This window comes from Sneathiella sp. (genome assembly GCF_036844445.1).
Lineage (GTDB): Bacteria > Pseudomonadota > Alphaproteobacteria > Sneathiellales > Sneathiellaceae > Sneathiella.
Window position 1 is genome coordinate 169,069 of sequence record NZ_DAIUFV010000005.1, and the last position, 57,671, is coordinate 226,739.

The following is a 57,671-nucleotide window of genomic DNA, read 5'->3' on the forward strand; positions in this document are numbered from 1 at the left end:
ATGCGGATAAATCTCGCGCTCAAGCTCGACGGGCGCATCGGAGCCCGTCGCCAGAACGCCTTCGTCATGGAGCCGCAGGCCCGGAATTTCCCCGACCGCGCCGCCAATGACGACAACATCGGTGAGATTTTCTTTCGGCACATCGGCAAGGCGGGGCACCAGCATCTCGTGGCCGATCAGCAGCGTCGCCTCCGAAAGGCGGAGCACATTCTGCAGCGTGTCACCCCGGTAGGAGACGTTGAAGGGAACGAACACGGCGCCCAGCAGGTTGATGCCAAGCCAGGTGCGCAGCATTTCCGGCCCGTTCGGCAGCCAGCAGAGGACATTATCGCCCTGCTTCACGCCAAGCGCGCGCAGGCTGTGCGCGACAATGCGCGCGTCGCGGAACGTCTCTTTATAGCTCCAGACCTTGCCGTCCGGGAATTTCGCGAACGGGGCGTCGGGTTTCTCCATCGCCCATTTCTCAAGCAGGTTCGCGAATACGCATTGTTGCGCTGGCGTTGTTGTGATCATGCTTTCCTCTTTACCTACCGTTATCGTTGCCGCTCTCATGCAGAAACATCCGTTCCGCCATGGCGTGGGAGACTTTTTCGGCCCCGGCCTGCAGGACGCGCTGCAGGCGTTCAATCGTCTTTTCCTTCATCCGCGCTGTCGGGCCGACGACACCCATGCAGAAAAGACCCGACATATTGCCGACGGGAACGGGACAGGCAATACTAAAAACGCCTTCATCGATTTCGCCGTCGCAAATAGCGAAGCCCTGCGCGCGCACCTCATCGAGGGTCCGGCTGAAACTGCTCCAGCCACAGGCGCAGGCGCCGATCCCGCCTTTATAGGATTCGTAAATCTCCTGCGCCACTTCACGCGCGACATAGGCGAGGATTGCCTTGCTGGACGAACAGGCATCGATCGGCTGCTGCCCCATTGCCGGATAGACATAGGACTGGCCGGAGGCTTCCGGCGGCGTCACATCCAGCATTTCGATCTGCTTGTCGATGCGGCGGGCGAAGAAGGCCGTCTCGCCAAGCTCGGAGGCAATGGCCGAGAGTACTGTGCGGGGGAGAAAATCTTTTGCGCTCGCGGCGAAGCTCCGCTTCAGGAGTTCCATCAGCGCGGGGCCGAGGATATAGCGGCCGTCTGCCTGCATCGCGAGATAGCCGGCGACGCTGAGCGAGCTTGCGAGGCGGTGCGCCGTGCTTTTCGGCAGGCCGCTCTGCTCGACAAGCTGCGTGAGGCTGAGGCCCTCGGAGGCCGTCGAGACTACTTCAAGTATATGATTATACCGCGCCAACGGTGTCGGTATGTCCATCCTGCCTATCCCCTGGTTGCCCGGCTCGTGGGTCAGTCAGCGCCGCGGCCGTTGGCCTTAGCCAGATCCGCAACAACCGCCGCCGATAACGGTGAAATCGTCGATCTCTCCTGCATCTCAACACCCGCAGCCAAATAAACACGTTCGCGTCGCGGCGCACTGCCGGACACGCTTTAGCGATCAAAAGCCGGAAACAACTAGAACTACCCTGCCTTCATCCTGCGTCCCATTTTACAGGATGTGATCCTGAATAATAAGATGAGCGCCCCGGGTGTCAACAGAATTCTTAATTAAGAAAATTCGCCTGTTCCCCGCTACGGAAACGCCAACGCCGGCGGCCGCGACGCACCCGGCCGGAAAGGCCGATTATCCATCTTGCTAATGCGTTGAAATCTCACGAAAACTTGATCCACCCTCCGGCTGCTTCGGCAGTATGGCGGAGCGGCGATCAGCGAAGATCAGATGAAAAGCGCCGGGAGTATCCGCGCGCGTCCTACATTTCGGGAAAGTCACGGCAGCGGAGCTATCCCATATTCCGGAATGTGACCGGGAGGGAGCCGTCCCGCGGTCCTATCATGAGGGGAATGATTCTGCCGCATTGGAAAGCGAAAGAGCTGCTGGACGGCGGCAGGCGCGCGCCTGCGATGCCTGCGCCAAAGGCGCTTTGCTACTGGACGAGCGGGTTCTGCGCGCCGTCGAGGCGAAAGCCGGTGATCCGCGCGCGACCCGCGAGGAGCTGGATATACTGGCTGAAGGCCCGGTTCCAGCTTTTCTCCTGCAGTTCCTGCGCAATCCAGTCGGTGACATTTTCGAAGGGAAGCTGCCGTCCGTCGACGCGGCGGAACACTTTGATGATATGGTAGCCGACCTCGCTCGCGACAGGCGCCGCGCTGATCTCGCCTTCCTGCATCTGGAAAAGCGCGGCCTCGAAAGCCGGCATGGTCTGGCCGCGGCTGATCTGGCCGAGCCGGCCGCCATCCTTCGCGGAAGAACAGGCCGAGTCCGTTTTCGCGATTTCGGCAAAAAGCTCAGGGGAGGCTTTCAGCCGCTCCAGCGCATTGCTTGCCCGCTCGAACGCCTCGGCCCGCGCCGCGTCATCTTCCGGCGGCGCCATGTAGAGGATATGCGCGACCTCGAACAGCGGCGACGTGAAGAATTTCTCGCGGTTGTTCTCGTAATAGCGCCGACAGCTTTCGATATCCGCCTCCGGCACCTGAATTTCCTGCTCGAGCAGCGCATCGATGATCTCGTCAGGGTTTTTCACCGCCTCGTCCCGGTCGCAAAGGCCGAGTTCGGTCGCCCGCTGGATCAGCATCTCCCGGATCACCAGCGCCTTTGTCGCCTCATAGCGCGCCGTGAACAGGCTCTCGGCGGGGTGATACTGGATCTCGGCGTTGATCTCCTCGTTGGAAATCAGGATGCCGTTGACGTCGATGCCGAGAGACGGTGTTTTCATCATCTTATCTCGCGCGCTTGCGGACGACCTGATAGGGCCGGAAGACATAGCCGACCGGCACGGTCAGGGCATGCACGAGACGGGTGAAGGGGAAGATCAGCAGCAGGAACAGCCCGAGCGTGATATGCGCCCTGAAAACGAGCGCGGTATCCGCGACGAACTCATGCGCGCCGCCCCGGAAGGTGACGATATGCTGCGCCCAGTTCATGAATTTCACCATCTCATAACCGTCAAGATGCTGCATCGAGACCGGAATGCTGAACAGCCCGAGCAGTAGCTGCGCGAGCAGCAGGACCAGCACGGCAATATCGGCGAAGGAGCTGTTATTGCGGATGCGGGCATCGAAAAGCCGCCGGTGCAGCAGCATGCTGATCCCGATCAGGCAGAATATGCCCGCAACGCCGCCGAGCACGATAGCGAGGATCTGCTTCGCCCCGTGCGAGACGCCAAGGGCATCGAAGATCCAGATCGGCGTCAGCAGCCCGACCGCATGACCGGCGAGGATCAGCAATATCCCGACATGGAAAAGGATGCTGCCGACAATCAGCTGCCTGCGCCTGAGCAGCTGGCTCGATTTGGTGCGCCACGAATAGGGATCGCGGTCATAGCGCAGGAGGCAGCCGAGCAGGAAAACGAAGATCGCGATATAGGGGAATATCTGAAACAGGAAAAACCCGAGATAGCCGCTCATGTCATGTCCTCCCCTGTTCTGTGCCGCCGGCAAGGCGATTGAGGCTGCCATCCGCCGCCCCGCATACCGCGCCGCCCGTCGTCGCTGGCGTATTTTGGAAGGCGAACTGCTCTTCCCACGCCTTGTCCATCTCCTCGAAACTCAAAGCATCGCCCGATGATCTTTGCAGCGACGCCGCCACCGCCTTTGGATCGGGCGCGCGGCTTGCCGTCTCGATCATCGCGCCGAGGATGCTTGCGTGAAAGGGGCTCCGCCCTTTCAGCCGCCCTTCGAGCGCCGAGAGAATATTGACGATGCTGCCCATATTCTCGGACGCCTCTTTCGGCGGCAAGGTGGCTGCATATTCGGCAAAGAGCGGCAGATAGTCCGGCATCTCCTCGCTGTTGATGGCAAGGCCCGCCTCCTCATAAACGCCGAGAAGATCAACGAGCGCCTGTCCCCGATCGCGCGAGTCGCCATGCACATGCTCGAAAAGATGCAAGGAGAGCGACGGCGTGCGATCGAAAAGATCGACATAATCCTCCTGAAGATCGAGAAGGTCTCTTTCCCGCACCTCTTCTAGCGCACCGAGCAGATTATGGAGCGTCGCCTTCGAGAGCCATTTCTCGGATTTCAATATCTCCGCGCACTGGTCGATCACCTCAAGATACGGCGCCTCGGGGTAAGTCATGAGGTAACCCAGGATTTTAAGCGTTCTCATCTATGCTGCCTTCCAATTCGTCATCCGCGCGCCTCCCCTCAGCCGCAACTGCCGCAGCCGCCCGAGCCGCAGCCCGTCTTGCCGGGGGCGAGATTTTCATAGTGATCGCGCTCGAAGATCGTGTTGACGCGGTTGTTCTTCGTGCTTCCCGCCTGCCCGCGCGACTGGCGCGGGCTCTCGAAAAGATCATAGGCGCCGCTTTGCGAGGCGCAGCCGTTGCCGAACGAGAAGCCGCAGCCGCCGCTCTCGCCATAGGCATCGAGCGTCTCCTCGCGGTGCCCGGTCGGGATGACATAGCGATCCTCGTAATTGGCGATGGCCATGATCTTGTACATGTCTTCGACCAGCTTCTCGGTAAGGCCCGTCTCTTCGAGCAGGCTGACGTCGGGCTTGCCTGCAATCATCTTGCTCCGCATATAGTGGCGCATCGCCATCATCCTTTTGAGGCCGAGGCGGACCGGCGCTTCCTTGCCGCCGGTGAACATGTTGGCGAGATATTTCACCGGGATCCGCATATCGTCGAGATCGGGCATGATGCCGTCGGCGCGGGTCGGGATCTTGCCTTTCGCGGCGGCATTCTGCACCGGCGAGAGCGGCGGGATATACCAGACCATCGGCAGGGTGCGATATTCGGGATGGAGCGGGAAGGCCACCTTCCAGTCGATCGCCATCTTGTAGATGGGCGACTTCTGCGCGCCTTCGATCCAGTTGTCGGGAATGCCGTCCCTTCGCGCCTGCGCGATCACCTCCGGGTCATGCGGGTTGAGGAAGATGTCGAGCTGCGCCTCATAGAGATCCTCCTCCTTCTCGACGCTCGCCGCCTCCTCGATCCGGTCGGCGTCATAGAGGATCACGCCGAGATAGCGGATCCGCCCGACGCAGGTCTCCGAGCAGACGGTCGGATCGCCATTCTCGATCCGCGGATAGCAGAAGGTGCATTTCTCCGCCTTGCCGCTCTTCCAGTTGTAGTAGATTTTCTTGTAAGGGCAGCCCGAGATGCACATCCGCCAGCCGCGGCATTTGTCCTGATCCACCAGCACGATGCCATCCTCCTCGCGCTTGTAGATGGAGCCGGACGGGCAGGAGGCGACGCAGGTCGGGTTGATGCAATGCTCGCAAAGGCGCGGCAGATACATCATGAAGGTATTCTGGAACTCCCCGTAGATTTCCTCCTCGATATCCTTGAAATTGTAATCCTTGCGGCGATGCTCGAACTCCGTGCCGAGGATTTCCTCCCAGTTCGGGCCCCACTGCACCTTTTCCATGCGCTCGCCCGAGACCAGCGAGCGCGGCCGCGCGGTCGGCATGGTTTTCATCTCCGGCGCTTTCTGGAGATGGTCGTAGTCGAATGTGAAGGGCTCGTAATAGTCGTCAATTTCCGGCAGGTTCGGATTGCCGAAGATATTGGCGAGAATCCGCCAGCGGCCGCCCTGCGCAGGCGCGATCTTGCCGCCCGCCGAGCGCTTCCAGCCGCCCTTCCATTTCTTCTGGTTCTCCCACTCCTTCGGGTAGCCGACACCGGGCTTGGTTTCGACATTGTTGAACCAGGTGTATTCAACGCCCTCGCGCGAGGTCCAGACATTCTTGCAGGTGACCGAGCAGGTATGGCAGCCGATACATTTATCGAGGTTCAGCACCATCGCGACTTGTGCACGTATTTTCATTCCGCCGCCTCCGTTGTTGCCGCCTCTTCCATCCAGTCGACCTTGTCGACGCGGCGGACGATCACAAATTCATCGCGGTTGGAGCCAACCGTGCCGTAATAGTTGAAGCCGTATGAGAGCTGCGCGTAACCGCCGATCATATGCGTCGGCTTGACCGTGGTTCGGGTGACGGAATTGTGAATACCGCCGCGCGCGCCGGTGATCTTGCTGCCGGGTGTGTGGATCAGCTTCTCCTGCGCATGATACATCAGCATCATCCCTTCATTGACCCGCTGCGAGACGACAGCGCGGGCCATGATCGCGCCGTTGCTGTTGAAAACTTCGAGCCAGTCGTTGTCCTTCACGTCGATTTTGCGCGCATCCACCTCGCTCACCCAGACGATCGGCCCGCCGCGCGACAGCGTCAGCATATGCAGGTTGTCCGTATAGGTGGAGTGGATGCCCCATTTCTGATGCGGCGTGATGAAATTGAGCAGGATCGTCGGCTGCTCGGCGCCATGCTTGTCGAGCATATAGCGGACCGTGCGGGTGTTGATGGGCGGCCGGTAACTGACCAGCGCCTCCCCGTAATCGATCATCCAGGGGTGATCCTGATAGAGCTGCTGCCGCCCGGTGAGGGTGCGCCAGGGGATGAACTCATGCACATTGGTATAGCCCGCATTGTAGCAGACATGCTCCGATTCAAGGCCGGACCAGGTGGGCGATGAGATGATTTTCCGCGGCTGCGCCTGAATATCGCGAAAGCGGATCTTCTCCTCCTCCTTCGGGCGGGCGAGATGGGTATGATCGAGGCCGGTGATCTTGCTGAGCGCCGCCCAGGCCTTGACGGCCACCTCGCCGTTGGTTTCCGGGGCGAGCGAGAGAACGGTCTCGCAGGCGTCGATATCGGTGTCGATCTTCGCCCCTGCCGCCGTCTCGCCGTTCAGTTTTTTCAGGAACTCAACCTCGTCTTCCGTATTCCACGAAATGCCCTTGCCGCCGTTGCCGAGCGTATTCATGAGCGGCCCAAGGCTCGTGAAGCGCTCAAAGGTTGCCGGATAGTCGCGGGCGATCACTTTCATCGACGGGCCGGTCCGGCCGGGAACAAGCTCGCATTCCCCCTTCCGCCAGTCCTTCACATCGAACTGCGACAGCTCGCCCGGCGTGTCATGCTGGATGGGGGTGAGGACAATCTCCTCCTCCACCCCGAGATGGCCTTTGCAAAGCTCCGAGAATTTGCGCGCAAATCCTTTATAAATCTCCCAGTCCGACTTGCTTTGCCAGACCGGATCGATCGCCTTCGAGAGCGGATGGATAAAGGGATGCATGTCGGAGGTGTTGAGATCGTTCTTCTCATACCAACTTGCCGTCGGCAGCACGATGTCGGAATAGACGCAGGTCGTCGACATGCGAAAATCGAGCGTTACCAGAAGATCGAGCTTGCCCTCCGGCGCCGTGTCATGCCAGACCACCTCGCTGGAGCGGCGGCCGCCTTCCTCGCCGAGATCCTTGCCCTGCACGCCATGCTGCGTGCCGAGGAAATGCTTCAGGAAATATTCATGCCCCTTGCCGCTCGATCCCAGGATGTTGGAGCGCCAGACGAACATATTGCGCGGCCAGTTGACGGGATTGTCCGGATCCTCGCAGGCCATGCGAAGATCGCCGCGGCTCAGGCGATCCACGACATAATCCACAGGATCCTGCCCCGCGCCTTTCGCCTTCGCAACGAGATCGATCGGATTCTCATTTAGCTGCGGTGCGGAAGGAAGCCAGCCCATCCGCTCGGCGCGGATGTTGCAATCGATCAGCGATCCGTCATGACGACTCTTGTCGGCAAGCGGCGAGAGCACATCGTCAATCTCCAGCGTCTCATAGCGCCACTGATCGGTATGGGCGTAGAAGAAGGAGGTGGAATTCTGCTGGCGCGGCGGGCGGTACCAGTCGAGCGCGAAGGTAAGCGGCAGCCAGCCCGTCTGCGGGCGTAGCTTCTCCTGCCCCACATAATGCGACCAGCCGCCGCCCGACTGGCCGACGCAGCCGCAGAAGACCAGCATGTTGATGCAGGCGCGGTAGCTCATGTCCATGTGATACCAGTGGTTCATGCCGGCGCCGATGATGATCATCGACTTGCCCCGCGTCATATGGGCGTTGTCGGCAAAGGCGCGCGCGACCCGGATGGCGTCCGCCGCCGGCACGCCGGTGATCTGCTCCTGCCATTTCGGGGTATAGGGGACGTTGTCGTCATAGTTCGCGGTGACATGATCGCCGCCGAGCCCCTCGCGGTGGATGCCATATTGCGCGCAGAGAAGGTCAAACACGCAGGCGACCGGCGTTTTCTCGCCGTTGAGATCGAGTATCTTGACCGGGATATTCCGATCCAGCACGTCGCTTTGCGCATTGCTTTTGAAATAGTCATGCTCATGCAGCTGGCCGCCGAAATAGGGAAAACCGACGGTAACAATGTCATCATGAACGCCCAGCAGCGTTTTCCTTGGGCGGATGGTGCGGCCGCTTTTCGCATCCGCCGGAACGATGTTCCACTTCCCCTCCTCGCCCCAGCGAAAACCGATGGAGCCGGTCGGCACGGTAAGATCACCCGTCTCCTCATCGAAGCAGACGGTTTTCCATTCCGGGTTATTTTGCTCGTCCAGATGCCCGTCGAAGTCGGCGGCGCGCACCATCCGGCCGGGAACGAAGCGCCCGTCCCGCTTCTCCAGCCGGACGAGGAACGGCATATCCGTATAGATGCGGCTGTAGTCGTCGAAATAGTCCGAGCTGTTCTCGAGATGATATTCTTTGAGGATGACATGCCCCATTGCCATGCCGAGCGCGGCGTCCGTCCCCTGCCGCGGGTGAAGCCAGATATCGCCGAATTTCGAGGCTTCCGAATAGTCCGGCGTGATGGTGACGATCTCGGTGCCCTTATAGCGCGCCTCGGTCATGAAATGGGCGTCGGGCGTGCGCGTCTGCGGCACGTTCGATCCCCACATGATGATGAAGCCGGCGTTATACCAGTCGGCGCTTTCCGGCACGTCCGTCTGCTCGCCCCAGGTCTGCGGACTCGCCGGCGGCAGGTCGCAGTACCAGTCGTAAAAGCTCATGCAGACACCGCCGAGCAGCGACAGATAGCGCGCCCCGGCGGAATAGGAGATCATCGACATCGCCGGGATGGGCGAGAAGCCGATGATGCGGTCCGGGCCATGCGCCTTGATCGTGTGGATATTGGCCGCCGTGACAATCTCGTTCGCCTCCTCCCAGCCGGCGCGGACAAAGCCGCCGCGGCCGCGAAGCTGCTGGTAGGAGGCGCGGAGGACCGGATCAGCCTGGATCGTCGCCCAGGCATCGACGGGATCGCCGCCAACCTGCTCCTTCGTCCGCCGCCAGAGCTTCAGGAGCCGGCCGCGGATCATCGGATATTTCAGGCGATTCGCCGAATAGATATACCAGCTGTAGCTCGCCCCGCGCGAGCAGCCGCGCGGCTCGTGATTGGGCAGGTCGGGGCGGGTGCGCGGATAATCCGTCTGCTGCGTCTCCCAGGTGATCAGCCCGTTCTTCACATAGATTTTCCAGGAGCAGGAGCCGGTGCAGTTCACGCCGTGGGTCGAGCGCACCACCTTGTCATGCGCCCAGCGGTCGCGATAGCCCTTCTCCCAGCCGCGGTTTTCCTCCGTCGCGATGCCGTGTCCGTTTGAAAAACGTTCGCGCTTCTGCGAGAAATAGCTGATCCGGTCGATAAAATAGCTCATGACTGCACGCTCCTTTTCCAATCGCCCTATTCAGGGCCTCACCGCCGGCACCGGCCTTGATCTAAATCAAGCGTCGCTTCAACATTTCACGTCCGCTCCTTTGCGGGTGTAGAAATACCACGTCATGAAAAGGCAGAGGGCGTAGAAGGCGATAAAGATGTAAAGCGCCACATCCGCCGTGCCGAAGGAGGCAATCGACATGCCGTAGCTTTGCGGGATGAAGAAGGCGCCGAACGCCCCGATGGCCGAGCTGAAGCCGATCACGGCCGCCGATTCCCGCTCGGCCGCCTTGCGGATCTCCTCCTCCGGCTCGCCGGCAAGCGCGCGCTTGCGGTCCTGCCAGAAAATCACCGGGATCATCTGGAAGGTCGAGGCGTTGCCGACCCCGGTCGCCGCGAAGAGAAGCAGGAACATCGCGAAGAAGCCGTAGAAGGCGTAAGGCTGATCCTTGATGCCGAGGAAATAGAGAACCCCGACGGTGCCAAGGATCATCGCGACGAACACGCCGAGCGTCACCCGCCCGCCGCCATATTTATCCGCCGCCCAGCCGCTCCCCGCCCGCGTCAGCGCCCCGACGAGCGGCCCGATAAAGGCAAGCTGCAGCGAGTTGACATCGGGGAACTGCGATTTCGCGAGCAGCGGAAAGGCCGCCGAAAAGCCGATGAAGGAGCCGAAAGTGCCGATGTAGAGGACGCACATGATCCAGTTGTGCTTGCGCTCGAAAATCGCCATCTGCGAGGCGACGGAGGCGCGCACATCGGCAATATCATTCATGAAATACCAGGCGAGCACCGCCGAAAGAATGATGAAGGGCACCCAGAGGAACGCCGCGTTCTGCACCCAGAGTTCCGTGTCGCCGACCTGCTGCGGCGCGCCGGCAAGGCCGCCGAAGATGTTGTAGACCACCACGATGGGGACGAGGAACTGCACGGCGCTGACGCCAAGATTGCCAAGCCCGGCGTTCAGCGCGAGCGCGTTACCCTTCTCGCGCTTGGGAAAGAAGAAGGCGATGTTCGACATGCTGGAGGCGAAATTACCGCCGCCCAGCCCGCAGAGCAGCGCGAGGATCAGGAACACCGGATAGGGCGTCGTCGGATCCTGCACCGCGATGCCGATGCCGATGGTTGGCAGCAGAAGCAGCGCCGTGCTGATCGCCGTCCAGCGCCGCCCGCCGAAAATCGGCACCATGAAGGAATAGAAGATGCGGAGCGTCGCTCCGGAAAGTCCGGGCAGCGCGGTCAGCCAGAAAAGCTGCTCCGTCGTGAAGGCGAAACCGATGGCGGGCAGGTTGACCACCACCACGCTCCACACCATCCAGAGCGCGAAAGCGAGGAAGAGCGCCGGCACCGAGAGCCAGAGATTGCGCCTTGCGATCTTGTAGCCCTCGCGCTTCCAGAAGGCCTCATCCTCGGGTTTCCAGACTTTAAGAACCGGCCCCGGCTGCTCGAGTTCCGTAAAGAAGTGGGGCTTCACGATCTCGGGGAATTTCCGCCGCTCCATCAGGCGGATCGAGACATGCATCCAGAGGAAGGCGACCGCGACCAGCAGGAACATCAGCATGAAGGCGCTGGAGGGGATATTCACATAATCGGTCATCAGCCCGAAACAGATCGGCAGCACGAAGCCGCCAAGCCCGCCGATCAGCCCGACAATACCGGCGACCGAGCCGACATTATCGGGATAGTAAACCGGGATATGCTTGAACACCGCGGCCTTGCCGAGCGACATGAAGAAGCCGAGGACAAAAAGGATCACGGTGAAAGAGAAGACGCCCCAGCCGAAGCTGAAGGCAAAATCGCCGTCGATGCCATGCACCACATAGTCGGTTTCGGGATAGGACAGGAGGAAGCAGCAGACCGCGCACACCGCGAAGGTCCAGTACATCACCGAGCGGGCGCCATATTTGTCGGAGAGATGCCCGCCGTAAGCGCGGAACACCGATCCGGCGATCGAGAAAAACGCCGCGAGGACGCCCGCCGTCTCGATATCGAGATCATAAACGCCGACATAATAGCGCGGCAGCCAGAGCGCGAGCGCGACAAAGCCGCCAAAGACGAAGAAGTAGTAAAGCGAGAAGCGCCAGACCTGCAGCTTGCCGAGCGGTTTCAGTGATTCGGCCATGGATTTGGGCACGGCATGGGCCTCTTTGCGCGCCTTTATCTGCGGCTCATCCTTGGTAAAAATCCAGAACAGAACGGCGATCACGACGAGCGCGACGGCCCAGACCTGCGCCACCATATGCCAGCCGTAAGAAACCATCACGAAGGGCGCGAGCAGTTTTGTCACCGCCGCGCCGATATTGCCCATGCCGTAAAGGCCGAGCGCCGTGCCCTGCCGCTCCTTCTCATAGAGCTTCGAGATATAGGAGACGCCGACGACGAAACTGCCGCCGGCAAGCCCGATCCCGAGCGCGGTCAGGAGCATCATCCCGTAGCTGTCGGCGAATGTCAGGCACCAGGTAAAAAACGCCGAGGACAGCATCACGGCGAGGAATACCGGGCGGCCGCCATACTGATCGGCCCAGATGCCGAGGATCAGCCGGACGAGCGAGCCCGCGAGGATCGGCGTTGCGATCAGCAGGCTGAATTCTGTCTCACTGAGGCCGAGGTCCTGTTTGATCTGCACCCCGATGATCGCGAAGATCGTCCAGACGGCGAAACAGGCGGTAAAGGCGATCGTGGTGAAGGAAAGAGCGCTCTTCTGACTTGTGCGGGAGATCATGATCGGGTTCCGTCAGTTTGGTCAATCAACAAGGACGACACAGGAAAGGCTTTCTAATCTCGCTTCTTTTCGCTACTATGGCAGACGTACCGCGACGCGGACTTGATCAGAATCAAGCGCCTACCGACCATAAACCGAGGGGCCCCGGATGTTATGACTGCCCTGCCACATAGCTTCATGGAGACCAAAAGGCCTCAACTGTTCGACGGCCTGAGCGAAGCGTGTTTGCAGGAAATCCTCGCCTATTCAGTGTTGCAGGAGCATGAGACGGCGAAGCTGCTGGTGCAGCAGGGCGACCGGCCGCTCGGGCTCTATCTCGTCGTCAAGGGATCGGTCAAGACGCTGCGCCTCGGCGAAGATGGGCAGGAAGCGACCATCCGGCTGCTTGAGCCGGGCGATACCTGTATGGAGGCGGTGCTGTTCATGGGTGGCCGCTCGCCCATTTCGGTCCAGACATTGAGCGACTGCACCCTGCTGATGATCCCCGAGCGGATCGTCAAGGCGCATGTCCTCTCGGATGCGCAGTTTGCGGTCAATATCCTTCGGATTGTGACGCGCCACTATAAAAACGCCATTTACCAGATCGACGCCATCAACATCAAATCGCCGTTGCAGCGCGTCGGCTATTATTTCCTTGAGAAGCATCTTGAGAGCGGACACGACGATCTCGAGTTCCGCCTGCCGTTTCGCAAGCAGGTGATCGCCAATTATCTCGGTATGACGCCCGAGACCTTCTCGCGCGCGCTGAAACAGATCAAGGCGCTCGGCATCAATATCGACGATGACATGATCCGCATGCGCGACTGCTACGCGCTCTGCCATTTCTGCGATACCGACACCGCGTCCCTCTGCCCGCACTTCCACGACGACTGCAGCGCCTGCCCGCTGCACTGAGCGGGGAGCCAGCGGACGGGGCCGCGACCTCTGCGGATCGCCGCCCCGGCGCGCAGGGCTGATTTAAGCGGCGGCGGAGAGGACCTCCGCCTGCCCCCTTCCGCGCCCGCGGAATGAGCGATTTTGCTTGATTAGGAATACATAATATGCGATAATAGCGGCTTCTCCACACAATTTGACTTGCGGGTTATGAAAGGGCCCCTTTGTGCTGTCTTTCCGCTAATCGAAAGGATCCGCCGCCCCAGACTTCTCCATTCATATATATATCACGGGCGCCCCTGTCGCGGGACGCGCCGCGTCGCCGCGCCGCCGGGTGGGCGGCACGGCCGGGCGTATCTCGTCCCGTTCAGCCGAGGGATTGGGCGCGGCTGCGCAGCTCGAACTTCTGGATCTTGCCGGTCGAGGTTTTCGGCAGCGCGTCGAAAATCACCGTTTTCGGCGCCTTGTAGCGGGCCATGCGCTCGCGGCAGAAGGCGATGATCTCCTCCTCCGTCGCGCTCGCGCCGGGCTTCAGCGTGATGAAGGCGCACGGCGTCTCGCCCCATTTCTCATCGGGCCGCGCAACCACGGCGGCCTCCAGAACGGCGGGATGCTGATAGAGCACGCCTTCGACCTCGATCGTCGAGATATTCTCACCGCCCGAGATGATGATGTCCTTCGAGCGGTCCTTCACCTCGATATAGCCATCGGGGTGCATGACGCCGAGATCGCCGGTGTGGAACCAGCCGCCCTCGAAGGCCTCATTGGTCGCCGGCTCGTTTTTGAGGTAGCCCTTCATCACGACGTTGCCGCGCATCAGGATTTCGCCCATCATCTCGCCGTCGGGGGTGACGGGATCGAGCGTGCCCTGTTTCACGACCGCGAGATCCTCAAGCACCGGGGAGCGGACGCCCTGGCGCGCCTTGATCGCGGCGCGCTCGGACGCCGGAAGCGCGTCCCATTCCTCATGCCAGGCGCAGAGGGTGACGGGGCCGTAAACCTCGGTCAGGCCATAGACATGGGTGATATCGAAACCGAGCTGCTCCATCGCCTCGATGACCTTGGCGGGCGGGGCAGCGCCGGCCGTCATCATCTTGACAGGGTGGTTCGGATCTTTCTTCGCATGGACATCGGCGCCCGCGTTCAGCATCATCACCATGACGATCGGCGCGCCGCACATATGCGTGACGCCGTGATCGCGGATGGCGGTGAAAATCGCCCCGGGCTCGACGGCGCGCAGGCAGACATGCGTCCCCGCCATCATGGTGATGGTCCAGGGGAAGCACCAGCCGTTGCAGTGGAACATCGGCAGCGTCCAGAGATAGACCGGGTGCGATCCCATATTCCAGGCGAGCGCATTGCCCATCGCGTTGAGATAGGCGCCGCGGTGGTGGTAAAGCACGCCCTTCGGATTGCCGGTGGTGCCGGAGGTGTAGTTGAGGGAGATGGCGTCCCATTCATCGCCCGGCAGCTCCCAGTCAAAGGCCGGATCGCCGCCCTCAAGGAAGGCTTCATAATCGCTCTCGCCGAGCAGCTCGCCGCCTGTCGCCAGCGCATCGTCGATATCGATGACGCGCGGCTTCACCTTCATCTGGCTGAGCGCGTCCTTGATGACGGGCGAGAATTCCTTGTCGGTAATCAGCACTTTCGAGGCGCCATGCTCGAGAATGAAGGCAATCGTCGCGGCATCGAGGCGGGTGTTGAGCGCATTCAGGATCGCGCCGGCCATCGGCACGCCGAAGTGACACTCAAAGGCTTCCGGAATATTCGGCGCCATCAGCGCGACGGTATCGCCCTTGCCAACGCCGGCCCGCCTCAGCGCACTGGCGAGGCGGCGGCAGCGCTCATAGCTTTCCCGCCAGGTATAGCGCCGCGCCCCGTGCACGACGGAGAGGCGGTCGGGATACACATCCGCGGCGCGGGGGAGGAAACTCAGCGGACTGAGCGAGACATAATTCGCCGGTCCCCGTCCCAGTGGATCGACGCTGATCGTTGCCGAATTGCTGGTATTATCCATGATCTTCTTCCCCTTGTTAAATTCCAGACAGGATGCGGATGGCGCAGCTGCGCGCCGGCGGGCTACTCGGCGTATTTCCGATCGAACGCCCAGACATCCTCGAATCCCATCAGTTTCGAAAATTCTCCGAAATCATACAACTCGATATTTCCCTCGCTCGGCACATCGGTCGATTTGAGCTGTGCATAAGCCTTGCGAAGCGCCGCGCCCATGGCAAGGAAGCCGGTCGCCGGGAAAATCACGATCTGGAAGCCGAGCTGATGGAGATGATCGGCGCTCAAAATCGGCGTCCGGCCCCCCTCCACCATGTTGGCGACCAGCGGCGCATCGAAGGTGCGGCCGATTTTCTCCATCTCCTCAACGCTTTCCGGCGATTCGATGAAGAGAATATCGGCCCCCGCCTTCTGATAGGCTTCGCCGCGGCGGAGCGCTTCATCGAGGCCGAGGCTGCTGCGCGCATCGGTGCGGGCGATAATCAGGAAATCTTTCGAGGCGCGGCTTTCCGAGGCGACCTTGATCTTGCGCACCATATCTTCGATCGGAATGACGCTGCGGCCCGGCGTATGGCCGCATTTCTTCGGAAATTCCTGATCTTCGAGCTGGATCACGGCGGCGCCCGCCTTCTCATAGCCCTGCACGGTATGACGCACGTTGAGCAGCCCGCCATAGCCCGTATCGCCATCGGCGATCAGCGGCGTGCTGGTGCAGGCGACGAACTGGCCGACGCGATTGACCATATCGGAATAGGTGGCAAGGCCGGCGTCCGGCAGCCCGAGATAGGAGGCAACCGTCCCGTATCCGGTCATATAAAGCGCCTTGAAGCCGAGGTCATTGGCCAGCTTTGCCGAAATCATATCAAACACGCCGGGCGCGACGATCAGTTCGCCATTGCGGATGCGGCTGTGGAGCGGTGTTGTGGAGTTGGACATTATCAATACCCGATATTATTTGATTGTTGTGTTCAGACGGTTTGATTGGCAGCGGCGGGGGCGAGCCCCCGCAGATATGTCAATGCATTCTCTTCGGAAACCGTATCCGCATACTTCCCTTCCAGATCGAAGAGATTGGCTTCATGCGGCGCCGCATCGCGATCGGCCACCGCATCACGGACAACGACAGGAATGAAGCCGTATTGCAGCGCATCAACGGCGGAGGCGCGGATGCAGCCGCTTGTCGTCAGACCCGCGATGATGACGGTATCCACCCCGCGGGAGGTGAGAGAGGCGACAAGCGAGGTGCCGAAAAAGGCGCTCGCATATTGTTTGGTGACGACAACCTCACCCTCCTTGGGGTCCATGCCGGGGGCAAAGGCACCGAGGGGAGAGCCTTCATCGAATACCGACAGCGCCTTGATCTTGCGATAGAACACGCCGCCGTCATGGCCGCCCTTGTGATAGACGACGCGGGTGAAGAAAACCGGCACCCCGGCGGCGCGGCCGGCCTCCAGCAGACGGACGCCGGAGGCGAGGGCATCCACCGCGGGCGGCGCATAAAGCGGCGATGAGGGCTCGAAATAGGCCGCAACAAAGTCAACGAACAGCAATGCGGATTTCCGGCCATATCCGAGTTTCTGCCGAAACCCCGCCCCGATGTAATTTTCAACCAGATTCTGTGTCATTTGTGTCCTCAACAGTGCAAAATGCGCCCCTCAGATATCTTACCGAAGGGGAGAGAAAGCCGTCGGCACCAGGATACGGTTCTCCATGCGCGCGATAAAAGGCAGCACTTTGGGAACGAACGCGAGCCATTCCTTGTTCCCGTTCAGCTCCGCCCGTCGCCTTTCGCGCGCGGCGAACGACTCATAGCCCCAGAGATGGACCGCCTGATTGAGCTCGCCGATCTCGCTCGTGAAATAGCCGATCAGGTTGCCAAGAATGGGCTGGATGATCGCGACCCCTTCGCTTCCATAAAGCTCAAGAAACGGCCCCATCTTGCCGGGATGAATTGTATAAATGCGTTCTTCGACAATCACGGTTCTTTCCCTTGCCCGTTCTCTGCTGCCCTGCGTCTGCCTTCAGTGAAGGCGGCGGCTCAGCTTGCGATTTTTGTTCCCTGCACCGCATCTTCGCTGACGGTGCCATTTGCGCTCACGCTGGAGAGCAGCGAATTGCGCGCCGCCAGGATGTGGCAGAGCATCACCGCCTCTGCCCAGCGCTTGTCGCGGGCGGCGAAGGCTGCGACCAGCTCGCGGTGGTGGCCGAGGCTGCGAAACAGCTCATCCTCCCGGTAGCGGCGGAAGGTGCGGTGCACGACGGGCAGTTCGATCGCCTTGCCGAGAATCTGGGTGATCCGGTCGTTGCCGGCCGCGCGAATGATCTTGCTGTGGAACTTCTGGTTGAGCTGCGTGATCTCATCGAGGAAGCCGGCGCTCCGCTTGTTGGCGCAGGCCAGCATCTGGTCGGCGAGCGCGCGCAGCTCGTCGATTTCATCATTGGTGAGGCGCAGCGTCGCCAGCCCCGCCGCTTCGCATTCGATCAGCGAGCGGATCTTGAAGATATCGTCGAGATCCTCGGCCGACCAGGAGGCGACGAAGGCGCCCTGATTGGGCTCAAGCACAACCAGCCCCTCGAGCGCGAGGCGTTTCAGCGCGTCGCGAATGGGCGTGCGGCTGACCCCCAGCGTCTCGGCCAGATGCTCTTCGCGAAGTCTCGCCGCGGGCGCGTGAACGCCCTTGATGATCCCCTCGCGAATAGCGGCATAGGCTCTTTCACCTGTACTGCTCATGCATCAATCTCCTCAAATTCGGACGCTCAGTGATGAAGCAACAGGCTTCCCCAGCCGTCCACCCGATCCTCAATACCGCTGGCGCGCAGGGCATGCCAGTAAATTGCCGTGTTGATCGCGATGACCGGCTTCTCCAGCCAGATCTCCGCAAAACCGGCGAGCCGCGCCATCGCAAGGTTGGTGCCGACCTGGACAACCGCATCGACATCGGGGCCGTCAACTTCGCGGATCGCGCGGCAGAGTTCCATCTCCGAGACATGCGCGATATGCACGGGGCTTTCGCATTTGAGGCCCTTCAGATTGACCACCTCGAAGCCCGCCTGCTCGAAGAAGCGCACGACGTTCTTGTCGCCGACCGGCTGGTAGGGCGTCACGACGCCAAGCTTTTTCGCGCCGAACAGGTTGAGCGCGGCGATGCAGGCGTCCGATCCCATGGAGACGTCGAGCCCGGTATGTTTCTCAAGGCTCGCCTTCAGCTCCCGGCTCGCGGCGAGGCCATCCCAGAAGGTCTCGGCCGAGATACCGAGAACCAGCCGGTCGGGCTCGGACGACATCACGCTGTCGACCGCCGCCATCTGCGCCTCCTGGATCAGTTCGATCAGGCGGTTGAAATCGGCGTCGTTATTCAGCGGGATGTTCGGGATCTGGATCCGGCTGATATGGTTGGTGATGCCGGGCGGGCGCATCGCGTCGAACTCCGGCTGCACCGAGGTGTTGGTGGAGGGAATGAGAACAGCGAATTTTTTGCGCCAACCTAGGGAATCCGTCATGCCCGCCTCCTCATGACCACATGAACAGTTCTTTGTTCGGCATGCGGCCGATGAAGGCGCCGATGGAGATGCGGTTGCGTCCCTCCGCCGCCACGCCGCCGCTGATCTCATGCGGATTGCGGGTGTTGAAAATCACCACATCGCCCATGTCCGGCGAGAAGGTATAGGTTTCCGCCCCGGCCACCACCTCGCGCGGGAGGTCGTAGCTCTGCGGCGGCACGTCGCCTTCCATCACCGGGTCCCACGGCGCGTTATGCACGGTGGTCAGCCCGCCTTCGACGAGCTGTTCGGCATAGAAGTTCCAGCCGAGCTGCGAGGTGATATGGCGGATCGCGTAGGTCGGCGAGTTGAAGGGCGCGAAATCGGCATGCAGATCGACCCCCTCCGACGCCTGCCGGATGATCCCGGCGTAATATTCATGGCCGCCTTCATGGGCGACGCAGATGCCGTTTTCGGTGTGCGGGCCGACCACGTCGATGACCCGCTGCACAACATCGAAAGATTCCGAAAAGACGGCCCGCTGGCGCTTGTTGGCCTCCCGAACGTCGGCGAAATAGTCCTCTTTCGGACGGCCCCAGCGATACTCATACTGCGCCATGCCGATATAGCCGATCCGCCGCGCCACGCTGTAATATTTCAGCCCGGCCTTTTCCACGGCGGCCGCGAAAGAAGCACATTCCTCCCGGGTCGCAAAATTCTTGATGCGAATGGCCGGAATTTCGTTGTTCAGTAGGGCCAGAAGGCTGTCTTTACTCAACTCCAGCTCTTCTTTTACTTGCCATTTGGAGGTCGTCATTCGGAATCTCCCGTTGTTGTAAGGTTTGGGTAAACTGCTGACAGATTACTTCTTGATCGGAGCTTCCAGGCCGGCAATCGGGCCGACGGTCGCGTTCCACTGCGTCACGCACTCCGCCCCGCAGCGTTCCGCCCAGCGCGGCAGAACCATTTCCTTCAGCGCCTTTTCACGCAGCGCCAGATCCTCGTCGGTGACTTCAACCAGGATCATGTTGGAGGGCGGACCTTCCGGGCACTCACCAATGCCGGTGTTGCAGGCGATGCCCATCTCGTTTTCGCGGCGGTTCTGCTCAAAGATATCTTCCTGGAGCTTGGCGACGCCGTCTTCGATCACTTTCTGGACTTTCGGATCGAGCTTCTTCCAGAAGGTCATGTTGGCGGCCTGGACAGCGCTGCCCCAGTTGATCGGCAGCGGATAGAGATATTTGGCCGACTCGTTCCATTTCGCCTTGTAGCCGCCGAGCGTGCCGGTGATCGCACAGTCGATGACGCCGTTCTGCAGCGACTGCTGCACTTCACCGAATGCCATCGAGATACCGGAGGCGCCGAAATATTCGAGGAAGTCGGACTGGGAAAGGCCGGACGCGCGGATCTTGCGCCCCTTCAGATCGGCGAGACCCTTCAGCTCGTCGCGGCAGTAGAGAACCTGTGCCTGGAACGACCAGAGGCCGAGCATATGCACGCCGAGGGTGTCCTCATAATATTTCGCGAGCACCGGGCGGAAGGCATTTGTGACGTCATGGAACTGCTCGATCGTCGGCGAGAGACCGGCAAGGTCGGTCGCGTCGTTGATCGGTGCATCGCCCGCCATGAAGCCGAGCTGCGTCGTGCCGACATCAAAGAGGCCCTGCTTCAGGAGGCGGATAACCTCCGGACCCTTCATGCCCATTTCGTTCCACGGCTTGATCTCGCCGCTGACAGCGCCGTTTGTGGCGGCCGGCAGAACTTCGGTCCAGAACGGCTTTTCCAGCTCGTTATACTGGGTCGTGATGCCGAGGTTGCCGACGACGTTGACCGTTGTCTTCGGATAGTCTTCAGCCTGTGCGGCGACGGCGACGCTGCAAAGTGCCAGCGCTCCGACGGTCGCAGAAAGTAGTCTCACATACATTTTCTCTCTCCCTTGTTACTTATTGCGGTGGATTACAGATTTTCTTCGGTTACAGACATCATGACTATTTCACTCCCGCGAAAACGCTCGGCAGCCACAACGCGAGGTCGGGGAAGCCGATCAGCAGGAGAATCGCGAGCATGATCATGATAAGGAACGGCAGCGACCCGACGATCACGTCGCGGAATGGTCCGGATCCGCGCACCGACTGGACCACAAAGAGGTTCATTCCGATCGGCGGGGTAATCAGCGCCGCTTCGATCAGCATGACGAAGACAACTCCGAACCAGACAGGGTCGTATCCCAGATTGATGATGATCGGGACAACGATCGGCGTCGTTGCGATCATCAGCGTCAGCGTTTCCACGAAACAGCCGAGCAGCAGGTAAATCGCGACAATCGCCAGCATCACATAGACCGGCGACCAGTCGAGCGCATTCACCACCCCGACCAGCGCGGAGGTGAAGCCGATGGTCGAGAAGACGAAGTTGACGAAGAGCGCCGCGATGACGATCAGCATGACCATCGAGGTGGTGCGCACCGTGCCCTCAAACGCGCGAAGCAGCCCCTGGAAGGTGAGCTTCCGTCCGGCAAGGGCATAGAGGAGCGAGGCGACAACACCCAGCGCCGCGGCCTCGGTCGGGGTTGCCCAGCCGAGATAGATGGAACCGACGACGATCATGAAAAGCAGCATCGGCGGCACGAGGTGGATGAGGGTGGAAATCCTCTCCTCAAGCGGCGCTTTTTCGATGCCGCCACTCAGGCTCGGCTGGAACCAGCAGATTGCCCAGATCGTGAGGAAGAACAGGCCGGCGAGCAGGGCGCCCGGAATAAAGGCCGCAAGATAGAGGTCGGCAACCGACGTATCGGAGAGCACGCCGTACAGGATCATATTGATGCTCGGCGGAATCAGGATCCCGAGCGTGCCGCCGGCGGCGATACTGCCAAGAAAGAGCGGCGGGCTGTAGTTGAACGTCCGCATATTCGGAATGGAGACCGTGCCGATGGTGGCCGCCGTCGCAACGCTCGATCCCGACGTCGCCGAGAACATCGCGCAGGCGGCGATATTGGCGTGCATCAGGCCGCCCGGAATATGCCCGAGCCATTTATCGAAGGCTCTGTACATCGCCTCGGTGACGCCGGAGCGGAGCAGCAGCTCGCCCATCATCACGAACATCGGCACCGCGAGAAGGACAAAATCCGTGCTCGCGCCCCAGGTCAGCTCGCCGATGCCGCGCAGCAGCGGATAGGAGGAATACATCTCCGACAGGGTGAAGCCCAGAATACCGAGCGCCGCCGCGACATACATCGCGCTGCCGACAAGGAGGAGAAGAAGTGTGACTGATACGATATACATTTACCCGATCTCCGCATTCTTGCTTTTGACGCGTACGTCGGTCTGAAGGTCGGTACTGGCCTCGATTTCCTCTTCCATGCTGGCGATGCCGATATCCTCGATAATCTCGTCATGCCGGCCGGTGAAGAAATGGATGAGCGCCCGGAGGAAGAGGAACGCCGCCGAGAGGGCGAACCAGACCAGCCCGATCAGCCAGAGCCCCTGCGGAATGACGAGCGGCACCGAAAGCGGCGTGTTGGAGCGGGCGCCGAGAATAAGGCTGCTGTCGAAGGCCGACCAGGCATACCAGACAAGGACGGTGGCCCCGACCAGCAGGCCGAGGATGGACACCAGATCCAGCACCCGCTGCACAATGTCGGGCAGCAGGCGATAGAGAACTTCGATGCGGATATGCGATTTGCTGATCAGCGCGTAGGCGCAGCCGAGCGAGACGGCAATCGCGAAGGCATAGGTGCTGAGCTCAAAACTTTCAAAATACGTCCAGCCGAGCAATTTCCGGGTCAGGACGTCGAGTGAGACAAGGATTGAGCACAGCAGAATTAGCGCCCCGCCGGCCCAGGCAAAAACTGTCGATACTGTGGCAGTAAACTTCTTCAAATGAACACCCTCGGCAGTGACGCGTTCGCGCAGGTCGGAGCGGGCTCAGACCCAGGTTTTCTTCGGCGGTGACTTGATCTCGATCTGCAGGCAGTCCTCGAGCGCTTCGCTGTAGTGATCGACCCCGACCGGATGCACCCAGGACGAGCCGGGCGTCGCGATGAAGTCCTTGCCGCCGATGATCAGGCGCAGCTTGCCGCTGATCAGGTAGCCCATGGATTCATGATCCATATGCTTGTGGACCGGATCGATCAGACCCTTCTTGCGCCGCACTTCAAGAAGGAGAATTTCTTCGCCCACCATCATCTTCTTGACGGTGACATGCCCCTGCTCTTCCACGCCTTCGACGGCGGAAATGACTTCGGGCTCAATTTCGCTGGAATTTATATGATAATAATCGGTAATATCGAGCTTACGCTTATCACTCATAGCAACCCTTCCCATTGTGTTTTTTAATATTGTATACAGATTAAGCAGATTTATATCTTTTTGTATACAAAAAAATTTTCGCCTCGGAGAAAGCGGCCGGCGGTGTCGCAAACCGCTGTTTTCTGCGGCTGGAGCGCAGGGCGGCACGGAGCGGCGCGCGCGGTCAGCGCCCGTGCCTCGCCGGCGCCCCGCGCAGGGAGGGGCATGCTCCGCAGCCGACTTACAGAAACCCGCTCCGCCCCGGGCCTGACGCCGAACGCCAAAGCCGCATTTTCCAGCCTTTCTGGCCATTTTCACCGGCAATGCGCCCGGCCCCTCTCCCGTCCCGCCGCCAATCCATCGCCAAGCCGGGCAACTTCCGGGGCCGAATCAGCATTTCCCGCCCAAAGCCCGCCCTTCGGGCGCAGATTAGCGCCGCGACAGGGGGCGCGTGCGGGGCATCCTTCCGCCCTCCCCGCCCGTCGCCCGCCCCTTATCGCGTACAGAATATCAGTATTGTATACAATTTGCCGTGCGGCGTTTTTATCCTCCCGGAGATGTTGGCGCGAAATGCGCGCGGCGCGCCGCGCATGCAGCCCTCAAAATCGCGCAGAAGGCGTGACGGCGGCACCGCGCTCAATGGGCGATGGGGAAAGAAGCGGAAAGACGGCGAGAAAAGGGCACGGAAGCCGCGCGGGGCGATGCGCGTCAGGCGGCTTCGAAATTCTCGCGGCGGAGAAGCCCGACGATCTCCTCAAGATAGAGTTTGTCGGTCTCGTCAAATGCATCGAGCCGGTCGCTGTCGACATCGAGGACAAGCTGCGTCGCACCCCCCGCAACGAGCGGCACGACGATTTCCGAGCGCGACAGGCTGCTGCAGGCGATATGGCCCGGGAATTTGTCGACATCGGGCACGATGATGGTTTGCTGCTTGCGCGCCGCCGCGCCGCAGACGCCTTTTGAGAAGGGGATGGCAACGCAGGCAAGCGGCCCCTGAAACGGACCGAGAACGAGATTTTCGGGCGCGGTGGTGCGATAAAAGCCGACCCAGTAAAAATCAAACGCCTCTTTCAGGATGGCGGCGATATTCGCCATATTGGCAATCGGATCCGCGACACCCTCGATCACCGCGGCGATCTGCGGAAGCAGCGCGCGGTACATCTCGTCCTTCGACGATCCTGCGGGAATGCTCAATGTTTCGGCCATGCGCTCACTATCTCATATCTTCTCCCGTGAGGAAAGCGTTGATGCGCACATCTTGCGGCGCGCAAACTGACACGAATTTTAGTATTTCTTTATTGAAATATACGCCATAGTTGCTAGTACTTCAGCATATCCTGATATATTGCACAAACTCATACAATCATAGATTGGGGCTGGGAGCATTGACCCGACACAAGGAAAAGCAACGGCAGCTCTGTATGGAATTCTTCGCGCGTCACGGCCATATCGAGTTCTTTGACCATCAGATAACAGGGACATGGCGGCGCACGAGCGGCCCATCATGGGACACTGACATCAGCTACCGCATCCCGCCCGCACCGCCGGATAGCAGCACCGCCCGTGAGAGCGAGACGGACGCCTGAGCGCGCCGCCTGCCACCCCCTACCCGTCCGCTCAGCTCCTCTCGCGAAGCTCCACCCGGCGGATTTTCCCGGAGATGGTTTTCGGCAGGCTCGTCACAAACTCGATCCGCCGCGGATATTTGTAAGGGGCCGTCAGCTGCTTGCAGAATTCCTGGATCTCGGTCGCGAGCGCATCGCTCGCCCTCGCCGGATCTTTCAGGATTATGAAGGCTTTCACAATCTGCCCGCGCATCTCATCGGGAATGCCGATCACCGCGCTCTCCACCACCTCGGGATGCTCAAGGAGCGCGCTTTCGACCTCGAACGGGCTGATGCGATAGGCGCCCGAGCTGATCAGGTCATCGGCACGCCCTTCAAACCAGAAATAGCCGTCCGCATCACGCCGCGCGGTATCGCCGGTGTAGTACCAGCCGTTCCGGAACGCCGCGGTATCGAGCGTGCCTCCGCTCGTGAAATAACCCCTGAAGAGGCCGGGCGGCCAGTCCGCGCCGTTCGTCGCAACGGCGATATGCCCGACCTCGCCGGCCGGCAGGCGGTTGCCGTCCTCATCGACGATATCGATATCGAACCCCGGCACCGGCAGGCCCATGGAGCCATAGCGCACCTCGACGCCGGGATAATTGCCAACGATATTGATGGTCTCCGTCTGGCCGTAGCCATCGGCGATGACATTGCCGGTATGCTTCTGCCAGTAGCGGATAACCTCAGGATTGAGCGGCTCACCGGCGCCAAGCGAGCGGCGGAGCGCGGAAAAATCATAGCTAGAGAGATCCTGCTGCGCGAAAAGGCGGTAAACGGTTGGCGGCGCGCAGAAAGTGGAGACCCGGAGCTTTTCAAGAAGCCGGAGATGGAAGACGGGATCGAACGCCCCCTCCCCGTCATAGAGAACGACCTTCGCCCCGGCAAGAAGCGGCGGGAAGAGGAGCCCCCAGGCCGCCTTCGCCCAGCCGGTGTCGGTCAGCGTCCAGTGCACCTCGCCCGCGCGAAGGTCCATCCAGAAGAGCGCCGTTGCCGCATGGGCGAGCGCATAGGCGAAATCGCGCGGCACCATCTTGGGGAGCGATGTGGTGCCGGAGGTGAAATAGGCCATCATCATATCATCGGCCTTTGTGGCAGGGGCGTTAGCGTTGGCAAAATCAGGCGGTGCGTTTCTCACCAGATCATCGAATGAAAGCCAGCCGGGATAGCTACCGCCGACGACGATGCAATGCTCTACCGTCGGGCAGAGGCGGCGCACCTCTTCAAACTTCGCGCAATGCTCGGGCGTGACGACGATGAAGCGCGCTTTTGAGGCCTGCACGCGATAGGCGATGTCCTTCGCGGTCAGCAAATTGGTGCCCGGCATGGAAATAGCGCCGATCTTCATGCAGGCGAAAAGCACGGTATACCATTCCGGGATGCGCCCGATGACGAGGGCGCCGAAATCCCCCTTGCCGACGCCGAGGCTTAGCAGCGCATTGGCAAGGCGGCTTGATTGCTCCGAAAAGTGGGAATAGGGAAGCTCGCGGATATTTTCGCCATCGCGCGAGACGGCGATTACGGCGGTGCCGTCCGCCTCCGCCGCGCGCCGATCGATCACATCGACGGCAAAGTTGAAATCCCCCGGAACCTGCAGCCGATAGCCCGTCTTCGCGACATGGTAATCGCGGTTCTCTGTTGCTAGATCCATTCCCTTCTCCCTCCCCCGGCCGGAGCGGGTCCGGCGACGATTATTTCTCCCGTCCCAGCATCTTCATCATTTCATCGCGCATGATGAATTTCTGGGGCTTGCCTGTCACCGTCATCGGGAGTTCGGGCACGATCCGGACATATTTCGGGATCTTGTAATGCGCGATCTGGTTCTGACAATAGGCCTTGACGGCCTCTTCCGTCAGTGCCCCTCCCTCCCGCTGGACGATCCAGGCGACGACCTCTTCCCCGAAACGCTCATCGGGGATGCCGAAAACCTGCACCTCCTGCACGTCGGGATGGGTGAAGAGAAATTCCTCGATCTCCCGCGGATAAATATTCTCCCCGCCGCGAATGATCATATCCTTCAGCCGCCCGACAATCTGACAATACCCCTCTTTGTCGAGAATTGCGAGATCTCCTGTGCGCATCCAGCCGCCGGAGACGACCGCCTCGGCCGTTTTCTCCGCATCCTCCCAATAGCCGCGCATCACCGAATAGCCGCGTGTCCAAAGCTCGCCCGTTTCGCCGACGGGGACATCACGGCCCGCCTCATCGACGATGCGAACCTCCACATGCGGATGCACCCGGCCGACGGTCGCGACGCGCTTCTCGATCGGGTCATTGACATGGCTTTGGAAGGAGACCGGCGAGGTTTCCGTCATGCCGTAGCAGATGGTCACCTCCGGCATATGCATCTCGCCGATGACCCGCCGCATCACCTCGATCGGGCAGGGCGCGCCCGCCATCACGCCGGTGCGCAGGCAGGAAAGATCGAAGTCTTTCAGCCGCGGATGATCGACCATGGCGACGAACATGGTCGGGACGCCGTAAAGCGCGGTGCATCGCGTCTTTGCGATGGCCGCAAGCGTCGCCTCGGCCTCGAACGCCTCGCCCGGGAAAACCATGCTGGCGCCGCGCGCGACGCAGCCGAGCGAGCCCATCACCATGCCGAAGCAGTGATAGAGCGGCACCGGGATGCAGAGGCGGTCGGCCTCCGTGAAATTCATCCGGTCGACGACATTGGCCGCGTTGTTGACGATATTGTAATGGGTGAGCGTCGCGCCCTTTGGCGCACCCGTAGTGCCGGAGGTGAACTGGATATTGATCGGATCGTCGGGCGAGAGGTCGGCGCTCAGGCCATCGAGGCGGAGCTGCTGCGCCGGGCCGCCAAGGCGGCGGATTTCATCGAAGGAGAACATTCCCGGTCCCGGATCCTTACCAAGGCCGACAACGATTTTCAGCAACGGCAGCTTCGCCGCGCTGAGCCGTCCGGGCTCGCAATTTTCAAGCTCCGGCGCGAGGCTGCGGATCATCTTGAAATAGTCGGAGGATTTGAATTTTTCCGCCAGGATAAGCGCCTTGCAGCCGGCTTTATTGAGCGCATAATCAAGCTCCGACAGGCGGTAGGCGGGGTTGATATTGACGAGAATGACGCCGATGCGCGCCGTCGCATATTGCGTGAAGATCCATTCCGGCCGGTTCGGCGACCAGATGCCGAGACGGTCACCCTTCGCAAGACCAAGCGCGAGCAGGCCAGACGCCAGCGCGTCCACCTCGCGGTCGAGATCATAATAGCTGAGCCGCAAATCCTCGGCCGGGAAGATCAGCGCATCGCGCGGCCCGAAGCGGGCGACGGTTTCGCGAAACATTTCCGGGATGGTGATATATTTGAGCGGCGGCTGCGTCTCCCCCGCGACGTAGGAGCGGTTACCCGTCGGCGCGACACGGCCGGTTGCTCCCTTCTCCGCCGTTTCATCTCCGGGTTTCGCAATCCGGTCCGCAAGGCTTTCCGTCAGAATCGACATCGCCGCTCCCCTTTAAAAGCTCCGCCAGTCCCCGCTTTGCTCGAAAGCGTGGGCCGCCTGATAGATGGTCATCTCGCAATAGTCATCGGCGACAAGCATCATGCCGATGGGCAGCCCCTCGCTCAAGCCGCAGGGGATCGACATCGCCGGAAAATGCCCCGAGTTGAAGGCCGAGGTGTTGCCGACCATCTCGAAGGCGCGGGTCACATATTCCTGCAACGTGGCATCCGGCCCCGGGATCTTCTGCGCCTTCATCGGCAGCGTCGGCATGAGGAGGAGATCATACTGCTTCAGCGCCTCCTTATATTTCCGCCGCACCATGCGCATCAGATTCTGCGCCTTGCCATAATAGCGGCCGCGATACTGCGTCTGGAAATGCTCGCCGATGAACATGCAGGTTTTCAGCGAATGCGACAGCTCGTCGGCGCGGCTCCGCCAGTTGGCGAAATGATCGATCATGGAGGGGTGGTAAAGCCCGGCATAATTCGTGCCCGCCGTGTTGCCATGCATCATCAGATCCTGCAGGCCTTCGACCGTGATGGCGACCCAGGCATCGCCGGCAAGATAATGCTCGGGCACCGATACCTCGCTCACCATGGCGCCGAGGCTTACAAACCGCTCCGCCGCCGCGCGCACTTTCGCGTCGACATCCGGCTCGCTTTCCGGCCGGCCGAAGCCTTCCTTCAGCACGCCGATGCGAAGGCCGCGACAGCCCTTGCCGATGGCTTCGGTATAGCGGTAAACCTTCGGCGCATACTGGCGCGGATCCAGGCCATCCTCGCCCGCCAGCACTTCGAGGAAGAGGGCGTTGTCGGCGACGTTATTGGTGATCGGCCCGACATGATCGATGGTCTGCTCGACCGGCATGACTCCGGAATAGGGCACGAGGCCATGCGTCGGCTTCATCCCGTAAACGCCGCAGTTGGAGGAGGGAATGCGGATCGAGCCGCCCTGATCGCCGGCAATCGCCATATCCACCTCGCCCGTCGCAACGAGGGCGGCCGAGCCGCTCGACGAGCCGCCTGCCATATAGCCATGCTTCCACGGGTTATGGACCGGCCCCGTCGCGTTGGTATGGCTGCCGCCCGAGAGGCAGAGATTTTCGCAGTGCGACTTGCCGACGATAATCGCGCCTGCATCGAGGATGCGGGTGACGATCGTCGCGTCGATCTCGGGCGTATAGCCCTCCATAATGGAGGAGCCGTTCATCATCGGCACCCCGGCGAGGCAGACGGTATCTTTGAGGACGATTTTCTTGTCGCGCAGCGGGCCATCCATCGCGCCCTTGATGTTGGTCTTGTAATACCAGGCATTGAGCGGGTTCTCGGCAGGTGAAGGGCGATAGCCAGGGCTCCTCGGATACCGCACTTCCGGCAGATAGTCGGGCAGCGCATCCAGCCGGTCGTAGCACTGGATATAAGGTTCCATGATCTCTGAATATTCGCGAAGATCCTCATCGCTTAGGGACATGCCGAACCGATCCGCCATATTGCGCATCTGGGAGAGAGTGGGTCGCTTGACTGTCATCGTGATCACCGAAAATGAAGGGAGGGGGGGCGCCGCCGCCGGGGCGGGTGGCATCTTGCCGGATGCCGCCGGACGGACGGGCTTCTGGCTTGCGGCAGTCGTCCGGGTGGGGATGGCGGCGCGCGTCGATCGCGCCGCGCCAAAGCCGAGGAAACTGTCGACCTTCGCCTTGTCGAGAAGATCGGCACGCGTGAGCTCGCCGCTGATCCGCCCGCGCTCAAGCACCAGCACCCGGTCCGACAGGTCGGCAATAAAGTCGAAATTCTGCTCGACCAGCAGAATGGAAAGACCGCGCGCGCGGCGAAGCTGCAGAAGGGTCTCGGCAATCTCCTCGATGATCGAGGGCTGGATCCCCTCGGTCGGCTCATCGAGCAGCAGAAACTCCGGATCCGACATCAGGCTGCGGGCGAGCGCAAGAAGCTGCTGCTCCCCGCCCGAGAGCGCGCCGCCGTCGCGGTCCAGCAGCCGCTCGAGTCTCGGGAATTCGGTCAGGATGCGCGCCATGCTCTCCGCCTCATCCCCCTGCCCGTTATCCATATAGGCGAAGCGGAGATTTTCGCGCACCGAAAGCTGCGGGAAAATGCCGCGCCCTTGCGGCACATAGGCGATGCCGAGCCGGGCCCGCTCATGCGGCGAGAAGCGGGTGATATCGGTGCCGCGATAGCGGATACTGCCCGCATCGACGGGAAGAAAGCCCATCGAGGTTTTCAGCAGCGTCGATTTCCCCATGCCGTTATGGCCGAGGATGCCGACAATTTCGCCCGCCTGCACCTCAAGGTCGACGCCATGCAGCACCGGCACCTTGCCATAACCGCTCGCGACGCCCGTCAGTTGAAACAACCGGTCTTCTTCCGCCATGGTTCAAGCCTTCTTCCCAAGATAGACGTTGCGCACCGTCTCATCATTCATCACCTTGTCGACATGCCCCTCCAGCAGGATGCGGCCCTGATGAAAGACCGTGACATCGGTGGCGATGGAGCGGATGAACTGCATGTCATGCTCGACAATGATGACGGCGGCGGTTTGCAGCATGTCGCGGATGATGTCCGTCATCCGCCCGACCTCCTCGGACGTCATGCCGGCAGCGGGTTCATCGAGCAGCACGAGCCAGGGATCGCCAACGGCGACGATGCCAAGCTCGACCCGCTGGCGCTCGCCATGGGCAAGGCGCCCGACATCGCTTTTCGCGATATCGCCGAGCGACAGCCTCTCGATCATCTGGCGGGTCTTGCTGCTGGCGACCGGGGATGGGAAAAACCGCCGCGCGGCGAGCCAGATATTCTCCTCCACCGAGACGCCATCGAGTACGCTTGGCACCTGCGTCTTGATGCCGACGCCGAGCGAGGCGATATCATGGCTCTGCCAGTTCGTCGTCTCCTCGCCCCGCATCACCACATGACCGCTGGTTGGGCGGAGCAGCCCGGTCAGGCATTTGAAGAAGGTGCTTTTGCCCGCGCCGTTCGGGCCAATCAGGCAGCGAAGCTCGCGCGCTTTCAGCTTGAAATTCACAGCCTCGCACGCCGTCACGCCGCCAAAGCGCATGGTCAGCGCCGCCGTCTCAAGAACCGTCTCAACCATTGGCGATTGCCCCTCCCCGCCTTTGCCGCGGGCGGCGGCGGCGCTTGCCAACGCTCGCCTCCCAGAGATCCCGAATAGCGGGGACGAGCCCTTTCGGCAGGAACAGCACGAAGAGGACGAGAATCAGCCCCATGATAATGCTGTTGTCGATCAGCGTCTGCTGGCCGAGCAGGAATTTGAGATAGGCAAGCCCCGCCGCGCCGAGGATCGGCCCAAGCCGCGTGCCGAGCCCGCCGACGATGCACCAGATGATAATCTCCGCCGACTGGCCGAGGCTGAAAAGCCCGGGCGTCACAATCTCCGCCCAGCTTGCGAAAAGCGCGCCGGCGAGGCCCGCGATGGCGCCGCCGATGGCGAAAAGGACAGTTTTCCGCGCCCGCACGTCATAACCCATGAGGGAGGCGCGCTGCTCATTCTCGCGGATCGCGATGGCGACGCGCCCGAACGGGCTTTGCAGCAGCCAGTTGACCAGCCAGTAGACCACGACCAGCAGAATGAAAGTGACATAATAGAGGCTGTCGCCATAGATATACTGACTTGGGAAGCCCGGCACGTTCAGCGTCTGGAACCCCGGAATGCCGTTAAAGCCGCCAAGCCGCGCCTTGCCGATCACATAGTCGGGCCCGGCGGTCGAGTTCATGAATTTGAAGAGAATGAGGGTGACGACGAGCGTGATAACGCCGAGATAGACGTCGCCAAGCCGGCCGTAGAACATCATCGCCCCCAGCACCGCGGCAAAGAGCGCCGGGACCAGGATGGCGATCAGCATCGGGACCGTGCTCTCGCCGATATTGATCGCGGAGATGGCGTAAGCATAGGCGCCAAGGCCGAAGAAGGCAGCCTGCCCAAAACAGAGAATGCCGCCAAAGCCCCAGACGAGGCCGAGGCTCATCGCCAGCATGCCGTAGATGAGAAGGGCGGTCAGCACGAAGCTGTCGAAAAGCTGCGGCAAGAGGAGCATCAGCGCCGCCGCGACGCCAAGCGAGATGAAGAAACGCTGCACCGTAACCTCACGCATTACATTTTTCCCCGGAAGAAGCGCGCCGTGATCCCCTGCGGCAGCAGGCGGAGCAGGATGACGGCGGAGACGAGCAGCGCCACCTCGCCGACCACGGGCGAGAGGGCGAAGGTGAACAGCTGGTTGACCGCGCCGAAGACCGTGCCGCTGCTGATCAGCCCGGTGATGACGGAGGGGCCGCCCGCGATCACGGTGATGAAGGCTTTCGCGATATAGACGCCGCCCGAGGAGGGCCCGAGCCCGACCAGCGGCGCAAGTACGGCCCCGGCCAGGCCGGAGATGGCCGAGCCGATAAAGAAGGTCGTCATATAGATGCAGCGCGCCGATATGGCCGATGCCCTCGGCCATATAGGCGCGCAGCATCGTGCCGCGGGCGATCAGGCCCGCCCGCGAGCCCATAAGCACCAGATAAATCGCCAGCATCAGGACCGCAGTGACGACAATGATGAAAAAGTTATAGCCGTTGATCTGGTAGTCGCCGACGGGGAAGCCGGCAATCGGCGTCGAGATCCCCGTCGTCGTATTGCCGAAGATCATCGTCACCAGCCCGATGAAGAAGAGGCTGAGCCCCCAGGTCGCGAGCATGGTATCGATCAGCCGGCCATAGAGATGGCGGATCACCAGCCGCTCGACGATGAGCCCGATAAGCCCGACCACGAGCGGCGCGATGATCAGGATAGCGACATAAATATTGACGCCGAGATTGACGGCCGTGATCGCCGCATAGCCGCCCATCATCATAAATTCGCCATGCGCGAGGTTGATGACCTTCATCATGCCGAACACGATGGCAAGGCCGGCGCTGATCAGGATGAGGCTTGCGATGATATAGACGGTCTCAACAATAATGACTGCCGCGAGATCCATGATGTCTCCCTTCAACGGGGGCGGGCGCGCCGTCCCTGCGAGGGGGCAGCCCGGAGGCCGCCCCGCCCGCCAGCGCCGTCAGAATTTGATTTCATACTGCGTGTTGTCATCAGGGTTCGCCGCAAGATCGCAGACGGCCTGCGTATCGATCGGCGGGCGCTGGTTGAAGGTTTCGATCACCTTCATCTTCTGCCCCTCAAGCTCCATCACATGCACATCGAGGATAGTGTGATGGGTTTTCGGATCGACTGTGACGACACCGGCGGGGCCGGTGATCGAGATGCCGGTCTCCAGCGCGGCGACCACATCGTCATGCTTGGTGGAACCCGCCTTTCGCACGCCTTCGGCCCAGATCATGATGCCCTGATAGTTATTGACGGCAAACTCGTTGATGGTGCCGGGATCACCATAGGCCTTCGCCCATTTTTCCTTGAAGGCGATATTCTCCGGCGTCTCCAGCTCCTGCGAGTAGCTGTAGGCGACCATGATCCCGTCGCCTTCCTCGGCGGTCAGGATCTTGTGCTCGTTGCCGGCGCCGAGGGTCGGCGAGGCAAGCGGGATTTTCTTGTTCATCCCCGTCGCCGCCCACTGGCGGAAGAAGGAGAGATGCGCCCCGCCGACAAGCGGCGCAACGACAAGATCGGGCGCCGCCGTCTGGATCTTCGCGATGGTCGAACCGAAATCGGAGACATCGAGCGGGAAGAAATCGACGGCCACGGTCTCGCCGCCGTTATCTGCGACATATTTCTCGATCCATTTCGCGGTGATCTGGCCGTAGTTATAGTCGGCCGCGAGGACATAGACCTTCTTCCCCGCCTTCTTCATCGCGTAAGGGATCAGCACCTCGACCTGCTGGGCGGGCGTGACGCCATTGACAAAGGTGTTGCGATCGCACACCCCGCCCTCATAGAGAACGTTGTAAAAGTAGAGCGTGTTGGATTTCTTCATGATCTGGCGGATCGCCTCGCGCGAGGCGGAGAGAATGCCGCCATGCACCACATCCACCTTGTCCTGCCGCGTCAGCTGCTGCGCATACTGGGTGTAGAGCGCCATGTCCGACTGGGTGTCGTAGGAGACGATCTCGATCTGCTCCCCGTTCAGCCCGCCGTTCGCATTGATCTCGGCAATGGCAAGGCGCATCGCCATATCCATCGGCTTGCCATAGGCATCGAACGCGCCGGATGTATCGAGGACAGAGCCGAACTTGATGCCGCCCGCCGCCATGGATTTGAGGGGCAGCAGGCTCATCCCCGCCACCGCCGCTGTTGCCGTTAAAAATTGTCTCCGGTCGATCATGATAATTCCTCCAGGTTAGTCTTTTTTCGCCTTGTCGCCCGTCTTGATCCGGTTGGCGTAATCCGCCGTCCGGCCCGCGATATTCGCATCGAAGTCGACGCCGATCTCCTCGCCCATCTGCTTCATCGCCGGCAGGCGCACCGCCATGCCGAGAATCTGGTCCATCGCCGCGCCGAACGCGCCGTCGACGCCGCCCCCGCCGCCGTTGCCGTTGCCGCTGCCCATGCCGCTGATCTGGTTGATGCGGATGCTGTCGATCTTCTCGACGGGTTTCATCATCTGGCCGAGGATTTCCGGCATACGGTCGAGTTTCCGCTCCTCCAGCCGCATCGCGATGACGCTGTCGCTGAGACCGTTCTCGGCGGCGATGCGCGCGGCAAGCCCTTCCGCCTCCGCCTCCAGCCGCGCTTTCTCGGCGAGGGCGCGGATCTCGATGGTTTTCGCTTCGGCCTCGGCCCGCACTTTCTCCGCCTCGGCCCGGCTTTTGACGCTTTCTTGCTCGAGCGTCAGATCCTTGCGAAGACGAAGGAGCGAGATTTTCTCTTCGCGTGTCGCCACCGCCTGCTCCTTCTCGGTCTGCACGGCTTCCGCGGCGAGGATAACTTCGGCGCGCGAGGTCTCCTCGGCGGCCTTGGCTTTTGCTTCCTCCGCCCGCTTCGCGGCGAGGAAGATGGCGTGGTCGATCTTCACGCCCTCCAGCTCGCGGATCGCCTCCATCTCTTTTCGCCGCAGGGCTTCGTCATGCTCGATCCTGGCGGCCTTGATATCGCGCTCCTTGGCGAGCGTAATCTCCTCCGCCGTCCGCGATGCGGCGACTTTTGCACGCACCGACTCCGCTTCCGTCTCCGCCTCAAGCCGCGTCAGATAGGCGGCCTGCGCAATCGCCGCCTCCCGCTCCGCCCGCTCAAGATCGAAGCGGCGCTCGGCCTGCGCAAGGCGGCTCTCGCGCACCGAAATATCCGCCTCCGTCTCGATGCGGATCCGCGCTTTCCGGTTTTCCGAGACGAGCTCCGTCACTTTGCGCATGCCGATGGCGTTAAAGACGTTGTTCTCATCCAGCGCACCAAAGGCGGCCTGATCGAGATGGAGAAGAGAGGTGGATTCTAGGCGAAGGCCCAGTCCCTCGATAAATTCGGCGACGGACGCGGCGATGCGGTCGGTGAAGGCTTTGCGATTGCCGTGGATTTCCTCGAGCGTGAGCGCCGCCGCAGCCGCCTGGATGGTGTCAATGATCTTGGCCTCCAGCACTTCATGGAGCGCATCGCCACTTCGGGCAATCCGGGGGCCGAGCGCCTGCGCCGCCGTTGCCACCCCCTCCGGCGTCGGCAGGACGCGAACCTCGAAGCTCATCTCGATGTCCAGCCGGAGATGATCCCTGCTGATGAAGGACTGCGCGCCCTGCCGCGAAATGCGGACCGGGATCGCCGACATCATGACCTTTTGCGCCTGATGCAGGATGGGAAGGGCGAGGCAGCCGCCGTCGATGACAACTTTCCGCCCGCCGAAGCCGGTGCGGACGAGCGACGTTTCCCGGGTTGCCTTGAGGTAAAATGCGCGAAGGAACAGGATTGCGATGAGCAAAAGAACAAGCGCGCAAATAGCGACTGCAAACCAAATCATCCAGATCTCCCTTGGCTGTGCAATTTCCCGATATGCCAGCTATTGAGAGAGTCCTAACTTATTTTATTTTCCAATTCAAATAATTATTTTCCCTTTCAAGCAATTTTTACGCGCACACGCCGGGCGCCCCGCGGACGCTGCCCGCGAAACCGCGATCACTGGCGCCGGAAAAGGGGAAAATTAAAGCTTTTCGACGATGGAGAATTTATAGCCATCGGCCCGGGCGAGATATATCGGCATTGTCTTGACGGTGTTGCTGATATAGCGGGCCTCCCGCGCGGAGCGATATTTCAGCACCGTGCGGCCGGGGACAAATTCCTGATCGGGCTCCGTCCTGCCGGTCAGTTCGGCGAGAAAATGCACGCCCTCATACAGGGACTGGCCGAGCGCATTGAGGGTCGGCGCCCGCTCGCCATGCTGATTGTGATAGCGTTCCTTGAAGCTGTTGTTGGCGGGCGTGTCCAACACGGAAAAGTAGGACGCCGAGGCATAGAGCCGTTTGGAATTTTCCTCGCCGATGGCAAGCAGGCCATTTTCCTCGATCGCGCAGGAGAGGCGCACCATCTTGCGATCGAGCGACATGGCGCCAAAAGCGCGGTTGAAATCCACCGCGTCCTGACCGACAAAGGAAATCAGCACCCCGTCAACATCGCGCGCGGCCAGTTCGCCGAGCAGCTGCTCGGTCCGGTCCTCGCCGAACGGGGTATATTGCTCGAAGGTGACATTCCCGCCCATCGCGCGGATGCTTTGCCGGGCGAGGGAGTTGGAGGCGCGCGGCCAGACATAATCATTCCCGATCAGCGCCCAGTTTTTTACCCGATGGCGATCGCTCACTGTGCGGAGCGCCGGCAGAAGCTGGTCGGTCGGTGTCTCGCCGATGGCAAAGACGCCGGGGCTCTTCTCGCCGCCCTCGTAAAGCGGCGTATAGACATAGGGGACGCGGCCACGGACGACCTTGGCGAGCTGCTGGCGGACGGCGCTGATATGCATGCCGACGATGGCGTCGATCTCATTCTGCTCGATCATTTCATGAACGGTGCGATAGAGCGTATCTTCCGACTCGATCGCGGCATCGACCAGAATGAATTCCACCTGCTTGCCGAGAATGCCATCGCCGCTGTTCAGTTCCGCCTGCGCGACCTCGGCGCTGGCGATGCAGGACGGACCCCAGAGACCCGCCGAGCCGCACATCGGAACCAGGAGGCCGATGCGGTAATTCTCGTCGCAGTCAAGCAGACCGAACTTGTGATAGGGCGTAATGTCGGGGTTGAATGAGGTTCGTCCCGCCATGGCCCGGCGGCTCAGGTCTGTTTCGCCATGCATTCTCGCCCTGCCTCCCACAAGATGAGAAAGTTATCGAAAAAGTAACTTTCCATTTCAAGTATACAGACTATCATTATTCATGTAAATCATTCACAAATGGTCGCATAAAGGGCTTTTTGAGATGAGTTATCGTAAGGAAAAGATCACGGACAACCTTGCTTATATCCTTGCTCAGGCGCATCGCAACGTTCACCAGATGCTTGAAAAGCAGCTTCGGCTGGAAGGAATGCAGGTCGAGAACTGGCGTATCCTCGACGTCCTCAGCGACGAAAAAGGCCGCTCCATGGGGGAACTCGCGGAGATTGTTCTGATGAACCATCCGGCGCTGACGAAGATGCTGGATAAAATGGTCGCGCGCGGTCTTGTCCACCGCTCGCTGGACCCGCGTGACCAGCGAAAGGTCATCGTTTTCATTACCAACGTCGGGCTGGAAGTGCATCAGAAGCTGAACGAACATGCCGTGAAGTTCAATCAGCGCTTTCATTCCAATATCGGCCCCAAGAAGTTGCAGGAGCTGAAAGAGCTGCTGAACGAAATCATCGATGAAACCACGCCGCTGCAATAAGTAGCGGCGCGTCTCTTTTCGCTTATCGCCCTCAGAGCGGCGGCAGATGGCCCTGCGAGGGTCCCTCCACAAGATCGGCATTGAGCGCGGCGGCAAGTTCAAAAAACCGCCGCCGCACGCCCGGCGTGTACGGGTTGGCCCGCTCGATCGCTTCAAAAACCTCCGGCGCGTCGTTGCGAACCATACCGACCGCCTCCATCAGCAGATCGAAGCTTTTCGTCGTCATCTCTCTTGGCAGCGGCTCCATCTGGATCAGCACTTTGGCAATCAGATGCGTCAATCCCTGAACGGTGGCCGCATCGCGGTCATGTTCTTCGGGCGTGGTCAGGATGACATTGAGCTTTAGCTGGTGGCGGAGAAAGGCGGCGAGCCGATGGCAGCGCTGGCCGCGGATCGGGCAGAGCGCAATCTTGAGCCCCTCGATCCCGTGGCGCGCACTCTGGGGGCCGAACAGCGGATGCGTCGCCGCAATTTCCGCATGCGCGGGAAGGCCGCGCGTCATCAGCTCCGCCGGGCCGAGCTTCACCGATCCGACATCCAGAACGAGCGCTCCCGGCCGGATATGGGGCGCAATCGCCTCGATCGTCTCGGCAAGACATCTGACGGGCGTTGCGAGCACGACGGTATCGCAGCTTGCCGCCTTGTGAAGGCTGGTGAGCCGAACGCCGTGGCGCGCCGCAACGGCCTCCAGCCCGAGCGCGGGATCATATGCGGAGAGCCGGAAATACGGGCCGATATGGCGGGCAATAAGCTGGCCGAAGGCGCCGAAGCCGATAAGGCCGACGGACTCTGATGGGGGATCGCTCAGATCTGGCATAAACTCACCTCTTGCAGGCTGCAAAGCCAGAGGCGTCCTTGCTAAACTCAACCGCTGGCCAGGCAGCGGTTGAACAATAGAAAACACCCGCCGCTATGAAAGCAGCGCGTAATAAAGTGCGGCAGTGCAAAGTGTCTTCGTCATGCGGCGGAACGTAATGCGCGCCGGAAGCGATGTCAATCCACGTTCGGGAAGAAAATGTCCGAGGGAAACCCGCCCCTCGCCCGCACCCTAATAGCAGCCGAGCAGGCGCGCGCGCTGGCAAAGAAGCGCGGCGACGGTATCGATCGTGGGCGTTGCATGGCCAGTGATCTCGCCAAGCTCCTGCACCGCAGTCACGAGCGCGTCAATCTCCATCGGGCGGCCGCTTTCAAGATCGACCAGCATCGAGGTTTTATGCGGCCCGACAGCGCCCGCCCCGCGAATACGCGCATCCACGTCGATCGGATAGCGAATGCCGAGTTCCTCGCCGATGACCTGCATCTCCAGCATCATCTGGCGGGCGACGGCGCGCGTCTCCGCATCCGCGGTGATCACATCGAGTGTCGCGCCGGTGAGCGCGGAAATCGGGTTGAAGCTGAGGTTCCCCCAGAGCTTCACCCAGATATCAGAGCGGATATCCGTGCGCACGGGCGATTTCATCCCGGCATCGATCAGCAGGCGGGACAGGCGGCGCGCCCGCTCGCTCCGCTCCCCCGTCGGCTCGCCGATGGGAAAACGATCCCCCGACATGTGAGTAATGACGCCGGGCGCGGTGATCTCGGCGGCCTGGTAGACCACGGCGCCAAGGACCCGCTCCGGCCCGATGCCGTCCCAGATCGAGCCGTCCGGATCGACGGCCTTTATCCGCAAGCCTTCCCGCGGCCCGGGGACGCCATAGAAATACCACCACGGCACGCCGTTCTGCGCCGTCACCACCACCGTCTCGGGTCCGAGCAGGGGCTGCATCGCCGCGACGATGCCGCTGACGGAATGTGCTTTGAGGGCGATGATGACGTAATCCTGATGGCCGAGCGCGGCGGGATCATCCGTTGCCGTGATATTTTTTACGGTGAAAGCCTCCCCCTCACTTTCAACGGTGAGGCCGTTTTCGCGGATCGCGGCAAGATGCGGCCCGCGCGCAATCAGGGCGATTTCCGCCTCGCCCTTCCGCGCCAGCAGCCCGCCGATCAGCCCGCCGATCGCGCCCGCGCCATAGATGCAGATTTTCATCAGACGAGCCCCAGCTTTTCCGCAAGCCCGATGCGCTGCAGCTTGCCGGTCGCGCCTTTCGGGATTTCATCGAGCAGCGTGATGCTGCGCGGCACCTTGAAGGCGGCAAGGCTTTTTGCCGCGAAGTCGCGAAGCTCCGCCTCGGTTGCGACGCTGCCTTCTTTGAGGACAATCGCCGCCGCCACCTCCTCACCGAGCTTGTCGTGGGGCAGCGCGAAGGTCACGACCTGCGCCACCGCCGGGTGATTGAGCAGGATCTCATCCACCTCACGCGGGGAGATTTTCTCGCCGCCGCGATTGATGATTTCCTTGAGCCTCCCGGTGATGGTGAGATAGCCATCCGCCGTCATCATCCCCTGATCGCCGGTGCGGAACCAGCCATTGGTAAACGCCTCCGCATTGGCGGCCGGGTTATTCTCATACCCAAGCGTCACATTGTCGCCACGGATGACGATCTCGCCCGTCTCAAAGGGGCCGAGCAGGGCGCCGTCCGCCGACATGATCGCCACCTCCGGCCCCGCCGCGATCCCGACGCTGCCCGCAACGCGCCGCGACGGCGGCAGCGGGTTCGATGCCATCTGATGCGCCGCCTCGGTCATGCCGTAAGCCTCGATCACCGGGCAGCCCCACATCTCTTCGAGCGCCGCCATCACCTGCGGCGGCAGGGACGAGGAGGAGGATCGGATAAAGCGGAGTTTCGCGGCTCGGACGATTTCCCCGTTCCGCTCCCCGCGCGCGAGAATGGCCTGATGCATGGTCGGCACCGCGCTATACCATGTCGGGCGCGTCTCCTCGATCCAGGTGAAGAATTTAAGCGCATTGAAGCCCGGCGTGCAGACGACGCTCGCCCCGGCGCGGAGCGAGGAGAGAACCGCCGCGATCAGCCCGTGAATATGAAAGAGCGGCATGATGTTGAGGCATTTATCGGCAGGCTCAAGCTGCAAGGTGCGGGTGATATTGCGCGCCGATGCGGTGACATTCCGCTGGCTGAGCGGCACAATCTTCGGCCGCGAGGTGGTACCGGAGGTGTGCAGGATGAGCGCGATATCATCAGGCCCGGCGGGCCCCGGATGCGCTGCCGCCCCGAGGCGCGCGCCTTCCAGCGTGAAGGCGCCGGCGGGGTTCGATGCGCCGACATGCATCTCGATCACCGCGACGCCCATGCGTTTGGCGACCGCGATCGCCGCGCTCTCGCTCCCCGCCTCGACAAGAAGCGCTTTGGCATTCAGATCCTCAAGATAAAATTCGAACTCCTCCGCCTTGTAGGCGGGATTGAGCGGCGCGGTGGTGGCCGCCGCCGCGACCGAGATGAAAGCGCTCGCCATTTCCGGTCCATTCGGCAGCACGATCGCCACCCGGTCGCCGCGCCCGATGCCGAGCGCATTCAGCCGAGCGATGGTCTCCGCCACATGCGCCCGGAGGCCCGCATAGGTGAGCGGCGCACGGTCCGGCGCGCCAAGCGCGGGCGCGTCGTCCTTACCGATGCGGATCAGCGCCTCAATCGTCGTGACCTCCGACATTCTCTCGTCCTCCAATGTGGATGCCCTGCAGATGGCGCAAGAGTGCCCCATCCGGCCGCGCCCTGTCACGCGAAACTTGCGCTTTTGCTGTTGCGGGACGGGACGGGGCTGAGGTTTGGGCGTCAGCGGTTGGTGCTGTCCGTCTGACAAGCGGCGCGCCCGGCTTTGCGCGGGGCGCGCCGCTTGGTCTCAGAGCGGGCGTTTCAGCCAGCGCGAGAGCACGCCGATGATGCCTTCGCGGAAGAGAAGCACGCCGATCACGAAGATGACACCCTGGATGATCGTGACCCATGCGCCGAATGTCGCGAGATAGTTCTGCATCGTGACGATCAGCGCGGCGCCGACGATCGGCCCGAACACCGTTCCCATGCCGCCGAGCAGCGTCATTAGCACGACCTCGCCGGACATCATCCAGTGCACGTCGGTCAGCGACGCGAGCTGGAACACCTGGCTTTTCATCGCCCCGGCGAGACCCGAGAAGGTCGCCGACAGCACGAACACCAGGAGCTTGTAGCGGTTCACATTGTAGCCAAGCGAGATGGCGCGCGGCTCATTCTCGCGGATTGCCTTCAGAACCTGACCGAACGGCGAATGCACGATGCGGTAGATGAACAGCACCCCGCCGAAGGTGACGGCGAGCACGAAGAAATAAAGCGCGACATTGTTTTCAAGCGAGATCAGGCCGAACAGATGTCCGCGCGGCACCGACTGGATCCCATCCTCACCGCCGGTGAACGTCGCCTGCAGCGCGATGAAAAATATCATCTGCGCGAAGGCGAGCGTCACCATGGCAAAATAGATGCCCTGCCGCCGGATCGAGAGTGAACCGATCACAACGCCGAGAAAGGCCGCCGCCGCCGTGCCGGCCAGCATCGAAACCTCCGGCGTCAGCCCCCAGACCTTGGCCGCATGGGCCGCGACGTAACTCGCGCCGCCAAAATAGGCGGCATGGCCGAACGACAGCAGCCCGCCAAATCCGAGCAGCAGATTGAACGCTGCGGCGAACAGGACGAAGCACATCACCTTCATCAGGAAAATGGGATAGATGACGAACGGCAGGAAAACCATCAGGATAAGCAGCGCCGCGAAAATCGCCTTGTGCAACAGCGGCATTCCCGCGGCTTCGGGAAGGCGTGTCACTGCCCCGGTCTCGCTGCCCCTTTCAAACACGGCCATTAGGTGGTCCTCCCAAACAGTCCTTCAGGCTTGATCAGCAGCACGATGGCCATGATGACGAAAATGACGACCGCCGAGCCTTCCGGATAAAATACCTTTGTCAAACCTTCGATGACGCCGAGCATATAGCCCGTGACGATCGCGCCCATGATCGACCCCATGCCGCCGATGACCACCACCGCGAACACGATGATGATAAGGTCGGCGCCCATATTGGGGTTGACCGAGTAGATCGGCGCCGCGAGCACGCCCGCAAACCCGGCAAGCGCGACACCAAAGCCGTAGGTCAGCATGATCAGGAGCGGCACATTGACACCGAAGGCGCCAACCAGCCCCGGGTTCTCCGTCGCCGCGCGGAGGTAGGCGCCAAGGCGCGTTTTCTCAATCATGAACCACGTCCCGAAACACGCGATGACGGACGCAAGAACAACCCAGCCGCGGTAATTGGGAAGGAACATGAAGCCGAGATTCTGGCCGCCCGCCAGCTCCTTCGGAATCTGATAGGGCAGGCCGGAGATGCCGTAATAATTGCGGAACAGCCCCTGAATGATCAGCGCCAGGCCGAAGGTCAGCAACAGGCCGTAGAGGTGATCGAGATGATAGAGGCGGGCGAGAAACACCCGCTCCAGCACGATCCCGAAGGCACCGACGATCAGCGGCGAGAGGATCAGCGACCACCAGTAGCCGACCCCGAGATACTGCAGCAGCATCCAGGCGACAAAGGCGCCCATCATGTAAAGTGCGCCATGCGCGAAATTGATGATGTTGAGAAGACCGAAAATAACGGCGAGCCCGAGAGACAACACCGCGTAAAAAGAACCATTGATGAGTCCAAGCAGGAGCTGTCCCATCAAAACCTGTGGCGCAATTCCCAAAAATTCAAACATAGCCAAGCCCTGATAAATTATCGCCTGTCATACAGTGCCGCCCCCCGGACGCGCCGGGGAGCGGTGCTTGCGTTTACCTACTTCAGGAAATTGCACTCATCGCGCATCGGCAGGAAGGCCTCTTCACCGCTCATCGTCGCGATATAATTGTAAAGATCCCACGGGCCGGTCGATTCTGCGGGCGTCTTCACTTCATAGAGATAGACGTCATGGACACCGCGGCCGTCGGCGCGGATCTTGACCTTGCCGAACAGCGCATCGTCAATTTCGGCCTCTTTCATCTTGGTGACGACAGCCTTGCCGTCTTTCGCGCTGCCGAGTGCCTCAACCGCGGCAAGATAGGCAAGCGTGCTGGAATAGACGCCGGCATGGATCATCGTCGGCTGGGTGCCGTGCCGTTCCATAAACCGCTTGGACCAGGCGCGGGTGTTGTCGTTCTGATCCCAGTAGAAGGCTTCCGTCAGCACAAGGCCCTGCGCCGTATCGATGCCGAGGGCATAGACGTCGGTGATGAAGATCAGCAGTGCCGCAAGCTTCTGACCGGCCTGCGTGATGCCGAACTCGGCCGCCTGCTTGATCGAGTTGATGGTATCGCCGCCGGCATTGGCAAGGCCGATCACGTCAGCCCCGCTCCCTTGCGCCTGCAACAGGAAGGAGGAGAAATCTGTTGCCGGGAACGGAACGTCCACCCGGCCGACCACTTCACCGCCGTTCGCTTCGATAACCTTTGTCGTGTTCTGCTCAAGCGAATGACCAAATGCGTAGTCCGCCGTCAGGAAGTACCATTTCTTGCCGCCGGCGAGCGTCATCGACTTGCCGGTGCCGTTGGCGAGCGCGGCCGTATCATAAGTCCAGTGGACGGTGGTCGGGTGGCACTGCTCGTTGGTGAGCGCGGTTGTCGCGGCACCGGAATTGAGAAGAACGCCATTTTTCTCGGCGACGATATCGGTCACCGCGAGCGCCACGGACGAGGTGGGGACGTCGATAATCGCGTTCACGCCGTCAACATCGAGCCACTGGCGGGCGATGTTGGAGCCGACGTCCGGCTTGTTCTGATGGTCGGCCGAAATGACCGTAACATTGAGGCCTTTCTCGGCCGCCTTGAAATCCTCGATCGCCATCCGGACAGCTTCCACCGACCCCTCTCCCGCGAGGTCAGCATAAATGCCGGAACGGTCGTTGAGCACGCCGAGCTTGACATCTATCTGTGCATAGGCCGTACCGGCAGCAAGCGTGCCGGCCGCCGTTAGCAAAACCAGTTTCTTCAACATGACATCTTTCCTCCTCAATATAGCGCATGTTGCGCGATTACGTTCTGCTCAGACGCCAAGATAGGCCTGTATCTTGGCCGTATTCTCACTCAGCCCCGCATTCGGGATCATGTCGACCACGCGACCCTGCTCGACCACGTAAAAGCGATCGGCAACCGAGGCGGCAAAGCGAAAATTCTGTTCCACAAGGACAATGGTGAAGCCTTCCTTTTTCAGCTCCGTGATGGTGCGCCCGATATGCTTGATGATGACGGGCGCGAGGCCTTCGGTCGGTTCATCGAGCAGGAGGAGCTTGGCGCCGGTGCGCAGGATCCGGCCGATTGCCAGCATCTGCTGCTCGCCGCCGGAAAGTTTCGTCCCCTGGCTGCGCCGGCGCTCCCTGACGTTCGGGAACAGCTCGAAAATGCGTTCCACGCTCAACCCGCCCTCGGCAATGCGCGGCGGGAGCATCAGATTTTCATCGACATTGAGCGAGGCGAAAATGCCGCGCTCCTCCGGACAGATGGCGATCCCCAGCCTCGCGATGTGGCGCGACGACATATGGATCGTCTCGGTGCCGTCAAAGCGGATCGAGCCTTCACGCCGCGGCAACATGCCCATGATGGCGAGCAGCGTCGATGTCTTGCCCGCCCCGTTGCGCCCGACAAGCGTGACCACTTCGCCGGCCTTCACGTCAAAATCAATGCCATGCAGGACGTGGCTTTCCCCGTACCAGCCATGCAGATCACGGACGCGCAAAAGGGCGTCGCTGACTCCGGTATCAGTCATAGTCCGCTCCGATATAGGCTTCGATTACTTCAGGTGATTGGGCGATGGTGTCATAGTCGCCCTCGGCGAGAATTTCGCCGCGCGAGAGCACCGTGATGCGGTCCGAGAGGTCGGCGACAACCGAAAGATTATGCTCGACCATCAGGATCGTGCGATCCTTGGCGACACGCTTGATCAGGTCGGAAATTCGATCGATATCCTCGCGCGCCATGCCGGCCATCGGCTCATCGAGCAGCAGCATGTCCGGCTCCACCGCCAGCGTCGCCGCAATCTCCAGCGCGCGCTTGCGCCCATAGGGCAGTTCCGCCGCCCGGTGATGGATAAAATCGGTCAGTCCGACTTCATCAATATATTGTCGCGCCGCATCGTCATAACGCATCAGCGTCTTTTCCGAGCGCCAGAAATCAAAGCTTTCGCCACGCTTGCGCTGCAGGGCGACGCGCACATTCTGCAGCACCGTAAGATCGGGAAAAACAGCCGATATCTGAAACGAGCGGACCATACCAAGCCCGGCGATTTCCGCGGGCGATAAATGGGTGATATCGCGGCCCTCATAATGGATTGTGCCGCGCGTCGGATGGAGGAATTTCGTGAGAAGATTAAAGCAGGTCGTCTTGCCCGCCCCGTTTGGTCCGATGAGCGCGTGGATGGTCCCTTTTTCGACCGTCAGGTCGACATCCTTGACTGCAACAAAGCCCTTGAACTCCTTTGTAAGGCCGCGCGCTTCCAATGCAATACTCATGCAAATTACACCCTCCGCAAATCCCTGTCTGCCGACTATTAAATTTGATGCATTTTTTAGATTATTAATTTACCTCACTCTAATGTGTTGCTTGAGAATGTAAATAAATATTTCCCGCTTAACGGGCCGGATATAAATTTTACGGGCAATAGCGCAAAGAGCGTTCACCCGAAGCGCGCGCGACGCCGGCGCGCCAGGGCGGCACGGGCAGGCTCACCCGGCGCAGGAATTGCGCCGGGCGCTGAACAGGGTCAAGACGGAGAATTGGCCGAACGTGACCTGTTGACCCTCGGCTGCCTGCTATTCGAAGACGCGAAGCTCGCGCGGCTTCAGGAAGACGGTTTCCCGTCGCTTGCGCCCGATCTCCTCGAACCGCTGACGCGTAAGTGCGGCCTGCAGAAAACCGGCGTTATCGCCGAGCATCTCGATGGAGATGAGTGGCCCGGCCGGGTTGATATGGGTAATGCGGGCGGGAATCGCTTCCGGGTCCTGCGGCTCAGCCGATACATCCATGTCATGTGGCCGCGCAAACAGCTTGACGCGCTCGGTCCCGGCGGGCGCTGCCGCGCCGTTGATGATGATATGATACTCCCCCGCATCATCGCGCCATCCGTCGAAAACATTGTAGTTGCCGAGAAAGTCGTAGACGAAGGCGTTGGCCGGATCATGGTAAACAACCTCGGGCGTGCCCGCCTGCTCGATTCGCCCCGCATTCATTACCACCACGCGATCGGCAAGCTCCATCGCCTCCTCCTGATCGTGGGTGACGAAGACCGTCGTAATATTGAGCTCGTCATGCAGGTTGCGCAGCCAGCGCCGGAGTTCCTTGCGCACCTTTGCATCGAGCGCGCCGAACGGCTCGTCGAGCAGCAGCACCTTCGGGTCAACGGCGAGCGCCCGGGCCAGCGCGACGCGCTGGCGCTGGCCGCCAGAGAGCTGCGACGGATAGCGGTTATGCAGCCCGGAGAGATGAACGAGCTCAATGAGCCGCATCACCCGCTCGCGGATCGCCTGCGCATCGGGACGGGCCTGCCGGTCGCGTATCTTGAGGCCGAAGGCGATATTGTCGAATACGCTCATATGACGGAACAGCGCGTAATGCTGGAAAACGAAGCCAACGCGGCGATTCTGCACCGGCGTTCGGCTGGTCTCCTCCGAATCGAGGAAAATCTCTCCCTGATCCGCATATTCGAGCCCGGCGATGATTCTGAGCAGCGTCGTCTTGCCCGAGCCCGAGGGGCCGAGCAGGGCGATCAGTTCACCCGTCGCCACTTCCAGGCTGACATTATCGAGCGCGACGAAATTCTTTTCGCCGCCGATGAACTCTTTTCGGATATTTTCAACCTTGATACCCATCGTCTTATCCTTCTTCGCCGTTGCCGGCCTTGCTGCGCCCGAGATGCCGCCGCTCCAGCCATTCCTTGAGCAGCAGCGTGACGAGGGCAAGAATTGTCAAAAGCGACGCGACCGCAAAGGCCGCGGAAAAGTTATATTCGTTGTAGAGAATCTCGACATGCAGCGGGACGGTGTTGGTCAGCCCGCGAATATGCCCCGAGACCACGGAAACCGCGCCGAATTCCCCCATCGCGCGGGCGTTACAAAGAAGCACGCCGTAAAGCAGCGCCCATTTGATGTTGGGGAGCGTGACATAGCGGAAGGTCTGCCACCCGCTTGCGCCAAGAAGAATTGCGGCCTCCTCCTCGTCATTGCCCTGCTCCTGCATCAGCGGGATCAGCTCGCGCGCAACGAAGGGGAAGGTAACGAAGATCGTGGCGAGCACGATACCGGGCACGGCGAAGAGCACCTGGATCCCGTGACTCTCCAGCCACGGCCCGAGCGCGGCTTGCGAGCCGAACAACAGGACATAGATAAGCCCCGAGATAACGGGCGAGACCGAGAAGGGCAGGTCGATCAGAGTGATCAGGAAATGCTTGCCGCGAAATTCATTCTTCGCGATCGCCCAGCTTGCGGCGATGCCGAAAAGAAGGTTGAGCGGGACGGCGATGGCCGCCGTGATCAGCGTGAGCCGGATTGCCGCAAGCGCATCGGGCTCGACAATCGCCTCCAGGTAGGCACCCGCGCCCTGACGCAGCGCTTCGACAAATACAATGACCAGCGGCAGCCCGATCATCAGGGCAATAAAGCCAAGCCCGACGACAATCAGCAGGACCCGGATCGGGAGGGATTCCGTCAGCGGTTGCTGCGGGCGGGTCACATCGAGTGAGACAGTCTGTTGCATATCGTCTCCTATAGCCCGCGGCGGCTGCGGTTCCATTTTTGCAGCAGGTTGATGATGAGAAGCAGGAGGAACGAGGCGGCGAGCATCACCACGGCAATCGCCGTCGCGCCGGTATAATCGAACTGCTCAAGCTTGATGACGATCAGCAGCGGCACGATCTCCGACTTGTAGGGCATGTTCCCGGCGATGAAGATGACCGAGCCATATTCGCCGAGCGCCCGCGCGAACGCCATCGCAAAGCCTGTGACGAGCGCCGGCAGGATCTGCGGCAGTATCACCAGCCAGAAGGTCTGCACCCGCGATGCGCCGAGGCAGGCGGCCGCTTCTTCCATCTCGCTGTCGAAATCGCGCAGCACCGGCTCGACGGTGCGGATCACGAAGGGCAGCCCGATAAAGACAAGCGCAATGCCTATGCCGAGCGGGGTGAAGGCGATGCGGATCCCGAATTCGGCAAGCAGCGCGCCGATCCAGCCGTTCTCCGCATAGAGCGTGGTGAGCGCAATGCCCGCAATCGCCGTCGGCAGGGCGAAGGGCAGATCGACCATGGCATCGACAATCTTGCGCCCGGGAAAGCGGTAGCGGACCAGAATCCAGGCGACAATCAGCCCGAATACGGCATTGATCAGCGCCGCGATGAAGGAAACCCCGAAGCTGATCCTGAAGGCCGAGATCACCCGCGGGTCGAGGATCGTGCCGACAAACTCCGCCCAGGTCATCTGCGTCGTGAAGAGGACCATGGCGGCAAGCGGGATCAGCACGATCAGCCCCATGTAAAGGAGCGTGAAGCCAAGCGTCATCCCGAACCCCGGGATGACGCTGTGCTGCCTGAAAGTGATAGGCCGGTTACTCATGCGCAGTCACGATCACTTCGCGGGCTTGTAGATTTCATCGAAGATGCCGCCGTCCCCGAAGAAGGCGGGCTGCGCCTTCTGCCAGCCGCCGAAATGCTCAATGGTGACCAGCTCGACGTCCGGGAACCGCTCGCCAAGCTCGGCCCGCACCTCGGCATCGACCGGACGGTAGTAATTCTCCGCCGCGATTGCCTGCGCTTCCTTCGAATAGAGATATTTCAGGTAGAACTCTGCGACATCGGCCGTGCCGTTCTTGTTCGCATTTTCATCGACAACCGTTACCGGCGGCTCGGCAAGAATGCTGAGAGACGGCACGATAATCTCGAATTTATCCGGGCCAAGCTCGTTGATGGCGAGGAACGCTTCATTCTCCCATGCGAGAAGCACGTCGCCGATCCCGCGCTGGACGAATGTGGTGGTTGATCCGCGCGCGCCTGAATCGAGAACCGGCACATTGCGGAAGAGCTGTGTCACGAACTCCCGCACCTTGGTTTCATCGCCACCGAATTTGTGATCGGCGAAGGCCCAGGCGGCGAGGAAGTTCCAGCGTGCCCCGCCCGACGTTTTCGGGTTCGGCGTAATCACCTCTATCCCATCTTTGACAAGGTCATCCCAGTCGCGAATGTCTTTGGGATTGCCCTTGCGGACAAGAAACACGATGGTCGAGGTGTAGGGCGAGCTGTTGTGCGGCAGCCGCGCCTGCCAGTCGGCCGGGAGCTTTCCCGTCCGCTCGGCGATGGCGTCAATATCATAGGCGAGCGCAAGCGTCACCACACTCGCATTCAGGCCGTCGATCACCGCCCGCGCCTGCTTGCCGGCGCCGCCGTGCGACTGCTGGATCTGGACGTCCTGCCCGGTCTTTTCCTTCCAGTAGCTCTGGAACAGCTTGTTGTAAGCCACATAGAGCTCGCGGGTCGGATCGTAGGACACATTCAGGATCGTGACCTTCTTATCCGCATTCTCCGTGCCGGATTTGGCGGCCAGTTCGGCGCGAATATCCTCAAGGGTCGCCGCTCCCGCCCCGGTCGAGACAAGAAGGGCCGCAGCAGCAAAAAGCATTGTCAGTTGGCGTTTCATAACGGAACTCCGTATTATAGCATTCATATAATTCTATTTTTACGTGTGTATCCGGAGGCATGGCCCGACCGTGGCCCAGTACTGTTACACGACTTGTCGTTCAGCTACTCAGACTGTGAGATATAGGGCGGACTTCCCCCGTTTCGCCCAAAAAGGCGAGGGAATGGGTCGCTGATCTACAGCGTCATAGACGCCGCGATCAGCCCGCTACAGCGGCCATTCATCAGATAACGGGTTGAAATTTCAGGAGTCCATTGGCAAGGGATGTCACTGATTTGACGGACTCCGACCGATAAAATATTCATCATATCCTCCATTGACTCTTTACCAGTTGACTTACGAAAGAGCCTCCGGTGGTCCGGTCGGCCGGGTGTGACGGCGACTGTTACCCGATACGGGCGTCGCCGTTAAAACGCATTTTTTCCTTCTTCTCGATCTGCACGATCCGTCCATCGTGCATCGTTACTTCAAGCGATCCGAACCTCATTTCCCGGATCGCCTGCAGGACGGCGGTTTCCGCCTCGTTTAGCGTATAGACGCGGTTCACGCTGCCGGAGACGGCTGTGCTGCGGTCGGCTTTGGCGGGTTCACTCGTCATCAAAAATACTTTCCCTGCGGCGTTTCCCGATCTCGGCCATGTCTTTCAGCGAGCGCTGATCAAGCACGGACGAGAGCGCAATGCGCGCATCCATCATCACATTGCGAATGGCGCAGCGCGCTTCGTCTTCACAATCCTCGCAAAGCTGATAACCGCTGATGCTCGCGCAGCGTATCGGGGCAATCGGCCCGTCAATCACCCGCATGATGTCACCCACCGTGATGTCATCGGGGTCGCTGCCCAGCACATAACCGCCATTTGCGCCGCGCTTGCTGTTGACCAGTCCGCGGTTTTTCAGATCCGAAAGGATCGTCTCCAGGAACTTCAGAGGGATATTCCCCTCCTCCGCAATCGCATGCGCCTGCATCTGCCGGCTATGATGTCGCGCCAGTATCGTCATCGCTTTCAAGGCATACTTGGCCTTATTCGATATCATTTCTCAATTCCTACTATATTTATAGGAAATCAGGTTTTTGCTGTCAAGCGTTTCTGAGTGTATTATTATCATATTCACAGTTATTTTAGGTGAATTAAACGCGCCCGCGAAACGGATACCGTAGAAAATGTCGGAAAACCTTGAAATACTGGCAACCTTTCTGGTCGTGATTGTCGTTTTCATCGCCTTTATCCAGGAAAGGGTCAGCCCGTATCTGACCGCAATGGCGGGGATGGGTGTTCTGCTTCTTCTCGGCATTATCACAACGGACGATCTATTGTCAGTTTTTTCCAACAGCGCGCCGGTCACCATCGCCTGCATGTTCGTCATCAGCGCGGCGCTCGATCGGACCGGCGTTATCGACATGGCGGGGCGCTATCTTCTCCAGCTTTCAGGCAAAAGCGACATCGGCGGGATTGCAGCGGTCATTTTTCTTGTCGTGCTGCTCTCGGCATTCATGAACAATACGCCCATCGTCGTCATTATGACGCCGATCGTGATTGCGCTCGCGCGCAAGCTGAAGCATTTCCCGTCGAAATATCTCATTCCCCTCTCCTATGCGGCGATCATGGGAGGCACCTGCACGCTGATCGGCACGTCGACGAATATTCTCGTCGATGGCATCGCCCGTCAGTATGGCGAGCCCGCCTTCGGCATTTTCGAGATTACGCCGGCCGGGCTTTGCTTCGCCGCGGCGGGGCTGGCCTATCTTGCTCTTGCCGGCCGTTTTCTACTGCCGGAAAGAGCGCTTCCCAAACCCGATGACGCCCCCGCCGAGGCCAAGCGCTTCACTGCCGAGGCGACCATCCCCGCCGGCTCGCCGCTGATCGGCCGGACGCTGAAGGAGTTGCAGCTCACCGACAGCGCCGATTACGAGATTATGGATCTGGTGCGGCAGGGAGATATGAGCGGCTTCGGCATTGCCGCGGAGGCGACAACAAGGCAGCCCGGCGACGGACCGGCCTCGCCGCTTTGGGATCTTCCGCTTGCCCCCGGGGACCGGCTGCTGTTCCGTGCCGAACGCGACGAACTGATCGAGCTCAGCCGCCATATCGGCGTCAGCTTCGGCGACGAGCAGCGCCCCGTCGCAGAACCGCTGCCGGTTCGCGAGGTGATTCGCGTTGAAGGCGTCATCGCCCCCGATTCCGATTTCGTCGGCCGGACGGTGCGCGAGTTGCGGCTGCGCCGCCGCTATGGCTGCGCGATCCTCGGCCTGCACCGGCAGGAGCGCAATATCGGCGGCAATCTCGCCGCGGCGCGGCTTCGCCCTGGCGATACGCTGTTTCTTGAGGGACCGGAAGACGAGCTTACCAAGCTCTTCGAGAATGAGCGGGTCCTGAGCGCCTCGCAGCTCCGCCAGAAGGCGCTCGACAGGCGGCGCGCGCCCCTTGCCGTCCTCACCCTCGTCGCGGTGATGGCGGCGAGTGCGCTCGATCTCATGCCGATCGCGGGCCTTTCCTTCATCGGCGCGCTGATCGTGATCATCACCGGCTGCGTCCGGCCGGAGCAGGCCTACCGCGCTATCGACTGGCATATCCTCTTGCTGATTTTCGGCATGCTTGGCATCGGTATCGCCCTTAAAAACAGCGGCGCCATGGCGCTCATCGTCGAGCAGGCGGTGCGGCTGGTCCAGCCGTTCGGGCCGTTCGTCATCCTCGCGCTCGTCTATCTCCTGACATCTATCCTGACGGAGTTCGTGACCAACAACGCCGTCGCCGCCGTCATGACACCGATCGTGATCGGTCTTGCCGCCTCCCTCGGGCTCGATCCGCGCCCCTTCATCGTCGCGGTGATGTTCGCCGCCTCGGCGAGCTTTGCAACCCCGATCGGCTATCAGACCAACACCTTCGTCTATGCGGCCGGCGGCTACCGCTTCAGGGATTTCCTCAAAATCGGGATCCCGATGAACCTTGTCATGTGGCTCGTCGCCATGATCGTCATTCCGCTCTTCTGGGATTTCTAGACTGCCGGCCGGTTCAGGCGCTGATGGTATGTTCGTGGCAGATCCGGGTGGTGTCATCCGGCGCGATGGGAAGGTTGAGAAGCGCGCAATAGGCGCCGCCCGCCTGCCGAACATGATGCATGCAGGTCTCGCAGACGCCGAAGCTTTTATACCCCCGCCGGCGAAGCGCGGCGCGGGCGAGCGCTTCAAGCCCGGCGCGCAAGGCCGCCGCCTCCGCTGCACCGAGGTCAAGCACCGCCTCTTCAACCGTGCGGGTCCGCCGACCTCACCGGCTTCACTTACAGGGTGACGAGGCCCCAGCTGAAGGGGCCGAGTTCCCCGGGATAGCCGCCCTGACGCGAGCAAATGCGGGTCCGCCCGATCGTCTGCTCCTCCATGTAATGGGTATGGCCCGCGACCCAGATATCCGGCGCCAGTACGCCCGCCTCGATATCCGCCGCCCAGTCATTATTGAAATAGGGGGTGAGCGGGCTGTCGGCGAATTTCGGATCGCTCATCGGAACGGGCGGGAAGTGCGTCACGACAACGGTCGGCGCGCTTTCGGCCGCGATCGAGCGGCTCAGAAACTCCCGGCTCGCGGCATTCCAGCGGATTGTATCATCGGGGCTTATGGCGCGCGCCTCGTCGCTTCCGTTCGCGAGCTTGATGCGCCGGTAGTCATAAATAATTTTCTGCGCCGCCTCCTTCGCAACCTGCGCATCCTCGGCCATCGCGAAATCGGACCACAGGGTGCATCCGAGAAAGCGGACGCCGCCGATATCGAGCGCGTCATTTTCGAGGAAATAAAGACCCTCCGTCGCGTCCGCAATGGCGCGGCATTCGTCCAGATACTGCCCGACCTCTTCGTCATAGAGCTCATGATTGCCGCACACCACGATAACGGGAATATCGAGCTTCCGCTGGCAGGCTTTTGAATATTTCATCAGCTGCGGCAATCCTGTCTCCTTGCAGCGTCCCTTGAAGATATCGCCGGCGAGGATCAGGACATCGGCGTCCCGCACCGGCGCAAGATCCGGCCTCGGGATTTCCAGTTCAAGATGAAGATCGCTTCCATATGCAATTTTCAACGACGCATTCCTCCTTTGCTCCTGCCCGGGCGCTCCAATGGCCGCCGCTAGGCTGATGTGCCGCCGCTCACCATCTCGATAAACCGGCGCTGACGCAGCATATCCGAAATAAACTCACCCGTGAATTGGGTTGTGATCGTATCGACGCCGTGCTTGGCGATGCCGCGGCTCGACATGCATTGATGCTCCGCCGCGATCATGACGGCGACCCCTTTCGGACCCAGCACCTCCTGGACCGCGTTTGCGATCTGTGCGGTCATTTTCTCCTGCACCTGCATGCGCCGGGCATAGAGATCGACGATGCGGGCGAGCTTCGAAAGGCCGACGACGCGCCCGTCCGGAATATAGGAAATATGCACAACACCGACGATCGGCGCCATATGATGCTCGCAGTAACTCTCGAACGGGATCCCCCGCAATGTAACGGGCCCGGCGTATCCCTCCACCTCCTCGAAGGTGGTGACAAGGATCTCCTCGGGCGTGAGACGATAGCCGGAAAACCATTCCTCGAATGCCCGGGCGACGCGGGCAGGCGTCTCCCGCAAGCCCTCCCGCCGCGGGTCATCGCCAAGCCAGAGGATCAGCGTGCGAACCGCCGCCTCGGCCTCCGCCCTGCTGACCGCCCGGTCAGGGGCGAGGGAGTGATGTAGTTCTTGAACCTCGGCTTCGGCGACATTGATGGTCGACACGGATATTCCTCCTGCAAATAACTGAAATCCGGATCGCTTATCAATCGGCGCCGGAGAGAGACTTGAGATACTGAATGATGGCGGAGCGTTCATCGGCATCGCGGAGCCGATAGCCCATGGAGGTTCCCTTGGCGACAGCCGTCGGGTTGGCGAGCCATTTATCGAGCGTCTCATCCGTCCAGATTACGTCGAGATTTTTGAGTGCCTTGCTGTAGTGGAAATCGGGGACCGAGCCCGCCTTTCGCCCGTAAAGGCCGCGGTGGCGCGGCCCGATGCGGTTGCTGTCGAGCGAGTGACAGGCGCCGCAACGGCGCTTGTAGAGCGCCGCGCCTTCCTCTGTCCGGTTGCCGGAGACAGCCACGGGGGCGATGCTGTCTCCGGCTGCTACCGGCTGTTCGGGCAATGTTGCCGTGACGGAGAGCGCGCGATCCGCGCCGGTACTCCCCGATGCCAGAAGGGCACCGACACACAACAGAATAGTCAGCCGATAATTCATTGTTTTCTCCGCCGAAGCTATCCGAAGATCAGCGCCGATTTCGGAATTGGCTCCCCGAGCGCCTGGCCGAGGATTGCAGCATGGAACGCTTCATCCCCCGCCATCTGCGCGGCGACCTGATGATAATCCGCCCCGAGGGAGGGAATCAGGCCGAGATAGGCGTTCGCCGCCCCCTGCTCCAGCCCCAGCGCGAGGCGGAGAACATCTTCCTGGTTTTTGAGTGTTGCGGCCTTGAGATCTGCGGCATAGGCCTCCAGCGACTTCTCTTCCGCCGGCTTGCCGCCGAGCGTCTCAACGGCCTTGACGAGAACATCGCGATGGCCCTTGTGATGCCCCTGGAAGGTGACGCCGATATCAACGATGGCCGGCTGCAACAGGCCGCTTGTGGCCGCAATCTGGTAGGCGGCAATGCCTTCATGCTCAAGCGCGATGGCGGCATTCAGGATCGCAACGTCCTGCGAGGCGTCGGCGGCATGGGCCGCCTTGATGCCGTGTCCGGTCACCAGGCCGATCGCGGCAACGGAGAGCGTTGTGCCCGTATAGCGCAGCAGATCACGGCGCGTAGGCAGACTCCGGGTATAAAGTGACATGGATAGCACTCCTTTTCTGTCAGGTTTGGATATTGAGAGCGGTAAGGACGCGGTTGGTCATGGCATCACAATCAGCGCCCGCAAAGCTGATCATGTCCGTGAAAATGGTTTCAAATTTCACTTCCAGCTCCTTGCGCAGATCGCGCCGGGCCCGGAACAGCCGCGACTTGACCGTCGCCTCCTTGATCTGCAAGGAGAGAGCGGTTTCGGCAACCGAAAGCCCTTCAATCTCGCGCAGCACGAAAACGGAGCGAAAATCATCGGGCAGCCGCGCCACGGCCTGCATCAGAAGCTCGGAAAGCTGCTTGCGGATCAGTTCCGATTCCGGCGACGCTGACATATGCTCGGGCATTGATCGGACGGGATACGCATCGAAAATGGCAATATCCTGCTGCTGCAACTCCGCCTGCCGGCGCCTGATCGCGCGGCGCTTGTCGAGGGCGGTGTTATAGACGATCCGCGTCAGCCAGGTTGAGAGGCTGGATTTACCGGCAAAATTTTCGAGCGAGTTGAATGCTTTCAAATACCCCTCCTGAACCGCGTCCTCGGCATCCGCATGATTGCGCAGCACGCTCCATGCGGTGCGAAAAAGGCGCTGATTGTTCCGTGTCGTGATCGTGCGGATGGCATCCGCATCCCGCCGTGCCGCCCGGCGGACAAGGTCGAGATCATTCAGTTCGAAATTTGCGAGTTTTTCGGGCATCTTGTTCATCCTTTTACCCATTAGACGGCGCGCAACCGGAAAGGTTCCCGGTTTGCGAATAAAAGCATGACGGGCGCGGAAATTACGGCGCGCCGCAACCAGATGCGCGAAAGGAGACGAAAGCCTTTCCAGTATGCCACAAAGGGACGCGCCTGCCGAGATGGAAGGGCGAACAGAACTCAAGCAGGGTGATGTGGCGGAAAAGACGAGCAGAGCCGGTCAACCTCCCACCCGGGAGCGAGGGGGAAGTTGAGCGGTGCTGTATATGCGAAGAGTAAACAGGAGGGGCCGGATAGAATAACGCAGCGCCCGCTGCATGGATCATATCCGCCCTGCCGAGGTCGCGCCCCGGCATCCCTGTTTATGCGGCCTCACCGTTTTGCGAGGCCACCAAAGGCGACTTTACTTTGCGCCCTTCTGGATCGCTTCGCCGGCGTCCTCAATATCCTCGCCCGCTCCTTCCATCGTATTGCAGGCCGCGAGGGAGAGCGTGCACACGGCAAACAGGGCGAGAATGAAAATTCGCAAATTTTTATTAATTAAAAGCATTTTACATATCCTTTCAATGAGTTGGACTTTGTTCCCCCTCACGCAGACGTCCCCCTACTTCTTCAAAAATGTTGCAGCAGCAAATCCGGCAATTCCGGCAAGTAACAGGGTCGTTTTCGGATTATTGTCTACAGACCTGCAAAGTTCGTCCGCCGTCGCCGCCGCGGCCGAGGCGACAAGGGTCGATGGATCGCCCGGCTGGTGTACCGGTCCCGGCACCGGCTTCGGTTTCGGCTTCATGACCAGATA

54 protein-coding genes and 1 pseudogene (2 of these 55 only partly in view) are annotated in these 57,671 nt (G+C 60.8%); 4 read left to right on the forward strand and 51 right to left on the reverse strand.

What is annotated here, in order from left to right; translation table 11 throughout:
- From V7Z56_RS11625 to V7Z56_RS11660, 8 genes are all read right to left on the reverse strand, one after another.
- A protein-coding gene (locus V7Z56_RS11625; RefSeq protein ID WP_334129637.1) for an AMP-binding protein crosses the window boundary here: on the reverse strand, positions 1–513 show its 5' end (the start). The gene continues 1,077 nt to the left of window position 1, outside the view; the window shows 513 of its 1,590 coding nt (coding positions 1–513); it begins with the start codon at positions 511–513; its stop codon lies beyond the left edge, outside the window.
- Positions 514–523: 10 nt separating this feature from the next.
- A complete protein-coding gene (locus V7Z56_RS11630; protein WP_334129638.1) occupies positions 524–1,309 on the reverse strand; it encodes an IclR family transcriptional regulator in 786 nt (261 codons plus the stop codon).
- Between the two features lie 667 nt (positions 1,310–1,976).
- A complete protein-coding gene (locus V7Z56_RS11635) occupies positions 1,977–2,768 on the reverse strand; it encodes a peptidylprolyl isomerase (protein WP_334129640.1) in 792 nt (263 codons plus the stop codon).
- Position 2,769: 1 nt separating this feature from the next.
- Positions 2,770–3,456, reverse strand: a complete 687-nt coding sequence (gene narI, locus V7Z56_RS11640; RefSeq protein WP_334129641.1) for a respiratory nitrate reductase subunit gamma — start codon at positions 3,454–3,456, stop codon at positions 2,770–2,772.
- A gap of 1 nt (position 3,457) precedes the next feature.
- On the reverse strand, positions 3,458–4,156 hold the full coding sequence (narJ, locus tag V7Z56_RS11645; protein WP_334129642.1) for a nitrate reductase molybdenum cofactor assembly chaperone: 699 nt from the start codon (positions 4,154–4,156) through the stop codon (positions 3,458–3,460).
- 38 nt (positions 4,157–4,194) lie between these two features.
- Positions 4,195–5,820 (reverse strand): nitrate reductase subunit beta, encoded by a 1,626-nt coding sequence (narH, locus tag V7Z56_RS11650; protein ID WP_334129643.1) that lies wholly within the window; start codon positions 5,818–5,820, stop codon positions 4,195–4,197.
- Entirely contained in the window at positions 5,817–9,545 is a 3,729-nt protein-coding gene (locus V7Z56_RS11655) for a nitrate reductase subunit alpha (RefSeq protein ID WP_334129645.1), read from the reverse strand. The genes narH and V7Z56_RS11655 overlap by 4 nt, the downstream gene beginning before the upstream one ends.
- 78 nt (positions 9,546–9,623) lie before the next feature.
- Complete coding sequence (locus tag V7Z56_RS11660; protein WP_334129646.1) at positions 9,624–12,266, reverse strand: nitrate/nitrite transporter; 2,643 nt, start codon at positions 12,264–12,266, stop codon at positions 9,624–9,626.
- A 153-nt stretch (positions 12,267–12,419) separates the two neighbouring features.
- On the opposite strand from V7Z56_RS11660, the gene V7Z56_RS11665 reads away from it, so the two are divergent.
- A complete protein-coding gene (locus tag V7Z56_RS11665) occupies positions 12,420–13,160 on the forward strand; it encodes a Crp/Fnr family transcriptional regulator (RefSeq protein ID WP_334129647.1) in 741 nt (246 codons plus the stop codon).
- A gap of 346 nt (positions 13,161–13,506) precedes the next feature.
- Here the strand turns inward: V7Z56_RS11665 and V7Z56_RS11670 are convergent, their stop codons facing one another.
- The 12 genes from V7Z56_RS11670 to V7Z56_RS11725 all read right to left on the reverse strand — a co-directional run bounded on the left by V7Z56_RS11670 (position 13,507) and on the right by V7Z56_RS11725 (position 24,121).
- Positions 13,507–15,156, reverse strand: a complete 1,650-nt coding sequence (locus V7Z56_RS11670) for an acyl-CoA synthetase (protein WP_334129648.1) — start codon at positions 15,154–15,156, stop codon at positions 13,507–13,509.
- Positions 15,157–15,218: 62 nt separating this feature from the next.
- Entirely contained in the window at positions 15,219–16,085 is an 867-nt protein-coding gene (locus tag V7Z56_RS11675) for an isocitrate lyase/PEP mutase family protein (RefSeq protein ID WP_334129649.1), read from the reverse strand.
- A gap of 32 nt (positions 16,086–16,117) precedes the next feature.
- The gene (locus tag V7Z56_RS11680; RefSeq protein WP_334129650.1) at positions 16,118–16,774 is read right to left on the reverse strand and encodes an isochorismatase family protein; all 657 of its coding nucleotides are present in this window, start codon (positions 16,772–16,774) and stop codon (positions 16,118–16,120) included.
- 39 nt (positions 16,775–16,813) lie between these two features.
- Positions 16,814–17,128 carry an NIPSNAP family protein gene (locus V7Z56_RS11685; protein WP_334129651.1) on the reverse strand — a complete coding sequence of 105 codons (315 nt, stop codon included), beginning with the start codon at positions 17,126–17,128 and terminating at the stop codon, positions 16,814–16,816.
- Positions 17,129–17,187: 59 nt separating this feature from the next.
- Entirely contained in the window at positions 17,188–17,880 is a 693-nt protein-coding gene (locus V7Z56_RS11690; protein ID WP_334129652.1) for a GntR family transcriptional regulator, read from the reverse strand.
- 26 nt (positions 17,881–17,906) lie between these two features.
- On the reverse strand, positions 17,907–18,650 hold the full coding sequence (locus V7Z56_RS11695; protein WP_334129653.1) for a maleate cis-trans isomerase family protein: 744 nt from the start codon (positions 18,648–18,650) through the stop codon (positions 17,907–17,909).
- A 10-nt stretch (positions 18,651–18,660) separates the two neighbouring features.
- The gene (locus V7Z56_RS11700; RefSeq protein WP_334129655.1) at positions 18,661–19,446 is read right to left on the reverse strand and encodes a 2OG-Fe(II)-dependent halogenase WelO5 family protein; all 786 of its coding nucleotides are present in this window, start codon (positions 19,444–19,446) and stop codon (positions 18,661–18,663) included.
- 45 nt (positions 19,447–19,491) lie between these two features.
- Complete coding sequence (locus tag V7Z56_RS11705; RefSeq protein WP_334129657.1) at positions 19,492–20,547, reverse strand: TRAP transporter substrate-binding protein; 1,056 nt, start codon at positions 20,545–20,547, stop codon at positions 19,492–19,494.
- 70 nt (positions 20,548–20,617) lie between these two features.
- Entirely contained in the window at positions 20,618–21,910 is a 1,293-nt protein-coding gene (locus tag V7Z56_RS11710) for a TRAP transporter large permease (protein WP_334129658.1), read from the reverse strand.
- A complete protein-coding gene (locus V7Z56_RS11715) occupies positions 21,911–22,507 on the reverse strand; it encodes a TRAP transporter small permease subunit (protein WP_334129659.1) in 597 nt (198 codons plus the stop codon).
- Between the two features lie 45 nt (positions 22,508–22,552).
- Complete coding sequence (locus V7Z56_RS11720; RefSeq protein WP_334129660.1) at positions 22,553–22,936, reverse strand: cupin domain-containing protein; 384 nt, start codon at positions 22,934–22,936, stop codon at positions 22,553–22,555.
- Between the two features lie 687 nt (positions 22,937–23,623).
- Positions 23,624–24,121 carry a GAF domain-containing protein gene (locus V7Z56_RS11725; protein ID WP_334129661.1) on the reverse strand — a complete coding sequence of 166 codons (498 nt, stop codon included), beginning with the start codon at positions 24,119–24,121 and terminating at the stop codon, positions 23,624–23,626.
- Between the two features lie 215 nt (positions 24,122–24,336).
- On the opposite strand from V7Z56_RS11725, the gene V7Z56_RS11730 reads away from it, so the two are divergent.
- Complete coding sequence (locus V7Z56_RS11730) at positions 24,337–24,501, forward strand: hypothetical protein (RefSeq protein ID WP_334129663.1); 165 nt, start codon at positions 24,337–24,339, stop codon at positions 24,499–24,501.
- Positions 24,502–24,532: 31 nt separating this feature from the next.
- Here the strand turns inward: V7Z56_RS11730 and V7Z56_RS11735 are convergent, their stop codons facing one another.
- From V7Z56_RS11735 to V7Z56_RS11770, 9 genes and pseudogenes are all read right to left on the reverse strand, one after another.
- Positions 24,533–26,170, reverse strand: coding sequence for an acyl-CoA synthetase (locus V7Z56_RS11735; RefSeq protein WP_334129664.1), 1,638 nt, complete (start codon positions 26,168–26,170; stop codon positions 24,533–24,535).
- Between the two features lie 40 nt (positions 26,171–26,210).
- The gene (locus tag V7Z56_RS11740; RefSeq protein WP_334129665.1) at positions 26,211–27,977 is read right to left on the reverse strand and encodes an AMP-binding protein; all 1,767 of its coding nucleotides are present in this window, start codon (positions 27,975–27,977) and stop codon (positions 26,211–26,213) included.
- Positions 27,978–27,989: 12 nt separating this feature from the next.
- Complete coding sequence (locus tag V7Z56_RS11745) at positions 27,990–30,362, reverse strand: amidase (protein ID WP_334129666.1); 2,373 nt, start codon at positions 30,360–30,362, stop codon at positions 27,990–27,992.
- A gap of 3 nt (positions 30,363–30,365) precedes the next feature.
- Entirely contained in the window at positions 30,366–31,082 is a 717-nt protein-coding gene (locus V7Z56_RS11750) for an ATP-binding cassette domain-containing protein (protein WP_334129667.1), read from the reverse strand.
- Complete coding sequence (locus V7Z56_RS15705) at positions 31,075–32,100, reverse strand: branched-chain amino acid ABC transporter permease (RefSeq protein ID WP_443023798.1); 1,026 nt, start codon at positions 32,098–32,100, stop codon at positions 31,075–31,077. The genes V7Z56_RS11750 and V7Z56_RS15705 overlap by 8 nt, the downstream gene beginning before the upstream one ends.
- Positions 32,100–32,967: pseudogene (locus V7Z56_RS15710) on the reverse strand (ABC transporter permease subunit). The gene V7Z56_RS15705 and the pseudogene V7Z56_RS15710 overlap by 1 nt, the downstream one beginning before the upstream one ends.
- Positions 32,968–33,045: 78 nt before the next feature.
- Entirely contained in the window at positions 33,046–34,263 is a 1,218-nt protein-coding gene (locus V7Z56_RS11760) for an urea ABC transporter substrate-binding protein (protein WP_334129669.1), read from the reverse strand.
- Between the two features lie 15 nt (positions 34,264–34,278).
- The gene (locus V7Z56_RS11765; RefSeq protein ID WP_334129670.1) at positions 34,279–35,883 is read right to left on the reverse strand and encodes a flotillin family protein; all 1,605 of its coding nucleotides are present in this window, start codon (positions 35,881–35,883) and stop codon (positions 34,279–34,281) included.
- A gap of 180 nt (positions 35,884–36,063) precedes the next feature.
- Entirely contained in the window at positions 36,064–37,206 is a 1,143-nt protein-coding gene (locus V7Z56_RS11770) for a substrate-binding domain-containing protein (RefSeq protein WP_334129671.1), read from the reverse strand.
- Between the two features lie 121 nt (positions 37,207–37,327).
- Here V7Z56_RS11770 and V7Z56_RS11775 point away from each other — a divergent pair, with 121 nt between their 5' ends.
- Positions 37,328–37,771 carry a MarR family winged helix-turn-helix transcriptional regulator gene (locus V7Z56_RS11775; RefSeq protein ID WP_334129673.1) on the forward strand — a complete coding sequence of 148 codons (444 nt, stop codon included), beginning with the start codon at positions 37,328–37,330 and terminating at the stop codon, positions 37,769–37,771.
- Between the two features lie 31 nt (positions 37,772–37,802).
- Here V7Z56_RS11775 and V7Z56_RS11780 read toward each other — a convergent pair whose 3' ends face one another.
- From V7Z56_RS11780 to V7Z56_RS11845, 14 genes are all read right to left on the reverse strand, one after another.
- Positions 37,803–38,588 (reverse strand): prephenate dehydrogenase, encoded by a 786-nt coding sequence (locus V7Z56_RS11780; protein ID WP_334129674.1) that lies wholly within the window; start codon positions 38,586–38,588, stop codon positions 37,803–37,805.
- 231 nt (positions 38,589–38,819) lie between these two features.
- Positions 38,820–39,800, reverse strand: coding sequence for a 2-dehydropantoate 2-reductase (locus V7Z56_RS11785; protein ID WP_334129676.1), 981 nt, complete (start codon positions 39,798–39,800; stop codon positions 38,820–38,822).
- Positions 39,800–41,320, reverse strand: a complete 1,521-nt coding sequence (locus V7Z56_RS11790) for an acyl--CoA ligase (protein ID WP_334129678.1) — start codon at positions 41,318–41,320, stop codon at positions 39,800–39,802. Before V7Z56_RS11790 ends, V7Z56_RS11785 begins: the two co-directional genes overlap by 1 nt.
- A 189-nt stretch (positions 41,321–41,509) precedes the next feature.
- Positions 41,510–42,496 (reverse strand): branched-chain amino acid ABC transporter permease, encoded by a 987-nt coding sequence (locus V7Z56_RS11795; RefSeq protein WP_334129679.1) that lies wholly within the window; start codon positions 42,494–42,496, stop codon positions 41,510–41,512.
- On the reverse strand, positions 42,496–43,383 hold the full coding sequence (locus V7Z56_RS11800) for a branched-chain amino acid ABC transporter permease (protein WP_443023799.1): 888 nt from the start codon (positions 43,381–43,383) through the stop codon (positions 42,496–42,498). Before V7Z56_RS11800 ends, V7Z56_RS11795 begins: the two co-directional genes overlap by 1 nt.
- A gap of 77 nt (positions 43,384–43,460) precedes the next feature.
- A complete protein-coding gene (locus tag V7Z56_RS11805) occupies positions 43,461–44,654 on the reverse strand; it encodes an ABC transporter substrate-binding protein (protein ID WP_334129681.1) in 1,194 nt (397 codons plus the stop codon).
- Between the two features lie 48 nt (positions 44,655–44,702).
- On the reverse strand, positions 44,703–45,422 hold the full coding sequence (locus V7Z56_RS11810) for an ABC transporter ATP-binding protein (protein WP_334129682.1): 720 nt from the start codon (positions 45,420–45,422) through the stop codon (positions 44,703–44,705).
- Entirely contained in the window at positions 45,415–46,164 is a 750-nt protein-coding gene (locus V7Z56_RS11815) for an ABC transporter ATP-binding protein (RefSeq protein WP_334129683.1), read from the reverse strand. The genes V7Z56_RS11810 and V7Z56_RS11815 overlap by 8 nt, the downstream gene beginning before the upstream one ends.
- Positions 46,165–46,464: 300 nt before the next feature.
- On the reverse strand, positions 46,465–47,520 hold the full coding sequence (locus V7Z56_RS11820) for a sulfate/molybdate ABC transporter ATP-binding protein (protein ID WP_334129685.1): 1,056 nt from the start codon (positions 47,518–47,520) through the stop codon (positions 46,465–46,467).
- 4 nt (positions 47,521–47,524) lie between these two features.
- Entirely contained in the window at positions 47,525–48,403 is an 879-nt protein-coding gene (cysW, locus tag V7Z56_RS11825; protein ID WP_334129686.1) for a sulfate ABC transporter permease subunit CysW, read from the reverse strand.
- A gap of 8 nt (positions 48,404–48,411) precedes the next feature.
- Positions 48,412–49,254 (reverse strand): sulfate ABC transporter permease subunit CysT, encoded by an 843-nt coding sequence (cysT, locus tag V7Z56_RS11830; protein WP_334129687.1) that lies wholly within the window; start codon positions 49,252–49,254, stop codon positions 48,412–48,414.
- Positions 49,255–49,266: 12 nt separating this feature from the next.
- On the reverse strand, positions 49,267–50,331 hold the full coding sequence (locus tag V7Z56_RS11835; protein WP_334129688.1) for a sulfate ABC transporter substrate-binding protein: 1,065 nt from the start codon (positions 50,329–50,331) through the stop codon (positions 49,267–49,269).
- Between the two features lie 385 nt (positions 50,332–50,716).
- Positions 50,717–50,929, reverse strand: coding sequence for a YezD family protein (locus tag V7Z56_RS11840; protein WP_334129689.1), 213 nt, complete (start codon positions 50,927–50,929; stop codon positions 50,717–50,719).
- Complete coding sequence (locus V7Z56_RS11845) at positions 50,919–51,365, reverse strand: RrF2 family transcriptional regulator (protein WP_334129690.1); 447 nt, start codon at positions 51,363–51,365, stop codon at positions 50,919–50,921. Before V7Z56_RS11845 ends, V7Z56_RS11840 begins: the two co-directional genes overlap by 11 nt.
- Positions 51,366–51,492: 127 nt before the next feature.
- Here V7Z56_RS11845 and V7Z56_RS11850 point away from each other — a divergent pair, with 127 nt between their 5' ends.
- Complete coding sequence (locus tag V7Z56_RS11850; protein ID WP_334129692.1) at positions 51,493–53,328, forward strand: SLC13 family permease; 1,836 nt, start codon at positions 51,493–51,495, stop codon at positions 53,326–53,328.
- Positions 53,329–53,341: 13 nt separating this feature from the next.
- On the opposite strand, the gene V7Z56_RS11855 is transcribed toward V7Z56_RS11850, so the two are convergent.
- The 8 genes from V7Z56_RS11855 to V7Z56_RS11890 all read right to left on the reverse strand — a co-directional run.
- A complete protein-coding gene (locus V7Z56_RS11855) occupies positions 53,342–53,563 on the reverse strand; it encodes a hypothetical protein (protein WP_334129693.1) in 222 nt (73 codons plus the stop codon).
- Between the two features lie 43 nt (positions 53,564–53,606).
- On the reverse strand, positions 53,607–54,395 hold the full coding sequence (locus V7Z56_RS11860) for a metallophosphoesterase (protein WP_334129694.1): 789 nt from the start codon (positions 54,393–54,395) through the stop codon (positions 53,607–53,609).
- A gap of 47 nt (positions 54,396–54,442) precedes the next feature.
- Positions 54,443–55,084, reverse strand: coding sequence for a GTP cyclohydrolase I FolE (gene folE, locus V7Z56_RS11865; protein WP_334129695.1), 642 nt, complete (start codon positions 55,082–55,084; stop codon positions 54,443–54,445).
- A 40-nt stretch (positions 55,085–55,124) separates the two neighbouring features.
- Positions 55,125–55,580, reverse strand: coding sequence for a c-type cytochrome (locus V7Z56_RS11870; protein ID WP_334129696.1), 456 nt, complete (start codon positions 55,578–55,580; stop codon positions 55,125–55,127).
- 17 nt (positions 55,581–55,597) lie between these two features.
- Positions 55,598–56,170, reverse strand: a complete 573-nt coding sequence (locus V7Z56_RS11875; protein ID WP_334129697.1) for a ferritin-like domain-containing protein — start codon at positions 56,168–56,170, stop codon at positions 55,598–55,600.
- A gap of 19 nt (positions 56,171–56,189) precedes the next feature.
- On the reverse strand, positions 56,190–56,873 hold the full coding sequence (locus tag V7Z56_RS11880; protein WP_334129698.1) for an RNA polymerase sigma factor: 684 nt from the start codon (positions 56,871–56,873) through the stop codon (positions 56,190–56,192).
- Between the two features lie 402 nt (positions 56,874–57,275).
- Positions 57,276–57,422 carry an entericidin A/B family lipoprotein gene (locus tag V7Z56_RS11885; RefSeq protein WP_334129699.1) on the reverse strand — a complete coding sequence of 49 codons (147 nt, stop codon included), beginning with the start codon at positions 57,420–57,422 and terminating at the stop codon, positions 57,276–57,278.
- Between the two features lie 54 nt (positions 57,423–57,476).
- Positions 57,477–57,671 carry the end of a hypothetical protein gene (locus tag V7Z56_RS11890; RefSeq protein ID WP_334129700.1) on the reverse strand. It continues 252 nt past the right edge of the window, so the window shows 195 of its 447 coding nt (coding positions 253–447); its start codon lies off the right edge, out of view — the gene reads right to left on this strand; it ends in the stop codon at positions 57,477–57,479.

Bases quoted from the DNA above. Each gene is read 5' to 3' on its own strand.
- V7Z56_RS11800 (WP_443023799.1), bottom strand. From the start codon at position 43,383: ATGTTTGAATTTTTGGGAATTGCGCCACAGGTTTTGATGGGACAGCTC.
- V7Z56_RS11720 (WP_334129660.1), bottom strand. From the start codon at position 22,936: ATGAGTGATAAGCGTAAGCTCGATATTACCGATTATTATCATATAAAT.
- V7Z56_RS11775 (WP_334129673.1), top strand. From the start codon at position 37,328: ATGAGTTATCGTAAGGAAAAGATCACGGACAACCTTGCTTATATCCTT.
- V7Z56_RS11745 (WP_334129666.1), bottom strand. From the start codon at position 30,362: ATGGCGGAAGAAGACCGGTTGTTTCAACTGACGGGCGTCGCGAGCGGT.
- V7Z56_RS11845 (WP_334129690.1), bottom strand. From the start codon at position 51,365: ATGATATCGAATAAGGCCAAGTATGCCTTGAAAGCGATGACGATACTG.
- V7Z56_RS11885 (WP_334129699.1), bottom strand. From the start codon at position 57,422: ATGCTTTTAATTAATAAAAATTTGCGAATTTTCATTCTCGCCCTGTTT.
- narJ (WP_334129642.1), bottom strand. From the start codon at position 4,156: ATGAGAACGCTTAAAATCCTGGGTTACCTCATGACTTACCCCGAGGCG.
- V7Z56_RS11870 (WP_334129696.1), bottom strand. From the start codon at position 55,580: ATGAATTATCGGCTGACTATTCTGTTGTGTGTCGGTGCCCTTCTGGCA.
- V7Z56_RS11875 (WP_334129697.1), bottom strand. From the start codon at position 56,170: ATGTCACTTTATACCCGGAGTCTGCCTACGCGCCGTGATCTGCTGCGC.
- V7Z56_RS11790 (WP_334129678.1), bottom strand. From the start codon at position 41,320: ATGTCGGAGGTCACGACGATTGAGGCGCTGATCCGCATCGGTAAGGAC.
- V7Z56_RS11740 (WP_334129665.1), bottom strand. From the start codon at position 27,977: ATGTCGATTCTGACGGAAAGCCTTGCGGACCGGATTGCGAAACCCGGA.
- V7Z56_RS11725 (WP_334129661.1), bottom strand. From the start codon at position 24,121: ATGGCCGAAACATTGAGCATTCCCGCAGGATCGTCGAAGGACGAGATG.
- V7Z56_RS11680 (WP_334129650.1), bottom strand. From the start codon at position 16,774: ATGACACAGAATCTGGTTGAAAATTACATCGGGGCGGGGTTTCGGCAG.
- V7Z56_RS11690 (WP_334129652.1), bottom strand. From the start codon at position 17,880: ATGAGCAGTACAGGTGAAAGAGCCTATGCCGCTATTCGCGAGGGGATC.
- V7Z56_RS11815 (WP_334129683.1), bottom strand. From the start codon at position 46,164: ATGAGTATTGCATTGGAAGCGCGCGGCCTTACAAAGGAGTTCAAGGGC.
- V7Z56_RS11795 (WP_334129679.1), bottom strand. From the start codon at position 42,496: ATGGCCGTGTTTGAAAGGGGCAGCGAGACCGGGGCAGTGACACGCCTT.
- V7Z56_RS11635 (WP_334129640.1), bottom strand. From the start codon at position 2,768: ATGATGAAAACACCGTCTCTCGGCATCGACGTCAACGGCATCCTGATT.
- V7Z56_RS11655 (WP_334129645.1), bottom strand. From the start codon at position 9,545: ATGAGCTATTTTATCGACCGGATCAGCTATTTCTCGCAGAAGCGCGAA.
- V7Z56_RS11760 (WP_334129669.1), bottom strand. From the start codon at position 34,263: ATGATCGACCGGAGACAATTTTTAACGGCAACAGCGGCGGTGGCGGGG.
- V7Z56_RS11770 (WP_334129671.1), bottom strand. From the start codon at position 37,206: ATGCATGGCGAAACAGACCTGAGCCGCCGGGCCATGGCGGGACGAACC.
- cysW (WP_334129686.1), bottom strand. From the start codon at position 48,403: ATGCAACAGACTGTCTCACTCGATGTGACCCGCCCGCAGCAACCGCTG.
- V7Z56_RS11835 (WP_334129688.1), bottom strand. From the start codon at position 50,331: ATGAAACGCCAACTGACAATGCTTTTTGCTGCTGCGGCCCTTCTTGTC.
- V7Z56_RS11675 (WP_334129649.1), bottom strand. From the start codon at position 16,085: ATGTCCAACTCCACAACACCGCTCCACAGCCGCATCCGCAATGGCGAA.
- V7Z56_RS11710 (WP_334129658.1), bottom strand. From the start codon at position 21,910: ATGTATATCGTATCAGTCACACTTCTTCTCCTCCTTGTCGGCAGCGCG.
- V7Z56_RS11660 (WP_334129646.1), bottom strand. From the start codon at position 12,266: ATGATCTCCCGCACAAGTCAGAAGAGCGCTCTTTCCTTCACCACGATC.
- V7Z56_RS11670 (WP_334129648.1), bottom strand. From the start codon at position 15,156: ATGGATAATACCAGCAATTCGGCAACGATCAGCGTCGATCCACTGGGA.
- V7Z56_RS11700 (WP_334129655.1), bottom strand. From the start codon at position 19,446: ATGACGACCTCCAAATGGCAAGTAAAAGAAGAGCTGGAGTTGAGTAAA.
- cysT (WP_334129687.1), bottom strand. From the start codon at position 49,254: ATGAGTAACCGGCCTATCACTTTCAGGCAGCACAGCGTCATCCCGGGG.
- V7Z56_RS11810 (WP_334129682.1), bottom strand. From the start codon at position 45,422: ATGACTGATACCGGAGTCAGCGACGCCCTTTTGCGCGTCCGTGATCTG.
- V7Z56_RS11665 (WP_334129647.1), top strand. From the start codon at position 12,420: ATGACTGCCCTGCCACATAGCTTCATGGAGACCAAAAGGCCTCAACTG.
- narI (WP_334129641.1), bottom strand. From the start codon at position 3,456: ATGAGCGGCTATCTCGGGTTTTTCCTGTTTCAGATATTCCCCTATATC.
- V7Z56_RS11765 (WP_334129670.1), bottom strand. From the start codon at position 35,883: ATGATTTGGTTTGCAGTCGCTATTTGCGCGCTTGTTCTTTTGCTCATC.
- V7Z56_RS11780 (WP_334129674.1), bottom strand. From the start codon at position 38,588: ATGCCAGATCTGAGCGATCCCCCATCAGAGTCCGTCGGCCTTATCGGC.
- V7Z56_RS15705 (WP_443023798.1), bottom strand. From the start codon at position 32,100: ATGCGTGAGGTTACGGTGCAGCGTTTCTTCATCTCGCTTGGCGTCGCG.
- V7Z56_RS11630 (WP_334129638.1), bottom strand. From the start codon at position 1,309: ATGGACATACCGACACCGTTGGCGCGGTATAATCATATACTTGAAGTA.
- V7Z56_RS11880 (WP_334129698.1), bottom strand. From the start codon at position 56,873: ATGCCCGAAAAACTCGCAAATTTCGAACTGAATGATCTCGACCTTGTC.
- V7Z56_RS11750 (WP_334129667.1), bottom strand. From the start codon at position 31,082: ATGGTTGAGACGGTTCTTGAGACGGCGGCGCTGACCATGCGCTTTGGC.
- V7Z56_RS11785 (WP_334129676.1), bottom strand. From the start codon at position 39,800: ATGAAAATCTGCATCTATGGCGCGGGCGCGATCGGCGGGCTGATCGGC.
- narH (WP_334129643.1), bottom strand. From the start codon at position 5,820: ATGAAAATACGTGCACAAGTCGCGATGGTGCTGAACCTCGATAAATGT.
- V7Z56_RS11730 (WP_334129663.1), top strand. From the start codon at position 24,337: ATGGAATTCTTCGCGCGTCACGGCCATATCGAGTTCTTTGACCATCAG.
- V7Z56_RS11820 (WP_334129685.1), bottom strand. From the start codon at position 47,520: ATGGGTATCAAGGTTGAAAATATCCGAAAAGAGTTCATCGGCGGCGAA.
- V7Z56_RS11805 (WP_334129681.1), bottom strand. From the start codon at position 44,654: ATGTTGAAGAAACTGGTTTTGCTAACGGCGGCCGGCACGCTTGCTGCC.
- V7Z56_RS11735 (WP_334129664.1), bottom strand. From the start codon at position 26,170: ATGGATCTAGCAACAGAGAACCGCGATTACCATGTCGCGAAGACGGGC.
- V7Z56_RS11840 (WP_334129689.1), bottom strand. From the start codon at position 50,929: ATGACGAGTGAACCCGCCAAAGCCGACCGCAGCACAGCCGTCTCCGGC.
- V7Z56_RS11850 (WP_334129692.1), top strand. From the start codon at position 51,493: ATGTCGGAAAACCTTGAAATACTGGCAACCTTTCTGGTCGTGATTGTC.
- V7Z56_RS11695 (WP_334129653.1), bottom strand. From the start codon at position 18,650: ATGACGGATTCCCTAGGTTGGCGCAAAAAATTCGCTGTTCTCATTCCC.